Raw genomic sequence first — 57,671 nt, 5'->3', positions numbered from 1 at the left:
CCACGTCCAAAAAAGGGTAAATCACAAGTTGTTTTTTCAGTATTAAAATTTAAAAAATAAGTATTATAATCTAAATTAATAATCCTTCCTCCTGTCGGAGTAGTTTTTTGCGCTTCAAAAACAAAATCTTTAGCATCAATCAAAGCCTCAATTTCTTTCTGTTTTTGTAGTTCTCTCTCGGTCTTTAGTTCTTTTTTAGATTTTTGTTGTGCTGAGACAGAAAAATTCAGAAAGACCAGTACTACTAATAAAATGGATAATTTAGTTTTCATCTTTAAATAGCATTTATATTGTTTAACAACAAACCATAATCAAAAAAAAAAAACAGTAAACAACCTTACTGTTTTTTCGTGAATCTCATCATGACAATATCTCCAGAAATAAAAAGAAGTGTTTTCCCTTCATCTGTAATATCATACGAAGTTATTTTTTGAAGTGTATTCATATACACACTTTCTCCCTGTCCGTCAAGGCACATCATTTTTGTAACCGCCATAGGTTGTGTAAAATCTGTTTTGTTACCATCTAAAACAAGTTTGCCTGTATAGGAATTACAACTATTATTACCCGAAACCTGATTTTCTTTTATATTAAAATTTATCGTTGGTTTTTTATTTGGATATAATCCTTCAAAGGCAATTCTAGGACCTGTAATAAAATTAAGTTCCCAAGTTCCATCAAGTTTAGCCGTTGCATCACTTTTTTTGCCTTTAGAAGCACTACAAGAAATCAGCATTATACTAAGAAAGGCTAGGATAAAAATTCTTTTCATCATAAAATAAAGTATTAAATTTAAACATATTGAGCCTTTTTTAGAATAAAAATAGAGCTCAAAATCACTACTAATTTACACAATATAATCCGTTTCGTATTGATACTTTCTATAAATTACAAGGAATAGTTTGACTTTTATTTAACTTTTACAACCTCGCTTTGTCGTTATTTTATGTTAAATTTACTTAATATTTAATTTAAATGCCCATAAATATGAAAAAAATAATCGCGTCTTTCGCTATAATTACAGCTTTAGTCATTGGTTGTAAAACAAATACAAAATCAAGTGATGCCAAAACTCTGACTGTAGCTTTAGAACCTAAAAGCAACAGCAAGGTAGCAGGAACGGCAACTTTTACAGAGAAAAACGGTAAGGTGACTTTCACAGCAAAAATATCTGGATTAACACCGGGTGTTCACGCTATACACATTCACGAAAAAGCAGATTGTACTTCTGCTGATGGAAGTTCTGCAGGCGGACACTGGAATCCAACCTTTAAAAAGCATGGAAAATGGGGCGTTGGAGAGTATCACAAAGGTGATATTGGAAATTTCACTGCTGATGAAAAAGGAAATGGAACTATTACAATGACAACTGATGAATGGTGCATTGGCTGCGAGGATGAGACAAAAAATATTCTAGGAAAAGGTTTAATTGTTCATCAAGGTACTGATGACTTTACTACTCAACCAACTGGAAATGCCGGCGGAAGAGTTGCTTGCGCAGGAATTATCAAATAAATAAAGCCTATAACCACTATTTTTTCACAAAAATCTAGTGGTTATTTTATTTTATATTCACACTAAAACAAGAAAAAGATATAGCTTTGCAGCTATAAATTTAAGTCAATGATTAACCCATCTGCACCAGGCTGGATAGACAAGTATTTTAGCGAACAAAAGTTTTCAGAAGCAATCCCTTTTGAAACGACTGATTCGTTTTACTATAAAGTTAGAGAAACTGGTTTTATTTATGGACATATTATTGCAATTGATTCTCGAATTCCAATTCCGATAAAAGGCTGGTTTAAAACCGAAATTTCTAAAGTCGCTTTACTAAACACACTTTACAATGTTTTTTGTTTAGAAAAAAGAGACTTTGAACCTCTGCATTTTATTACCGAAGTCTTAAAATTCTACAAACAAATGAATCCTGAAGGTTTCAATTTGTTTAAAATTTTACTGCCAAAAGATACTCCTTCTTTATCTTTAGAAAATATAATAGATCAAAGAGTACAAACAAACGATAGTATTATCAGCAAAAACTTTTCGCATCTGGTAACCAATGCTCTTTTGTTTATTGATGTTTTGGCATTTAGACAATATTTAGTGCATGGCGAAATTCCCGAAAAATATTTAAAACGAATTGAAGAAACTGTCCTTGGAATTGTTGCATTGGCATTAAAAACCAAAACCATCAAATCTCAGCACGATGATTTGTTAATTAAACTTTTTGAAGCATCTATTCGCTATTCTAAATTCTCAAAAGTTACTGTTGAAACTTTAGAGACTTTACAACTGGACTATTTCAGCAATAAATTAGAGCAATATTACTTAATCGATATGGCCGGAATGGCTTTATGGAGCGATGGTGTTGTAGAAAACGAAGAAGCATACTTTTTGTATTCATTAGGATCAATGATGGGCGTTTCTGATGATTTTGTTACTAAAAGTATCGATACAACAAATACTTTTATTACTACTCATAAAAAGAAAATTCCCTATTTTAACTACTCCAATCCTGTCAAACACTTTTATGATCAAATGACACACAGTGTTGTAAAATTGATTGTAAGAAACAAAAACAGATTAGTTAAGGAAATTATCCAAAGTAAGGAATTAATGGTTTTATTGGCTTATTCTACTACGAGAGATTTGGATGCCAAGGAAAAGAAGAAAGTTAAAAAACAGCTTTTAGATATTTGCAAAACCATTCCGTCGCTTACCATCTTTTTACTTCCCGGCGGAAGTTTATTACTGCCTATTCTAATCAAGTTTATCCCAACATTATTACCGTCTGCTTTTAATGAAAATCTAGACGAAAACGAATAAAAAAAATCGCCCTTTTGAGGCGATTTTTTCATAACAATTTTTATTTAACTACTAAAGATCAAGCTGATAAACTTCATCAAGCTCTTCGTTTGAACTAATATTTACATTTAAATCGGTAACAAACCCAGAATTCAATCCGTAAACCCATCCGTGAAGCATTAAATCTTGACCGCTTTTCCATGCACCTTGTACAATTGAAGTTTTTGCCAAGTTATAAACCTGCTCTTTAGCATTGATTTCAACAAAAGCATTAAAACGCTCTGTTTCATCTTGAATTGAATTTAAATATTTATCGTGTAAACGATATTCATCTTTAATATGACGAATCCAGTTATCGATAATTCCAACAGATTGCTGACCCATAGCCGCTTTTACGCCGCCACAACCGTAATGTCCGCAAACAATAACGTGTTTAACTTTTAAAACATTAACCGCATAATCCAGAACACTCAACATATTCATATCTGAATGAACAACCATATTTGCAATGTTTCTGTGTACAAAAACTTCACCGGCTTTTGCTCCAATAATTTCGTTTGCAGGAACACGACTGTCAGAACATCCAATCCATAATAAAGGCGGAGTCTGCCCTTTTGCTAAATCAGCAAAAAAATTAGGATCTAATGCTAATGATTTCTCAACCCATTGCTTATTGTTCTCTAGTAACTGCTTATAAAACTCTTTCATTTTTTTGATTTTTTGATTGGTACTTCAACATGCTTAAACATATTAAAAATAACTTACGGTAAAGTTATCTAATTTTCTAATACTTCTCACCATGAAGAAATACCTTTAATTAATATAATTTGTTTAAACTTTTTCTTTTTGTACCATTTCTCTTTTAGCAACATCGTAATAGTGTTCTATAGAGACATGATTATTATTTTCTGGTGTGTTTTCAAGTTCGTAAGCTTCTTTAAATCCTTTCAGCTTCACTTCGATGTTTTCGTCAATAGCGCGCGTTTCTTTAAACTCACGAATTAAATCTAAAACATCATGCGCAATATACTCTGTATCTTCTGCGCTAATAACCACTTTAGAATTTTCAGGTATCTCACTCAAAGTCAATTTAATTGCAGCTTTGTTCAAGAAAGAAACTTCTTGTGCTAAATCGATATGAATAATATCTCCGTCTTCGTATTCTTCTTTCTTAAAGCTGTATGCTCTTTTTAAGTTTCCTCTTAATACGAAAATAACACTGATAATAATTCCTAACGCTACACCTTTAAGCAAATCTGTAGCTACAACAAATACTAAAGTTGCAACAAAAGGTATGAACTGATACTTTCCTTTTTCCCAGAAATGTTTGAATGTAGCCGGTTTAGCTAATTTATATCCTACCAAAATTAAAACGGTAGCTAATGTTGCCAATGGAATTTTATTCAAAATAGCTGGAATTGATAAAACACTTATCAATAACAATACACCGTGAATAATCGCTGACATTTTTGATTTTGCTCCTGCATTATTATTTGCAGAAGATCTCACTACTACAGAAGTCATTGGTAAACCTCCTAAAAGTGAACTCACAATATTACCAATACCTTGCGCTCTAAGCTCAACATTTGTATTAGTATAACGTTTTTGAACATCCATTCTGTCCGCAGCTTCAATACACAAAAGTGTCTCAATAGAAGCTACAATGGCAATTGTAATAGCAACTACCCAAACCTGAGGATTTGTAACCGCAGCAAAATTTGGTGTAATTAGAATAGATTTAAATTCGTCAAAAGATTTTGGAACTGGCAATGAAACCAAATGTTCTTTTGCAATCGCCAATGAGCTTCCTGAAGAAACAAAAAATTCGTTTAAAACTACTCCTAGAACAACAGCAACAAGCGCACCTGGAACTAACTTTAATTTCTTTAAAAAAGGAACTTTATCCCAAGAAATTAAAATTACAAGTGAAACAAGTGAAATTACTACTGCTCCTAAATGAATGTGATTAACTACGTCAAACAAGAATGAAAATGAATTACTTCCGTCATTTTGAACGAAAGCCTGATCACCTTCAAAATCTGCATCGTAACCAAATGCGTGAGGTAATTGTTTTAAAATAATGATAATTCCTATACCGGCCAGCATCCCCTCAATAACATTTGTTGGAAAATAATTGGAGATACTTCCTGCTTTTAAGAACCCTAATGCTAATTGAATTAGTCCTGCAATAAAAACAGACATCAAAAACACATCAAAAGCACCTAAATCAGTAATCGCGGTTAAAATAATAGCTGTTAGTCCGGCAGCCGGTCCTGAAACGCTGATATGCGACTGGCTCAAATAACCAACCACTATACCACCAATAACACCTGCAATAATTCCAGAAAATAAAGGCGCTCCAGAAGCCATTGCAATACCTAAACACAACGGAAGAGCCACCAAGAAAACCACTAAACCTGAAGCAAAGTCAGACTTAAGGTTGGCAAAAAGATTAATTTTTTTTGTCATAATACAATACTAAATAAATTATTCATCAAAGTTTTACCGCACTTAATCAAAAATGCAGTTAGTTCAAAATAAAGTCGGAAGTATTATGCCAAGTTGGGAGGTGGAGCAAAAATGCTCGGAGAAATATTGTCTAGTTTTACAATATTTTCAGACGCGATCGTCTTTTTTTCAATATAAACAGGCATAACAACTTCATGTTGAAGTATTGCTGGATATACAGCAGCCTTAAGTTCTTTATGAGAATGCTCTTCTTCAGAAAAACTGAAAAATATAGACGTATCCGTGCTTTTCTTCATCACCGTAATAATTGTAGGGGTAGATAAGAAAGCAATGAATATGAATAATAATATGCGAGCAACTAATTTCATTCCAGCAAAAATAACGTTATACAAACAAAATCAAAGCATCCAACCAAAATTTTCATAGAAATTTAACATTCATAAAAAAGGCAGAATGTGTAACCTACTCATTCTGCCTCTTAATTTATTAACAAACAAGTTGTTATAACTCCTCGTCAAGCCAAGCATTCATCATCCAGATCGTTTTTTCTTGCTCTGCAATAAAATCACTCATCATCGAATTCGTACCTTCATCGTTAATTTCTGCAGATTTATTCAAGATTTCACGCTCAATTTTTAGCAAATCCGATAAAGAACTCACAATTAAATGAACCGCTTTCTCATCATTTGATATGTTTTTTCCAACAGTTAATTTGTTATTTTTAATATAATCCTCAAATGTATGCAAAGGTGTTCCTCCAATTGTCAAAACTCTTTCGGCGATCATATCAATTTTTAATTGTGAATCTGTATACAATTCTTCAAATTTAACATGAAGATCGAAGAAACGTTTTCCTCGAATATTCCAATGAATTCCTCTTAGATTTTGATAATAAACTTGAAAATTTGACAATAGAACATTTAATTCTTTTACTAATAACTCTGATTCTTTTACTGGAAGTCCTAAAATATTTGTTTTCATAATTTTCATTTTTTATAATGAGTTTACTACAAATTTAAGCTAACTTCTTCAAAAAAAACATAAAAAAAAATTATATTTAGTTATTTTTGCATCAAAAAATTCTATTAAAATGACGATAACTCAATTACAATATGTATTAGCCGTTGCAGAGCATAAAAATTTTACGCTTGCTGCTGAAAAATGCTTTGTGACTCAGCCTACTTTAAGTATGCAGATCCAAAAAATTGAAGAAGAACTAAATATTTTAATATTTGATCGAAGTAAAAAACCAATTCAACTGACTGATATTGGACAAAAGATTGTAAACCAAGCAAAAAATATTGTAAACGAAGCTGACCGAATTAAAGATATTGTTGAACAGCAAAAAGGTTTTATCGGCGGAGAATTTCGATTAGGAATTATCCCAACTATTATGCCGACTCTTTTGCCTATGTTTTTAAATAATTTCATTAAGAAATATCCAAAAGTAAAACTCTTAATAGAAGAGCTTAATACAGATGAAATTATTATAAAACTAAAAAATGGTCATTTGGACGCTGCTATTGCTGCAACTCCGCTTGAAGATGAAAAGATAAAAGAGATCGTTTTATACTTTGAGCCTTTTGTAGCCTATATTCCAGAACATCATAGCAGTTTTCAAAAAGAAGAAATCGAAGTTGCTGATTTAAACATCAATGAAATTTTACTTTTACAAGACGGGCATTGTTTTAGAGATGGAATTTTGAATTTATGCAAACACAGTGCTGATGCTGATCAAAATAATTTTCAAATTCAAAGCGGCAGTTTTGAAACCTTAATAAAATTAGCCGATGAAGGTTTGGGCACAACACTACTTCCGTACTTGCACACTTTAGACTTAAAAGAATCCGATAAACTGAAACTACGAAATTTTAAGGAACCTAAACCCGCTCGCGAAGTAAGTTTAATTTACCCTAAGAGCGAATTAAAAATGCAAATTATTGATGCACTTAGATCAACAATTGCCGGCGTTGTAAAAGGAGCCATTGTTTTTCAAAACGTGCAAATCATCAGTCCGCTGCAAAAGAAATAAAAATAAAAAAGGAGCCAATTTTCGGCTCCTTTTCTTTTATACTTTAATTAGTAGTAGACTTTGTTTTAGTTCTGGTTTTTCAATTATAAAATTTAATAACCATTCTTGCAATTGTTCCATTTCGTATGGTAACAGTGTTTTGATAGCTTTTTCTAATTCTTTGCAGAAAAGTATCGGATCGAAACTTACTCTTTCAAGTATTGATTTCGTGTAATCAAACATTATTTTTGACATAATAAAATAAGATTTTCGGGGGTTATCTATTATTTTAAACTCGAGCCAAATTTAAGCAAATATCATTCATAAAGACAATTTTTAACTTATTTTTTTAAAAACTTTAGCAGCGAATACGTTTTCTTAGTGCATATAAATCAATCTAGAATAATTCTAAATAACTCATTTAGACCTTTTTAAAAGCTCGAAACATCTCTCTTTTCCCAGGAGGTCCTGTTAATTTTTCAACAGTAAATCCAACTTCAATCATGCTTCTTTTAACAACTCCTCGAGCGGCGTAAGTAACAAGAACGCCATTTGGCTTTAAACTATTGTACATTTTCTGAAAAATGGTTGTACTCCAAAGCTCCGGCTGCACTCTATATCCGAAGGCATCAAAGTAAATCAAATCAAAAATTCCTAAATCGTCAATTTCATCAAAAAATTGTTTTCTTTTAGTTAACGAAAATCTTGAATTAATTTCCACTTCGTGATTCCACTCGCTTTCATGCATTTTTTTAAATACTTCCGAAAAACTTTCTGCTTCTAATTCTTGGACATAATTCATTGCCAAAACTTCACTTGCATCAATCGGATATGCTTCTACTCCAACATAATTAATATTCTGCTGTTTTTCTTCAGATTCTAAAAAAGTAATAAAAGCATTTAAACCAGTTCCAAAACCAATTTCAAGAATAGAAACTGGATTACGCTCAAATAACGACAATCCATTTTTTATAAATACGTGTTTCGCTTCCTGAATAGCGCCGTGTTTTGAATGATAACTTTCGTTCCATTCTTCCAAATGAATTGTTGTTGAGCCATCTAGCGTTTTAATTATTTCTCTTTTCACGATTTTCAAATTTTACAATGACTTTTCATTGATTTATTGCTCATTTTCACAGTCAAATTTAGTCAAAACAAATGCGTAAAGCCTTAAAAAACGACACTTTTTTCATAAAATCTTTATAAAACTTAGCTAAAATTTTAGGTTTATTATTAGATAAACAAATCTCAGTCAAATGCAGGAATTAATGTAGTTTTACTAAACAAATTATATATTTTTCCGTAATTTTGCATTCAACAAAACCTATTCTTCATCAGATCATTACGTTATATTTTCATTTGAAAGAATACAAATTAGATAAAAACTTTACATAATTATGAGTACAACTCAAACAAGCAAAATTGAAATCAGAAAAGCTACTTCTTCTAAGATAAGCTCTGTAGACTTTGAAAACTTAAGCTTTGGTGCTGTATTTACAGACCATTTATTAGAATGCGATTATAAAGACGGACAATGGCAGGCTCCGGTCATTAAGCCTTATGCTCCTATTTTAATGGACCCATCTTCTAAAGTCTTTCATTATGGTCAAGCAATTTTTGAAGGAATGAAAGCTTACAAAGATGACAATAATGATGTTTGGTTGTTTAGACCTGATGAAAACTACAAACGTTTCAACAATTCTGCTGTTCGTATGGCAATGCCGGAAGTTCCAGAAGATGTATTTATGGAAGGTTTGAATGAATTATTAAAAATCGATCAAGAGTGGATTCAAAGAGGAAACGGAGCAAGTATGTACATTCGTCCTTTTATGATTGCTACAGGACCTGGCGTAATCGCAAATCCATCTGATGAATATAAATTCATGATTTTACTTTCTCCAGCAAAATCATATTATGGAGGTGAAGTAAAAGTAATTATTGCCGAGCACTACAGTAGAGCTGCAAATGGCGGAATTGGTGCAGCAAAAGCTGCAGGAAACTACGCTGCTCAGTTTTACCCAACTAACTTAGCAAACAAAGACGGTTTTCAACAAGTTATTTGGACTGATGATGCTACGCATACAAAATTAGAAGAAGCTGGAACAATGAACGTTTTCTTCAGAATCAATGATACTTTATTGACAGCTCCAACAAGCGAAAGAATTTTAGATGGTATTACCAGAAAAAGTTTAATTGCAATGGCTGAAAAAGAAGGTTTAAATGTTGAAGTTCGCCCAGTAATTGTTTCTGAACTTGTTGAAGCTGCTAAAAACGGATCTTTAAAAGAGATCTTTGGAGCTGGAACTGCTGCAGTTATCAGTGTAATTAAAGGATTCTCATATAAAGGTGAATATTATGAAATGACTCCAGTAGAGAATTCATACGCTTCATTCTTAAAAGAAAAACTAACAAGTCTTCAAAACAAACTTTCTGAAGATACTTATGGATGGACAGTTAAGGTTCAATAATTCAAAGATATTTAAATATAAAAACCCGACAGATTTTAAAAATCTGTCGGGTTCGTTTTTTTCACAATCTTGTCATTTCGACGAAGGAGAAATCTCCACAAGTAACTCCGCAACGAAAGACCAATCTTTGTAGAGCTTCTAGCGAAGATTTCTCCTTCGTCGAAATGACAAAAATAACGCAAAGCTTTGCGAACTTTACGTTTTTATAAGAACAGCAGAAAAAAACTTAGCGTTCTTTGCGTTTAATCTTCTTTACAACAACTTCGAAAAATCAGGCTTGAAGTAATTTGGCCCTTTCATCACTTTTCCATCTTCACGATAAATCGGCTTCCCATCTTCACCAAGTTTACTCATATTACTACGTTGAATTTCATCAAAAACAGCTTCAATTTTATCCTGCAAACCGTGCTCGATAATTGTTCCGCACAAAATATACATCATATCACCAAGAGCATCAGCAATTTCAACTAAATCATTATTTTGAACCGCTTCAAGATATTCTTCATTTTCTTCTTTCATTAAATTATAACGAAGCAGTTTTTTAGTTTCTCCCAAATCAGCAATTGGAGTATGACTATGACCTATTTTAAAAGCAGTATGAAATTCAGTAACTGCATCTAATTGTTTCTTCATGTTTTTATTTGATTAAATGAAATGGCAAATTAGCAACAATTCGTATACAATTCTCTAAATTTGTCAAAAATAATTTTTAAAGTATGTTTAGTCAAGGACAATTAATTTTCGGACTCTGTTTTTTTATCACATTTGTAATCGTAATGATTTTCGCTTACCGCAAAGATCTTGTACTTCATAAAGTTTTTTACAAGGGAAATTATAAAGTCCTTATTGCTTTTCTACTTTTTATTGCGATTTTATTTGTGATCAAAATCTTTTTAAAGAGATAGTCAGCCATATTAAACTTTCAAGAAAAGTACAATTTAACCATTCCCCGATCGTTATTTTATAAAGTCCTTTAATTGGAGAAAACGGAATCCAACTTTTATTTTTGTTATTAGTTTGGACTCGCAATAAAATTTATAACTTTACGCAAAACCTGCACAAATGAAGATTCTAAAATATTTATTTCTTTTACTATTATTAAGTTTAGTCGCTCTAACCGTTTTTGTTGCCACCCAAAAAGGGATTTTTTATGTTGAAAGAAGCAAAGTCATCAATTCACCAAAAGCTACGGTCTATAATTATGTAAATGATTTTAGAAATTATGAAGATTTTGAATCTTGGTCAACGGAAGATCCATCTATAAAAATGACTTTTCCGAACAAAACCAGCGGAAACGGCGCTTCATTTTATTGGTCGGGTGACGAAGGCAATGGAAATGCAATTACCTTAAAAACAAAAGAAGGTGAAAGCATTGAACAAAAAATGAAATACGACGGCACAGAGGCTGACGTAACTTGGACTTTTAAAGATACTTTAGCAGGAAAAACAAAAGTTACTTGGAAAGCAAAAGGAACTATGAGCTTTTTGTTTAAAATATACACGGCGCTAAATGGCGGTTCCGACAAGGTTATTGGTACTATTTACGAAAAAAGCCTTGCAAATATTGACAAGAATTTAGATTACGAAACAAAAACTTATGCCGTAGAAGTAAATGGAGTTGTAAAGAAAACTGAAACACCTTACATCAAACAGACTTTTACCAGCGAAATTCAGAAAGTAAATAAAAACGCTAGAATTGTAATTCCGAAACTTATTCAGTTCAGCGAGACCAATGGTTTAAGCACAACCGGAAAGCCGTTTATTATTTATCATACTTATGACACTGCATCAGGATTGGCAAAAATTTCGATATGTCTTCCTATAAACAAAGAAATCTCAATTAGTTCTGGAAGTGATATTTTATCAGGAAAACTAAATGGTTTTGATGCTGTAAAAACAACTTTAAAAGGTGATTATTCGCATACTAACGAAGCTATTTCAAAAACAACAGCATACATCAATAATCAAAAGATAAAACCAGAACTAACCTGGTCGCATCTTGAAATTTTATCGATCAGTAAATTAGACGTAAAAAGTCCGTCTAAATTAATAACAGAAATCTATTTTCCTATTATTCCTAAAATCGTTCCAGCGACGCCTGTTAGTTCTCCAGTTTATTCGCCTGAACCAGAAGAAGGCGTTGACACTGTGACGCATGAAGCAGCAAAACCTGCGGTAACAAAACCAGTAACACCAAAACCTGTAACACCAAAACCTGCCGCTGCACCAACACAAAATAAAGAAGAAGAGCAATCAGAATTCTAAACTTTTGAAGGTGGTCATTAAACCTTTTGTTTAAAATTCATTCTAATACCATATAAAAGGTTTGATAAATCAAAAAGTTTGACAGACGAGAAGGAATTTATACAACAATTATTAAATCCTAAAACGCAAAATACAGCGTTTCAAAAGCTCCTATCTGATTATCAAAAACCATTGTATTCTCATATTCGAAATATTGTTTTGAATCATGATGATGCTGACGATGTTTTACAAAACACTTTCGTTAAAGTATTTCAATACTTAAAAAACTTCAAGGAAGAAAGCAAACTTTTTTCCTGGATGTATCGCATTGCAACAAATGAAGCTTTGACTTTTTTAAATCAGAAAGCAAAACTAAATGGTATTACTTCTGAAAGCCTGCAGAACAAAACAATTGATAATTTAAAATCAGATGTTTATTTTGATGGTGATGAAATTCAGATCAAGCTTCAAAAAGCAATAATTACATTACCCGAAAAACAGCAGTTAGTTTTTAAAATGAAGTATTTTGAAGAATTAAAATACGAAGAAATTTCAGAAATTCTTGGAACGTCGGTTGGTGCATTAAAAGCATCTTATCATCATGCCGTAAAAAAAATAGAAATATATGTTACATCAAATTAAACCTTTTGTAACGAAACTTATCTTATTGTTATTATGAAAGCATTTAAACTAGAAAACGAACCGAAAATACCATCAGGATTTAAAACTCCTGAAAACTATTTTGATACATTTTCGGCAAAAGTTTTACAGCAGATAAACGAAGAAGAGATTAAAGTAATTCCGATTTACAAGCGCAAAAAAACAATGACACTTATTGCTGCCGCTGTAGTTGGTATTGCATTAATGATTCCTGTTGTCAACAATTACAACGCAACTTCAAAAGAACTTGATGAAGCAACTTTAGAAACCTATTTATCTTATCAATCAAATTTGAATCAATACGATTTACTTCGAGAATTAGACACTAAAGACATTGAAAAGCTGAATAAAAATGTTGCGCTGGAACAAGAAACTCTAGAAGATATTTTATCATCTAATCCAAATATTGAAAATTTAATTTCTGAATAAAAACATAAAAATTAAAATATGAAAACTAAAAATATACTAACATTCCTTCTGTTTTTAGTAAGCTTTTCATTTTACGCTCAAAATGACAAAGCAGATGACAAACGTGAAAAAATCAAAGCATATAAGGTTTCTTTTTTAACAACTGAATTAGAGCTTACTTCAACTGAAGCTGAAAAATTTTGGCCTATCTATAATACTTATGACGACAAACAATATGAACTGCGTCATAACAAAATGAAAACCTACCTGCGTAAACTAGATGATGATAATCTTAGTTCACTTTCAGAAAAAGAAGCAGCAGTATTATTATCACAAATCGAATCTACAGATAAAGAACTTTATCTTTTACGTGAAAAATACACAGCAAATCTTAAAAAAATACTTTCGGCAAAGAAAATATTAAAGCTTAAAAAATCAGAAGATGATTTTAATCGAAAATTATTAAAACAATATCGAGACAAAGCAGGAAAAAATTAAGCTTCTTAAAAATACAACAGCGATAAGAACCCTATATAATAATACTTACTTTATTATTTAGGGTTCTTGTTTTTTACTTAAAATTAAGTCTAACTACTTTATTATGTCCTGCAGCAATTGCCGTATTTCTATTGATAAATCGAACAGTAAAAAACTTCGTATCTGTAGATAATTGCGTCCAATTTTCACCTCCATTTTGAGAATACTGAATTCCCTCAGAGCCTACACAAATAATTTCTTTTCCATTTCCTCCTGGAACATATTGCACACATGATGCATAGCCAAAGCCCATATTCTGTCCAATCAATTCCCAAGTTTTCCCTCCATCTTTTGTAAAAGCTTTGTTATCTACTTTTTTACTCGGATTCTCGTAGTCACCACCAGCTATAAAACCGTGTTTAGCATCATAAAAATCAGCTGTAAAAATACCTGTCATTGTTTTTCCTTGAACAATTGGAGTCTCAACAACTTTCCATGTTTTTGCCTTATCGGCCGAATAAAAAACACGTGCTTTTTTCCCGCCTGAAACCAGCCAAGTATCATTTCCTTTTATAACAACATTAGTATTACTTGCAGCAAAAGCGGCTTCTCCAACTGCATTTGTAGGTAATTTATCGGATAATATCTTAGTCCAAGTTTCTCCTCCATCACGAGTAACAATTATAGAAAAAGTATCTTCTGTTGGATCTCCAATAGCAATACCTTCTTTATCATTCCAAAACTGCATACTGTCGTAAAAAACTTTCGGATTAACCTCTTTATAAACCAGTTTTACTTTCTTGTCTTTTTTATCAACGGAATAAAGCAAAGCTGGATTTGCAACACTTAATAGAAACACATTTTTTGAAGTTTGCGCAATGCTTCTAAATTCTAATTTAAGCGTATCACGATAAATATGTTCTTCAAACTTCTCTTTTTTATCTAAATCATAGTAGCCAAAACGAGAATTATCAGCTCCATACCACACTTTATTTTTATCGATTAAGATTGCTCTTATGCTAATTTTATCTTTAAATAAAGTATCTATTGTCATTGATGTAAAACCACTGCTGTAATTAACTACGGTTTTATAATTAAATGTTCGAAATGACATCAATAAAATAAAAATACCACAAAATAAAACTAGTTTTTTCATATAAATTAAGATTTGGCTGTTGCTAAAATACAATTTATTATAACATTTCAAATAAGTTTTCGCTTTTTTATAAAACAACTTTTTTCTCTCCTTTATCTATCAAATAAAAACACAATCTTCAAACAGTAAAACATAAACATCTGAAACAAAAACACTTAAGAACACATTAAGCAACAAACAAATTTGTGGCATAGTAATTGGATATCTCAAAACATTAATACTTAATATGATTTTATCATGAAAACTAAACTACTTTTTATAGCGCTCGCAGCATTAGTTTTAGGTTCTTGTTCGGCACAAAGCCAAACTACTGTTTACGCAAAAAACTCAGACATTAGTGATAACTTAGATCTTAGAGCGGTTGCTTCAATGTTTGGAGAATCAGCAAATCTTCAAGATTTTGAAAGACGTTTAAATGATCCTAAATATCAAATTTCAAATCTTGATTTAAACGGCGATGATCAGGTTGATTATTTACGTGTCATTGAATCTGTTGAAAACAGAACGCACGTTGTAATTATTCAAGCTGTATTAGATCGTGACGTTTATCAAGACGTAGCTACTATTGATGTAGAAAGAGACAATTACAACAAAGTAAGCGTTCAGATTGTAGGAAACTCGTATTTATACGGTACAAACTATATTTATGAGCCAGTTTATAATGTAGTTCCTGTAATTTATTCTTCGTTCTGGGTTACAAATTACAGACCTTATTATTCATCATGGTATTGGAATTATTACCCAACTTATTACGCCGCTTGGAGTCCGTATCCTGTTTACAAATATAGAAACAACATAAATGTTTGCATCAATGTGAATAATAGCTACAACTACGTAAACTACAGAAGAAGCTATAGAGCTCCAGTACTTTATGAATCAAGACGTACTTATGGCTACGAAAGAATAAGACCAAATTATAGTTTCGAACAAAGACACGCTAATACAGGAAACAGATACGATTTAGATCAAAGACGAACTGCAAGCAGAGAATCAAACAGATCTCAAAATACTTATAATTCAAACAGATCAAACACAAACAGAGTATCTTCTAACAGTGATTTTGGAAACAGCAGAAATTATAACGACAACAGATCAACATCTAATAGAAATTATAACAATACAAATCGTTCAACAAATTCTAGCAGAGAAAATTCTACAATTGTATCTAATCCAGTAAGAACAGAAAGCGGCAGAAACAATTCGACTGTTTCTTCTCCAAGAACTTCTTACGAAACTAGAACAAATAGAGTTTCTGAGCAGACAAATCAGCCTTCTAGAGATTATTCTGAAAGCAGAACAAGTTCAAACAATAGAATGAACACTGAAAGAAGTGTTCCAGTTCAAAGAACTGAATCATCTAGAAGTTATTCTGATAGAAGTTCAACAAATAGAACTGTCAATCAATCAGCTGCACCTGTACAAAGAACAGAGTCACCAAGAAGCTATTCTCAAAACAGAGGCAGTTCTGACAACTCCTCTTATTCAAGACCTCAAAGCGCTCAGCGTTCTGAATCTTCTAGAGGAAATCAGGAATCAAGAAGCAGCCAGCCGCAGAGAGAAAGCGGTTCTGGTTCAAGAGAAGGCGGACGAAGAGGATAACTTAAATATTCTATTTTTTATTTAAAACTAAAAGCACAATTTGGGGATTGTGCTTTTTTTTATCTTTTTAATTATAATTGCTGCTAATTTGTTTTAAAACAGTAAATTTGCAACCGTCTTTTATAAAAATATACATGAGCGCATCGCATAAAAACTTACATAGTAAGTTGTCTATAGGGGGTTTATTGATAACATTAGGGATTATTTATGGAGATATTGGTACGTCTCCATTGTATGTAATGAAAGCCATTCTTGGCGACCATACCATTAATGCCGACATTGTATTAGGCGGTATTTCATGTGTGTTTTGGACTTTGACATTGCAAACCACTATAAAATATGTGCTTATAACTTTAAGTGCCGACAATCACGGCGAAGGAGGGATTTTTGCCTTATATGCCTTAGTTAAGAAAACTAAAATACAATGGCTCATTGTGCCCGCGATTATCGGAGGAAGCGCACTGCTGGCAGATGGTATTATTACACCGCCAATCTCAATTTCGTCAGCAGTTGAAGGTATTAGAGCATTTTATCCTACAATGGAAACTCAAACCATTGTTTATATTGTAATTGCTATTCTTTTTGTCCTATTTACGATACAACAATTTGGAACTAAACTAGTTGGGAAGTTTTTCGCTCCAATGATGTTGATTTGGTTTGCCATGTTGGGAACATTAGGATTTATTCAGATTATGCACTTCCCTGAAGTTATAAAAGCTATAAATCCGTATTACGCTTATCACTTATTATCTGTTCATCCTGACGGTTTCTTTGTTCTTGGTTTTGTATTCTTATGTACTACAGGAGCTGAAGCTTTATATTCAGATATGGGACATTGCGGTCGAAAAAATATTAGAATAAGCTGGATGTTTGTAAAAACGACTTTGGTATTAAATTACTTTGGTCAAGCAGCGTATCTTATTCACCATGAAGGAAGTACTCTACAGCAATTAGGCGGTGAAAACGGGAATCCGTTTTACCTGATTATGCCGCATTGGTTCTTACCATTTGGTATTGTTGTAGCAACTTTGGCTGCGGTTATTGCTTCTCAAGCGCTTATCAGTGGATCATTTACTTTGATCAATGAAGCAATGCGTTTGAATTTCTGGCCAAAAGTAAAAATCAAATATCCTACTGAGGTTAAAGGTCAATTATATATTCCGTCAATAAACTGGTTATTGTTTTTTGGTTGTGTTGGTATTGTACTGCACTTTGAAAAATCAGGAAACATGGAGCATGCATATGGTCTTGCGATCATTTTATGTATGATCATGACTACAATTTTGCTGAATTATTACTTAATCATGAAACGTGTAAAACTGTATTTCATGGTGCCTCTTATTACAATTTACTTATTAATCGAATTCAGTTTCCTTATTGCAAACATTACAAAATTTGCTGAAGGAGGTTATGTAACTTTAATCATTGCTAGTATACTTATTTCTATAATGACGATTTGGTATCTTGCTAAGAAAATCAACAAGAACTATACAAAAGTTGTCAAAATTGACGATTATAAAAAGGTATTAACCGAGTTGAGCGAAGACCTTTCTATTCCTAAATATGCTACGCACTTAGTCTATATGACGAATGCAAATCGTGTTGATGAATTAGAGGAAAAAGTAATTTACTCGATCCTGCAAAAACGTCCAAAAAGAGCCGACATTTACTGGTTTGTTCACGTAAACATTCTTACTGAACCTTATAAAACACAATATAAAGTTACCGAAATTGCTAAAGACGACATTTACAGAATCGATTTCAATTTAGGTTTTAGAGAACCTACAAAAATCAATTTAATGTTTAGAGAGGTAATTCGTGATATGGTGAAACGCGGTGAAGTTGATATTACGAGCCGTTACGAATCATTGAACAAAAACAATATTATTGGAGACTTTAAATTTGTACTGTCTGAGAAATTTTTATCAAATGACAACGATTTAAGATGGCACGAAAATATCATTATGAACTCTTATTTCTTTATCAAGAAACTGAGTTTGTCTGAAGAAAGAGCTTTTGGCCTAGACAGCAGCTCTGTAAAAATAGAGAAATTCCCAATGGTGCTTCATGCTCCTGAAAACATTGGATTAACAAGAATTATAAAATAACAAACTGCTTGCAGAAACTATTCAAAAAACACTCTTTTAAATTTTATCAGAGTGTTTTTTTTTCTTTTGAAAGAAAGTCAAAGAACAATCAAAATTAAAAATTTAACTTTCAAGCAATTAATAGTACCTTTGCAGCTCAAATATTAGAAATGAGATTACACAGAAATTTAGTTTATACTACCATCGACTCTTTGAATGCAATTTTCAATGAAGGAGAATACGCAGACAAAGTGGTAGCCAGAGCATTAAAAAAAGACAAACGTTGGGGAAGTTCTGACAGGAAGTTTGTTGCTGAAACGATATACGAAATTGTTCGCTGGAAAAGATTATACGCAGAAATTGCAGAAGTTAAAGAACCTTATGACAGAGACAATCTATGGAGAATGTTTGCTGTTTGGGCTGTTTTAAGAGGATATACAATTCCAGATTGGAGACAATTAGAAGGAACTCCTGAAAGAAAAATCAAAGGACGTTTTGATGAATTATCAAAAGTAAGAGCTTTAAAAGAATCTATTCCAGACTGGATGGATGAATTAGGCGTGAAAGAACTTGGCGAAAAAGTTTGGTCGAAAGAAATTACAGCTCAAAACCAGCCTGCTAAAGTTATTTTAAGAACCAATACATTAAAAGGAACTAAAGAAAACTTGAGAAACACGTTGATGGATTTAAATATTGAAACAGAATATTTAAAAGATCAGCCGGAAGCTTTAGTATTAAAAGAAAGAGCAAATGTATTTTTGACAGATGCTTTTAAACAAGGACTTTTTGAAGTTCAGGATGCCAACTCACAATTGGTTGCAGGTTTTCTAGATGTTAAGCCTGGAATGCGTGTGGTAGATACTTGCGCTGGAGCAGGTGGAAAAACTTTGCACATTGCTTCTTTAATGGAGAACAAAGGACAATTGATTGCAATGGATTTGTATGAAAGCAAACTAAAGCAATTAAAATTAAGAGCAAAAAGAAATGGCGCTTTTAACATCGAATACCGCATAATTGACTCTACAAAAGTGATCAAAAAACTGCATGAAAAAGCAGATCGTGTATTAATTGATGCGCCTTGCAGCGGATTAGGAGTTTTAAAAAGAAACCCTGATTCTAAATGGAAATTACAACCTGAGTTTATCGACAATATTCGTAAAGTTCAGAGTGAAGTTTTAGAAAGCTATTCTAAAATTGTAAAACCAGGCGGAAAATTAGTTTATGCAACTTGTTCCGTTTTGCCATCTGAGAATCAAGAACAAGTACAAAAGTTCTTAAAAACTGAAATCGGACAGCAATTTACTTTTGTAGAAGATCGTAAATTATTGGCTTCAGAATCTGGTTTTGACGGATTTTACATGGCACTTTTAGAAAGAAAGAAAGAAATATAAATTTCATCACGATATCTTCGAGATTAAATTCCAAATTCCAGTTTTCAAACTTGGAATTTGGAATTTTTTATTTGGATTCTTTAAGATTGTAAACTCGGTTTACGCAACAGTTTCCCGTTTTCATTTTCTTTAAACTTCGGAACAAAAACAATTTCTTTCGGCTTTTCGAATTTCCCTAAAACATCAAAGAAATCTGGTGCAAAATCTTGCTTTTCACCTTCAATCACTAAAATTAGTTTTTCACCTAAAGTCGTATCCGGCACACCAGTTACAAAAAAACGACTGTTAATTTTCCCTGCCAACTTCGCTTCTATCTGCTCAGGAATCAGCTTTACGCCGCCACTGTTAATTACATTATCAAATCTTCCTAAAAAGCTAAACTGATTCTCATTTACTAAATCTACCAAATCATTAGTAACAATAGGTTCATTAGAAATTGAAGACACATAAATAATCAAGCAGCCACGATCATCTTTTTCAATCTTTACATTCGGCAAAATTGAAAAGACACTTTCCCCTACTCTTTTGGCAGCAATATGCGTTATGGTTTCCGTCATCCCATAAGTCTCATAAATCTCCGTTTTTAAAGGCAGTAATTTCTCCTCAAGTGAGCTGTCTATTTTTGCTCCTCCAATAATTAACTTTTTAATGTTTTTTAACTTTCCAATCGAATTTTGAACCTGTAAAGGCACCATCGCTACAAAGTCATACTGCTTTTTATTATAAGCCAAAGGCTCTGTACTTGGCACTACAACATCAAGTTCTAAACCTAATATTAAACTTCTAACCAGCATCATTTTTCCTGCAATAAACTGAGTTGGCAAACAAAGCAGTGCTTTATCTCCGGGTTTCAAACCAAAGAAATCTCCAGTTGCGAGTGCTGATTGAATCATAGCTTGTTTCTCAAGCCTTACTAATTTCGGAAGACCAGTTGTTCCAGAAGTCGTCATTTCGATATAATCTTTATGATCAAACCAATCCAGAAAAAATTCACCAATAGATCGCTCATATGCATCACTTTCTTTGATAAAACTATATCCAATTTGACACAAATCTGCAGCGTTCAAGTGATAACCGTCTAATTTAAAATAATTGTGTACATTTTTATGTGTTAAGTTTGGCATGATTGTATTTAATTTGATAATTCTGTTAGATTAATTTTACCTGTTAATTTCTCTTTCCAATTAGTCCAATTGTATTTTTTACTGTAAATAAAAAGCAATATTGGATATACCACAACGACTGGAAAAATGACATCAAAACCAGCTGAAGGTTCTGATAAATCAATAAAAATAGAGTGTGTCTGAAATACTGTCCAATCTGAAGTAACCAATAAAGCTCCCACCAGATTATTAGCGGCATGAAAACCTAAAGCCAGTTCCATTCCCTCATCCATTAATGTAATAATTCCCAGAAGTAAACCTGTTCCTATATAATAAACCATTATAATGTATCCCATTTTTGTAACTTCTGGATTCAAAATATGCATAAACCCAAATATCAAAGAAGTCATCATAAGCGGAAACCATTTATTCTGTGCTAAATTAGCGAAGCCCTGCATTAAATATCCTCTAAAAACATATTCCTCAGTACTTGTTTGAATAGGAATTAAAATTACAGCTATAACTACTAAAATCAAAAACGGAATCAATTTAAAATTCCACACAAACTTTTCTGGCGCTTGAAAATATAAAAATGAAAAACTTGCAATCGAAAAAACTGACCATAACGCAAATGAAAACAAAACACGGCTCCAATCGACCTTTTTACGACTGGTAGTAACCGATAACATGGTTTGATGATGTATGTATTTTACAACAAAATAAACACCTGCGAGCGCAAAAGCAAACGAAAGCATTATTAAAAACAAAGTAAGATTTGGCTCAAATATTTTTAATGCTGCATCGTTATCCGTTGGAAAACCAGTTTTATCTGAAAAACTTTTCCAAAAAACAGCAATTGTAAAAGGCACCTGCCCAACAAATGAAGCTGTAATAATAAAAACTGAGCCTAAAAGATACTTCCAAAATTTATTTTCAGGTTTAACACCTTGTTCTAAAAACATATATTTAAAATTTTTAAAATGAGAATTCTATTTAAATAGTAAATCCTATTTTTGTTATTGCTAAAATACCGCTTTTTTACAGAACCTATTTCAGCACACTTTAAATATAACAAAATGATACAAATTTATCACAATCCACGCTGCGGAAAATCAAGAAACTGTCTTGCTTTTATTAATCAGACAAATCAAGAATATGAAATAATTCCATATTTAACTGAAACACCAAGCTTTAGTGAATTAAAAGAACTTCTTGAAAAGTTGAACCTGCAGCCAAATGAATTGGTTAGAACCAAAGAAAAAATTTGGATAGAAAACTACAAAGAAAAAACCTTGAATAATGATGAAATTATTCAAGCAATGATAGATAACCCAATTCTAATTGAACGTCCAATTGTTATAAAAGACGGAAAAGCAATTATTGGGAGAGATTTGGATAAAGTGGCTTCTTTTTTAGATTAATACTAAATACCATATTAACATTTTTTTATGATCTTACACTTTAAACCAAAAGCTACATTTGCGGTCTAAAGAATCAAAGAAACCAAAAAAAAAATGAAGAAAATCAAATTCGCTGTAATTCTTGTATTGCTTTTTACAAGTTTTTACAACTATGCACAGCAGGGACCGCCTGCAAAAAACAAGGTAAAAGTTACTGGAAAAGTTTTAGAAAAAGTTAGTAAACAACCGTTGGAATATGCAACAATTTCAATCACTGCTCCAAACGATACTAAAGTTATTGCTGGTGGAATCACCAATCCAAAAGGTGAATTTGATGTAGCTGTTGCACCCGGAATTTACGATATTAAGATTGAATTTATTTCGTTTAAACCAACCGAATTAAAACAAAAAAGCATTAAAGGAGACACTAATTTAGGTGTTATAAATTTATCTGAAGATGCAGCTCAATTAAATGAAGTTGTCGTTCGTGCAGAAAAATCAACAGTAGAAATTAAACTAGACAAAAAGGTTTACAATGTTGGTCAAGATATGATTGTAAAAGGCGGAACTGTTAGTGACGTTCTAGACAATGTACCATCTGTTTCTGTTGATACTGAAGGAAATGTAAGTTTACGAGGAAGTGACAATATCCGAATTTTAATTGACGGAAGACCTTCTAATGCAATAAATGTTGCAGAAGCTTTACGTCAGCTTCCTGCAGACGCAATTGATAAAGTTGAAGTTATCACAAATCCATCAGCACGCTACGATGCCGAAGGAGGATCTGGAATCATCAATATCGTCCTTAAAAAAGGTAAAAATCAAGGTTTTAACGGAACATTTATTGCTTCTACAGGACTTCCTGAAGCTTATGGATTAACCGCAAATCTAAATTATAAAACAGAAAAATTAAACTACTTTACTACTTTAGGTTACAACCACAGAACTAATGAAGGAGGAGGTTTAACCAATACATCTTATTTTAACGCCGATGGTACGCCAAAAGGTTTCTTAGATGAAGATCGTGATACCAAAAGAGAATCTGACGGATTTAATGGAAGAGCTGGAATCGAATGGACGGTTGCGCCAAATACTTTCTGGACAAATGCCATCAATTACCAAAACAATTCTGGCAACACAAGAGATTTAATCAATTACAGTAATTTTGATTCTAATCATAATTCTACTGGTAATTCGTTTCGTTTAAATAACGGAGATACCAGCAGTCAGAATGTAGAATATACGTCGAATTTCATTAAAAACTTCAACGATAAAGGACACAAACTTACAGCTGATTTATCTATTTCTAGAAATACAGACAATAACAATAGTATCATTACAGCTTCGCCAAATTACAATACAACGCTGAACGATCAGGTACAAAAACAAGTACAATTACAAGCAGATTATGTATTACCGCTTGGAAAAAAAGGCCAATTTGAAGCTGGATATAAAGGAAGTTTTGGCGATTTAAATAACGAATATTTCGTTACAGATGATTCAGGAGCAAAAGATCCAAACCTATCAAATACTTTAGAATACAAAGAGAATATTAATGCTCTTTACACACAATACGGCTTCAAAGTAAACAAATTCTCGTATTTGTTTGGCTTACGTTGGGAAGACACCAATATTCAAGTAAACTTATTAGACAACAACGATTTCAATACTAAAAAGTATAACAACTTGTTTCCAAGTGCTTTTATCAGTTATGAAATTTCAGATCAAAGTAATTTTACAGCAAGTTACAGCAAGCGTTTAACAAGACCAAGAGGTCGTTTCATGAATCCAGCTGTTAACTACTCAAGTAACGTTAATATTTTTCAAGGAAATCCTGACTTAGATCCATCTTTAACAGACAAATATGACATTGGATATATCAAACGCTGGGACAAAGTAACTTTCAATACTTCAGCTTATTTTGAAGATACCAAAGATGTATTCAGCTTTGTTAGAACTCCAAATGGTGAAGAAGTAAACGGAATTCCTGTTATTTTAAGCAGACCTATTAACTTAGGTAAAGAGCAAAAATTTGGTTTTGAGTTTACCTTAAATTACACTCCATTTAAATGGTGGAGAATCAACAGTAACTTCAATCTTTACAACGTAAAAACAACTGGAGAAAACACTTATGTTGATACTAAAGGCAATACAGTAGTACAAAACCTTGACAATCAAGCTAATTCTTGGTTTGCAAGAATCAACTCTAAACTGACTTTACCATATAAAATTGACTGGCAATTGAATGCTACTTACAATGGCGAACAAAAAACAGCACAAGGTAAAAACTTAGGTCAATTTGGAATGAACACTGCTTTAAGCAAAGACGTTATGAAAGATAAAGCAACAATTGCTTTCAATATCAGTGATATTTTCAATTCAAGAATCATGAGATCGTACACTTACCTTCAAAATGACACTACTCTTGAAAGTCAGAGATCATATGGTGAAATGCAATTTCGTAAACGCCAATTCAATTTATCATTTACGTATCGTTTTAACAAACCTAAAAATGATAGAGAAAAAGCACCTAGAAATGACGGCGGCGGTGACGGCGGCGGGGATTTCCCAGGATAAGCTATATTAAATTCCAATAAAAAAATCCAAATTCCAAGTGTAAAACTAGAATTTGGTTTTTTTTTATTTTTGAAATTTAGGATTTCTGTATTTATACTCCATAAAAAAAAGGACTCGTAAAACGGGTCCTTTTTTTATGAAATCAATCTAAAATTAAATTGATTGTTCTTCTTGTCTTTTTTTGGCTCTTTTTTCTTTGAACATTTCCCAGCTTGCTCCCGTAACCCAATAAGATACGAAACCAACTAAGAAAAACATTAACCAAAACCCTATAGTTAGTACGGTTAAGAAAAGTAAAAAGCCTAAGTACTGTGAAAATTCAAACATGTTTTCCGGAATTTTTGAATGTTACGACAAATGTAAGTTATAAATTCTTCGTTGGCAATAAAATCTAAATCAATTTTCATGAAATAACATTTATACGTATATTTATATTCATTTTAAATAAGCTTTTTTTCAAATCATTATTCAACTGTCTAAATTAGAACAACATGAGTATTTCTAGGAGCTGAAACCTGCTGTCCGCTATATCTTTTGTGTCGAACACCGTCACAAAAGGATGCCGCTTCCATCAGGGCTAGGGCATTCATTTTCAAAAGAAACACATTTTTCAAACAAATAAGCAACACATTTTATATCTCACAATCGACATTTCACATTAACCGAATACATTTTACAAACAACATAATTATAACAAAATGAAATACAGAATAGAAAAAGACACCATGGGCGAAGTTCAAGTCCCGGCCGATAAATATTGGGGTGCGCAAACCGAACGCTCTCGAAATAATTTTAAAATTGGAAATTCAGGATCGATGCCGAAAGAAATCATCGAAGGATTTGCTTATCTAAAAAAAGCAGCTGCTTATGCAAATTACGATTTAGGTGTTTTGCCTATCGAAAAAAGAGACGCAATTGCCGAAGTGTGTGATGAAATTCTGGACGGAAAATTAGACGATCAATTTCCATTAGTAATTTGGCAGACAGGTTCTGGCACGCAAAGCAACATGAACGTAAATGAAGTAATTGCAAACCGTGCACAAGTTCTTAAAGGCTTTGAAATTGGTGAAGGCGAGCAATTTATTAAAGCAAATGATGATGTTAATAAATCACAGTCATCAAATGATACTTTCCCAACTGGAATGCATATTGCAGCTTACAAAATGATAGTGGAAACCACAATTCCCGGAGTTGAAAAACTTCATGCGACATTGACCAAAAAAGCCATTGAATTCAAAAATGTTGTAAAAATTGGCCGTACACATTTAATGGATGCCACTCCTCTTACACTTGGTCAGGAAATTTCAGGCTATGCGGCTCAACTTGCGTTTGGACTAAAAGCATTAAAAAACACTTTAGCCCATTTATCAGAAATTGCTTTGGGCGGAACCGCTGTTGGAACAGGATTAAACACTCCAAAAGGCTACGATATAAAAGTTGCTGCATATATTGCAAAGTTCACAAACCACCCTTTTATAACTGCCGAAAATAAATTTGAAGCTTTAGCCGCACACGATGCAATTGTTGAAACACATGGAGCATTAAAACAGTTAGCTGTTTCTTTAAACAAAATCGCAAATGATGTTAGAATGCTGGCTTCTGGACCACGTTCTGGAATTGGCGAAATTCATATTCCAGAAAACGAACCCGGATCATCTATTATGCCCGGAAAAGTAAATCCAACACAATGTGAAGCTTTAACAATGGTTTGCGCTCAAGTAATTGGAAATGATATGGCAATTGCGGTTGGTGGAATGCAGGGACATTATGAATTAAACGTTTTTAAACCAGTTATGGCTGCCAACTTCCTACAATCAGCGCGTTTACTTGGAGACGCCTGTGTGTCATTTGATGAACATTGCGCACAAGGAATCGAACCAAATTATAAACGAATTAAAGAGTTAGTAGACAATTCTCTAATGCTTGTAACAGCGCTAAATACAAAAATTGGTTATTATAAAGCCGCAGAAATTGCTCAAACAGCACACAAAAACGGAACAACTCTAAAAGAAGAAGCAGTTCGTCTAGGCTACGTAACTTCTGAAGATTTTGACGCTTGGGTTAAACCTGAAGATATGGTTTAATTGTGAATGGTGAATTGTTAATTAACTCGTTGCGGGTAATTAATTCACAAATCATTTAATTATACAAAAAAGAGCTTTCTAAAATTTTAGAAAGCTCTTTTTTATAATGACACAGTTTAGAACAAATAATTATTTACCATCTACATAATCCTGTAAATAACTGAATCTTTCGGTTAATTTACCTTTTTCAGTGATTTTTGCACGTTTTAAAATCCCGTCTTTATCTCCGTTGAAAAAAGCAGGAACTACATGTTCCATAAATTGTTCTCCAAAGCCTTCACTTGCATCTTTCGGAATCTCACAAGGTAAATTATCAACTGCCATTACCGCAACAGCAGCTGGATGAAAGAAATCAACTTCTTTATCTTCTAAAGGAAAATAACCATATAAAGGTTCTGCAATCGTCGATGAACGAATCGTACAAGCAATTGGTCCATTAACATCACATGAAATATCGGCCACAACTTTCAACTTACAATCACTCGCATTCAGCATTTCTTTTGTTAAAATCATCGGAGCATTATTAGCATAAAAATGACCCGCAAAATAAATATCTGAAACCTTAGTAAATTTTTCAAAATCTGAAGTATATTCTTCAGGATGATTTACAAAATCTTTAAAATCTAAAGTTTGACCATCAAGTCTTTTATTATATTCTAAAACATCCAACTGAACATAAACAGCCTGCGAGTATTTTTTAGTCAGATAATTATCAATCGTAATCTCTTTTACTTTGATAGCGTCTAAAATTTCTTTTACGCCGCTGCCCACTTTCCCAGTTCCAGTAACAACAAACTTCAAAGCCGGCATTGTTATACGTTTTAAATGCATAATCAAAGCATCTTTTCCTGAAAGAGTTTCTGCTTTAGGAAGTTTAAATAATTCAAACTTTAATCCAAAAGCACGAATTCCGTTATAAACCCCAACCATTCCGGCGTATTTCCCGAAACCAATTAAACGATGATCGTTTGCATCAACAATAGTTTCATGATCATACAAATCAATATTTTTTTCTAAAATTGCCTGTAATAGTTTTCTATTATAAGGTTGTTTTTTGATGGTATGAGAAAAAAAGAAATAGGACTTATTTGGAATTAAATTTTCAACGGGAACTTCTTTCACTCCAAATAAAACATCACAGTTTGAAACGTCATCAGAAACTGTAATCCCCATACTTTTATATTGTATATCCGAAAAAATCCTAATATCAGAACTTTCTACCTCTACGACCGCTTCGTGATACTGTTGTTTCAGTTTAGCCAATTCATCAGGAGCAAACACTACACGTCGATCTGGTGGGTTTTTTCTTTCTTTTATAATTCCAAATTTCATTCAAACAAGTTTAAAACATTAATTAATATAACTTTTTACATCGTTTTTGTTTCAAATATAACAAATTTCGTTAAAGTTTTGTTGTAAAAATACAATTTAGAATGTTTAAAAACCGTTTAAAGCTGACTAACAATCGACTACCTAAAACATTTGTTAATTTTAAGTTAAAGAAAGCCGATTCACATTCTAAAAACCGCCAAACATAAATATTGAATTCTATATATTTGTTTTTAAAGAACGATGCAAATGATTTTCCTTAAAAAGACAAAGATACCACAAATACTTTTTTCAATACTAGTTTTAAGTTCGTGTGGTAAAGACAAAAAAACAAATACAGATACTACCTCAACAGTCGAAGATACATTACCTAAAATGAAGCCTTTAGGACCTGAAAAGAAAATATCACAGGCCTATAAAAACTCGGTAACAGGCAGAATAAATCACTTTTATAATAAAAACTGGCCAAACAACAGCATGAACGGCAGTTTTTTAGTTGCTAGAAATGGTCAAATTATATTTGAAAAATACAATGGTTTTGCTAATAAAAATGAAGGAACCAAAATTACTGCCAATACTCCTGTACAAATTGCTTCAGTAAGTAAAGTTTTGACAGCTACGGCAGTTTTAAAATTGGTAAATGCTGGGAAAATAGAATTAGATCAAAAAGTAAATACCATTTTAAAAACGTTTCCATACGAAGACTGTACTATAAGAATGCTTTTAGATCATCGTTCTGGAATGCGCAACTATGCTTATTTCACAGATAGAGATAAATCAGTTTGGGACAGACACAACCAGTTAACCAATAAAGACATTCTAGATATTCTGGCTACAAAAGATATTGGATTAGAATCAAGAACTGGAACTCGTTTCAGCTATTGCAATACTAATTATGCTATGCTGGCACTGATTATAGAAAAAATCACAGGACTTAAATATAAAGAAGCGATGTCTGAAATGATTTTTAAACCTTTAGGTATGACAAATACTTATGTTTTTGATGATGATAAAGACAAAAAAAAGATTGTTCCATCATATAAAGGAAACGGTGTTGAAATTGGTTTTGATTATCTAGATAATGTTTACGGAGATAAAAATGTTTTTTCGACTGTACGCGATCTTTTAAAATTTGACAGAGCTAGAAACTCACCTGATTTTTTAAAACCTGCATTATTAAAACAAGTTTATACGGGATACAGCAACGAACGTAAAGGAACTAAAAATTATGGTTTAGGAATTAGAATGATTAACTGGGAAACGGGACAAAATTTCTATTTTCATAATGGCTGGTGGCATGGTAATACTTCGTCATACATTACTTTAATGAAAGAGAATGTAACGATTATTGCTTTATCTAATAAAATGAACAGAAACACCTATGCTGTTCGTAAATTAGCACCGATCTTTGGAGATTATCCGTTTAATTTTAAAGACGAAGAATAAAATAGTCCTAAAGTCGAAAGTCAAAAGTCGTAAAGTCTTAAAACAGTTGACAATACTGAATTTGTTCTTTTTTATACACACCAATTACGGAAAAATAAAAAAACGCAACAGAAAGCAATCTTTTGACTTTAAAAACTTTACAACTTTTTACTTTCGCCCTTGGACTTTCGGCTATTTTTTTTTCTGAAAATTTTAGTAGAAAGTAAATTCAAATAGCATAAATTTGCAAACTCATTTTTGGGGTCGACTGGTTTTGACAGCAAGTCGAATTGAACAGTAAGCACGTCGAGCATTGAGACCTTGCTCGTAAATATAAGATCTCACACTTTTACACGGCGAAAATAATTACGCTTTAGCTGCATAATCTGAATCATAGTAAGATTGCGCCACGTCTCTACAAGGTAGAGAAGCTGGATTCTCCTAGAAAGCCTTGGTTTGTGGCGTTCTGTCAAGGGGAACCGTAAAAATAAACCTAGATTTCCATGAGCTTCGGGTGGATTTCGAAAATTAAGGAGATAAGTGTTGGGTGGTTGTTTCTGGCCTAGCTCAACAACGAAAATCTAATCAGGAAATAAGCGTGTAGAAAGCTCTTTAGTTGCTTGTTTGGACCCGGGTTCGATTCCCGGCGACTCCACAAAAAAGCCTGTAAACCATTTGTTTACAGGTTTTTTGTTTTTTAGTTGACAATTTTATTATACTTTATTAAAAATAACTTTCCTTTAAAATCAAAGACTTTAAAGCGTTTTTGTTTTACAATAAATTTAAGATAAAGCCCAAAATAAATTAATAAATTGCAAAAAATTAAAAAATCATGTTACAAGAAGTTGAAAATCTAATTCCGCATAGAACTCCATTTTTATTCGTAGATAAAATAACATCATTTTCAAACGAAACAATTATTGGTTTTAAAACATTTGACGAAAGAGATACTTGGTTAAAAGGAAGTGTTCCTCAATCTGATTATATTCCGGGAACAATTTTAATTGAATCAATGGCTCAATGCGGAGGCGCAGGAGTTAAACTTTTAGGAATTACTGATGGAATTTTTGGTCTTGTCAGTATTGAAGATGCTGAATTCTATTCAACTGCAAGGTTTACTGATGAAATAAAATTCGAGATACAGAATATTCGTTTAAGTGAAAAAATAATTAAACAGTCAGGAATTGCTTATGTAGGGGATAAAAAGGTAATAAAAGCAACTTGGATGTGTGTCAAAATACAATAGTGTAATTAATAAAACGTACCCTTAATAATACATTCATGATTCAATGGAAAATCAATGTAATTGCCCCATTGAGTATCAAAATGAAATAAACTTCCTGTTCACTTAAGTTTTCTGCTTAGACGTTCTGCAATTATCTCTAATTTTCTGTGCTTTTCTAAATCTTCATAAAAGATTAAAGTATCTAAATGTTTTCGACTTTAAAAATAGTTAATCAATAAAGAGTTCCCTACTAATTCCTTTATTATTCCAATTATTATCTATTAGTAGAAAGCATCCAATTTCTATTCTAAAAACATTCTAAAAACAGTACTAAATCTACTTAAATCAATCTAAAATTTCAAAATAAGTGTATTTTTCATACTTAAAAAAGTAACACTACACAGCCTTAAAGAGAACCGCCAATTCTATATTGTTTCACCATTTTTCTCTAACTTAGCACGGTAAATCTTAAAACGTAAGATTCAAACAAATTTTGTTTTTCTGCAAAGAACTGAATGAAAAAACGTTACTGTATTTTCTCTTACATTTTTTTCAAAAAAACATTCTTCTAATAATTTTAGTTAATTGAAAACTATGAGCAAATTTGATTTTGGAATTGTAGGTCTAGGCGTAATGGGTCGTAACCTGCTTTTAAATATTGCCAGCCATAACTTTGCGGCTGCAGGTTTAGATTTAGATACTGAAAAAGTTAATTCTCTTCAACAAGAAGCGGGTCCAAACGACACTATTGAAGCAACAACTGATGTTAAGCATTTTGTATCGCTTATTAAGCAGCCAAGAGCTATTATGTTATTGGTTCCTGCAGGAAAACCAGTTGACAGCGCGATCGCAAGTTTATTACCGCATTTAGATAAGGGAGATATTATTATTGATGGCGGAAATACTTATTTTACAGATACTGACAGAAGATTTTTAGAATTATCTTCTAAAGGAATTCACTTTTTTGGAATGGGAATTTCCGGCGGTGAAAAAGGAGCAAGATTTGGTCCTGCAATGATGCCTGGAGGAGATCAAAAAGCGTACGAAAGACTTCGCCCAATTTTTGAAGCTATTGCTGCAAAAGTAGATGGTGAACCTTGTGTAGAATATTTAGGAAACGGGTCTGCTGGAAACTATGTAAAAATGGTTCACAACGGAATTGAATACGGAATCATGCAATTGATTTCTGAAATTTATGACCTAATGAAAAGAGGTTATAATTTGGATGAAAATACGATTCAGAAAACATTTGAAGAATGGAATGAAACGTATGACCTTAAATCGTATTTAATCGAAATTACAGGAAAAATCCTGAAACAAAAAGACGAAGACGGAAGTCCGCTGATCAATAAAATTTCAGATTGGGCAAAATCTAAGGGAACAGGAAAATGGACTTCGCAAAATGCGATGGATTTACAAGTTCCAGTTCCAACTATCGACGCTGCTGTTGTAATGCGCGATATGTCTAAAACTAAACCAGAAAGAATTGAAGCTGCAACTAAATTAGTTTGGAATACAAATCAAACTGATGTAAATACAAGCGAAGCAATTGCTGCATTAAAATCGGCATTGTACTTTTCTATTGTGGTAACGTATGCACAAGGATTAGCACAGCTTCATACTGCTTCTAAAGAATACAATTATGGATTAAATCTAGAAACTGTTGCCAAAATATGGCGCGGAGGCTGTATTATTCGTGCCGCTATTTTAGAGGATTTCAGAAAAGCATTTGTTACAAAAGCAGATTTACCAAACTTACTTTTAGATTCTGGAATCGCTTCAAAATTAACAGATAATCAAACTGGAATGAGAAATGTAATTCAGTTTGCTGTGCAAAAAGGAATACCTGTGGCAGGACTTATGAATTCACTAGCTTATTTTGATGCATACAGATCTGAAAATCTGCCAACAAATCTAATTCAGGCGCAGCGTGATTATTTTGGAGCACATACTTACGAACGCATTGACAAAACTGGTGTTTTCCACACACAATGGTCTGAATAAAGAACTTTAAACAACACAACACACAAAATGGGTAAGTTCAAAAATATAAATCCAACTATCATTGTAATTTTTGGTGGAACTGGAGATCTGGCAAAGAGAAAGCTCTTTCCCGCTTTTCAAAATCTGTATCTTGATGGCCGTATGTCAAAAAAGTTTCAGATTATTGCTCTTGGAAGAGCAGAAAAAAGCGATGAAGAATTTCGCAGCTATGTCTTAGAAAACCTAAATACATTCTCGAGAAAAAAAGGTCTTTCGGACCCAGAAACTCAAAAATTTCTTTCTCATATTACCTATCATAGTCTTGATATCGACAAAGAAGAATCTTATATAGGATTAAATGACAAAATAAATACTATTGATCAGTCTTTTGGAGAACGAGCTAATCGTCTTTTTTATCTTTCGATTACGCCGTCTTTCATTTCGACTATTTCTAATAATATCAAGAAAATTGGTCTTGCTGCAAATCCTAAACAAGATCGTATTATAATCGAAAAACCTTTTGGTTATGATAAAACTTCTGCAATTGCACTTAATGAAATGCTTTCGCAGACATTCAAAGAGGAACAGATTTATAGAATTGACCATTATTTAGGTAAAGAAACTGTTCAGAACATCTTAGCTTTCCGATTTGGAAATTCGATGTTTGAGCCTTTATGGAGTCGAAATTTCATTGATTTTGTTCAGATTACCGTAGCCGAAGAAGTTGGCGTAGAAGAACGCGGTGGATTTTATGAAGGTGTTGGTGCTTTGAAAGATATGATTCAGAATCACCTTCTTCAAATTTTATGTATGACTGCTATGGAAGCTCCGGCTTCTCTTGAAGCAGATGATATTCGAAACCGTAAAGCTGATGTTTTAAAATCTATTCGACGTATCAAACCAGATGAAGTCGATCATTATATTGTAAGAGGTCAATATGACGCAGGAACTATAAAAGGAAAACCCGTTCCCGGATATCGTCAAGACAAAGGAATTGCTCCGGATTCTAATACAGAAACCTATGTTGCAATGAAAATTTATCTCGACAACTGGAGATGGCAGGGAATTCCGTTTTATCTGCGCACAGGTAAACGAATGGAAGAAAAACAATCTTCTATTATTATACAGTTTAAACCCGTTCCACATTCTGCATTTTCTTATGGAAAAGAAGGTATGACACCAAATAGATTGATTATCAACATTCAGCCGGAAATGGATATTAAACTGCAGTTTATGACTAAAAAACCGGGCTTGTCTCTTTCTTTAAGACCGGCAGAAATGGTATTCGATTATTTTGCCTGCTCTACAATGTCACCTGAAGCTTATGAAACATTAATTGCCGATGCTTTGGCAGGAGATCCTACTCTATTTATGCGTTGGGATCAGGTAGAACAAGCTTGGGATGCAATTGATACCATTCAACAAGTATGGAAAACTACAGCGCCTGATAATTTCCCTAATTATAAAGCAGGAAGCTGGGGACCTGAAGAGGCTGATGAATTATTGGCACGCCAAGGACACAAATGGATCCCAAATAAACAAACAAAAGAAGAAGTTTTAGATGATACAGATTTATAATAATACTGAAGAAATTAATATCGCAGCTGCAGACCTTTTTATTGCAGCGGCACAAAAAGCAATTGCTGAAAAAGACAAATTTACAGTAGTTCTAACAGGAGGTTCTTCTCCTGCAGGAGTTTACAAATTACTAGCTTCTGACGATTACAAAAACAAAATAGACTGGAGTAAGGTTTTTATATTTTGGGGAGATGAACGCTGGGTTCCGCTTAATGATGATTTAAGTAATGCTAAAATGTCTTATGCAGCATTACTAAGCCACGTTCCAATTCCTGCAGAAAATATTTTCGAAATGTATAAAGACAATGTTACACCAGAAGATTATGCTGCTGCTTATGAGCAATCTATTAGAACTGTTTTAGGCGATGAAGGAAAGTTTGATCTTATTTTATTAGGAATGGGTGATGATGGTCATACAGCTTCTCTTTTCCCTGGGCAAGCAGTATTAGAAGAGCAAAATAAATGGGTTGATGCCTATTATCTTGAACCTCAAAAAATGTTCCGAATTACACTTACTGCTCCGCTTATAAACAAAGCTGAAAAAATTATTGTAATTGCTTTTGGAGAGAAAAAAGCACCTGCTTTAAAAGAAGTAACAACTGGCGAATACAACCCAAAAACTTATCCGATGCAGTTAATTAAACCTGTTTCTGGGGAATTATTATTTCTTGTAGATAAAAGCGCTGCTGGAACGAATTAAGGATTTTTTTTTACAATCAATACAAAAAAGTTTATGCTAAAGCATAAACTTTTTTGTGTTTAATATAGATGCAATCCATTAAAGAGTTCGTTATTTTACTGCATAAAATAACTCTTTATCTCCTAAAATTTTCCAGTCACTTGCTTCTTTTCCTTTCCATTTTATACTTATAGTCTCATTAGTATTACTTTGTTTCAGCACATAAATTGAAACAGGATGATAACCTTCTTTTAGATTTACCTCCTGAATCAGCTCTTTATTCGATTGATAACCAAAATCAGCATCAAACAAACTAGCATTATGTAAACGCATATAAGCATTTCCAGATGTTTTTAATGAAAAACTGTATTTTCCGTCGGCAGGAACTTTTATATATCCTTTGTAAAGGATCATTCCGGTTTTAGTTGTTTCTGCTTTGCCATTTAAAGAAGTACTTATTTGGCTGGATTGTGCTTTTAGTCCTTTGTCTGAAACTACCCAAGAAAAATCCCCTGAAAAAAATTCTTGTTTGAATCCAGATAAAAGTTTTCCCGAAATTTTAGCGGCAGGAATTAAAGCGTCATCATAAGGACGAGGTGCTTCTGCATCTGCATGGCGCGTTTGTAAAACGGAAGCCTTCATTTGCAATTGCATATTTTCGAATTCAGGTTTAACTGCTAAATTATTTGTCTCTTTTGGATCATTTACAACATCGTAAATTTCAAAATTATCTTCGGCTGATTTAATATCATAACGAACTCCTGAGAAATTCCCCATTCGTATCATTTGCATTTGTCCGCGTTTTCGGTTTTTATGTGTCGAATTATCATTTTTAAAATCCGGTGTTTTACCATTTTCAAAGTATTCTACATATATTAAACTCTGCTCCTGTTTTCCTTTTCCAGTTAATGAAGGCAGCAGCGAAACACCATCGGTTCTTGCGGGAGGAATAACTCCGGCTGCCTGTGCAAACGTAGCCATCCAATCTGATAACATTGACGGAGTTGTAACCACTTTTCCTGCTTGAATATGTTTAGGCCAATTTGCCAAAACAGGCATACGAACACCACCTTCCCAACAATCTCTTTTAATACCATCAAAAGGACCATTACTAGAGAAAAATGTTGGTACGAATCCAATAAATTGTGATGGCAAATAAGACTCAATAGATGCGCCATTATCTGATGTAAAAACTACCAGTGTATTTTCGTCTATTTTTAAATCTTTTAATAATTGAAGTATATCGCCCACTCCATCATCAATTCGGCGATTGGCAGTTGCATATCTTTTAAAAGTATCCGGCCACGGCACCTCTTTTGTCACTGCATTATTATCATCATCATAAACCGCATTTGCATAATCACTGTGCGTATAAGAATCTGGAGTACCAGAAGCTGTGTTAATCATATGTCCCGATTTTCCTGTCCATTGCAAACCTCCATTTAATCCTTTTCCGCTTGGATATTCTTGTGTAGGCAGCTCTAAAACTGCATGAGGAGCATCATACGCTAAATACATAAAAAAAGGTTTCGAAGCATCCTTACTTTTCGTATGCTCTATGATTCTTTTTTTTGCCACTGCCGTCCATAAATCAGTTGTATAACATTTTGCTAAACCTTCGGCTACATTATTATAGTCGTCATAAACCTCTCTTTTGCCACGATACAAACCCTCAACTGGATAATGTTCATGTCCGTCAACGTGTCTCATATAACCAAAATACGAATCGAAACCACGTTTTAAAGGATGTGCAGGCCAATTGGGTCCCGTTTCTTCAACTCCTTGTAATCCCCATTTTCCTATAGCCATAGTTTGGTAGCCGGCTTGTTTTAAAACTGTTGCCAGCGTATGATTGTCTTCTAATGCTTTGTCGAATTGATTGTCTCTAATTTGAGCATTTCCTTGATTTACACCTGTCAGCAAAGAACTTCTAGAAGGTGCACAAACTGGAGCATTACAATATTGTTGTGTAAATATGGCACCAGAAGCGGCCATCTGATCTAAATAAGGAGTAATTTGATATGGTTTTGACGGATCATTGCTTTTCATTCGCTGATTTTGAAAAAATACACCTATATCACCATAGCCCATATCGTCAACTAAAATATAAATGATGTTGGGCTTTTTCTGCGCAAAGAGGGAACAGCTTGCAAAACATAAAATGATTAATGCTTTTATTTTATTCATATTTCAAAATTTTATTTTTTTACTTAAAAACTTCAGCCTTAAATTTTTAATCCACAAATCCACAATTATCTTATGAAAAAATTTATAAAACAAAATACAGTGTTTTAAGTATGAAAAACAAAAAATACCTACCAGAAAAATCGGTCTGTTTCACTTAAATCTATTTGTAAAACAGTCCATCGTAAAGATTGCCAAACAAAAAAGCAGCTCTTTACGGAGCTGCTTTTTAATCTGTTTATAATTATCAATAACTTATACTTTATTGCGTTTATATTTGAGTAATCTCTAGAACTACACTCGTTTCTACTTTTGATGAAGAAACTCTTAATCCTACATTCATTAAATAATCTCCAGTATACGATTCTCCTGATTCTTCAAGAGTTTTCTTTGCTTCCGGCATTAAATTAATTTCCTCAACTTTATAACTTTTGTTTGGATCTAATCCTTGAAGACGAACTAAATTATACTGCGGATCGTAAAGCGGATGCAAGGTATAAGAAAACAAAACTGCTTTACTTTTTGCATTATCAACATACATTAAAACTGCACGGCTTTCATCATACGGCGATACAATTCGGTACATATCACCATGCCAGATTACAGGATTCAATCGCTTATAATTTGCAACTGCATCTTGACAGTATTTCAATTCATTTGGTTTCAGTTCTTTTACATTAATATCAAAACCTAACTTGCCCATCATAGCCACATCGGTTTTAAATTTGATCGACTGATTTCCCCACGATGTTACGTGATTACAAATTGAAAAGGCTGGAAAAAACTGCGAATAACCCCATTGAATAAATACTCTATTAAATGGATCTGTATTATCACTTGCCCAAAACTCAGTAAAATACTTCAGAAGTGCATAATCGGTTCTTCCTCCGCCGCCAGCGCAAAGCATCATTGGTAGATTTGGATATTTTGTTTTAATCCTATCTAAAACTTTATAAAGTCCATTGGTATATTCAATAAACAAATGTGACTGCTGATTTTTTAAATACGCAGAATATGCATTGGTCATCATTCGATTGCAATCCCATTTAAAAAATGCTACACCAGAATTTGTCTGCATAATATCGTCTACTGTTTTAAAAACAAAATCCTGTACTTTCGGGTTGCTTAGATCTAAAACCAGCTGACTGCGATAATAACTTTCGGGTCTATTTGGAAGCTTTAAAACCCAATCTGGATGCTTCTCGTATAATTCACTTTTAGGATTAACCATTTCGGGTTCAATCCAAATACCAAACTTTACTCCTGTTTTCTCTGCTTCTTGAATTAGGAAACCAATACCATTTGGCAATTTCGTTTTAGTAGCCTGCCAGTCTCCTAGCCCTGATTTATCGCCGCTTCGTGGATATTTATTTCCAAACCAGCCATCATCCAATAAAAACATATCGACACCAAGCGTTTTGGTATCAGCGAACATCTCCGTTAATTTTTTTTCATCAAAATTAAAAAAGGTTGTTTCCCAATTGTTCAATAAAGTCAATCGAGGTTTTTCACCATCTTTTATACCATATTTCCCTGCCCATTTGTGCAGGTTTCGACTCGCTTGTCCTTTACCTTTATTCGAAAAAGTATAGATAAATGACGGAGTTGTAAATACTTTACCTGGTTCAAGACTGTATTCTGACGCAAACGGATTTATTCCTGAACTTATTCGAAGTGAGTTTTTATTATCTAATTCAAAAGCAAGTTTAAAATTCCCAGACCAAGCAATCGTTCCTGCCACAATTTCTCCTGAGTTTTCTTCTGCTTTCGAATTAAGAGACAAGAAAAAAACAGGTGTTTGATACATATTAGTACGAACTCCCAATTTTGAATCGATAACTTTTGTGCCGCTAGTTAATTCCGTTTCCAGCATTCGTGCCTCTTTTGCCCAGTCTCCATGAAATTGAGTTAACCAGTAACGATCAGCATCAAAATGAAGCATTGAAGAGGCATAATTGTATAACATTATTGGTTTCTTTTCGTGATGCACAATTTCCGTCCATTGTTCAACAATATTCTCATTATAAAAAGCCTTATAATGCAGCGTCACTTCTACTGGATATACTTGATCTTTTAATTTTATAATGGTTTCTGTTGTATTGTCATCTATTTTATCGACACGATGGTTCACATAAGTTAACTCTAAAGATGGATTTCCGTCGTTATGAGTTACGCGTATAGCAGATTCGAACAAGTTATCAGTTCCATAAGTTGGGTATGCCAAATGCCTCAAATTATTCAATGGATTTCCGTCATTTATTACAAATGATTTTGTGTTTTCTTTTGAAAGTGCATCATATCCAGAATTTCCATTCAGTTTTGCTCCTAAGTAAGTTTGATACAATAAGCCATTTTTTCCTGCTTTTAAAATCAAAGCCGAATTTTGTGTTTCAATCTGTATTTGTTTCTCTTGTGCGCCAGCTTTATAAACTAAAGCAGTAAGCACTAATAAAAAGATTATTTTTTTCATAAAAGGTAGTTGGTAGTTATAAGTAGTTATTATTATAAGAATTGAAATCTCATTTTGGTTTTATGCTTGTAAAGTGTAATCTAAGCAACAACTGCATCCTATTTTATAATTGAATCAACAGGTATTAACTTGAGTTCTTGCATTATATAATTCACAATAAACTGTATTGTTTTTTCTGTTTCTATTATTTACTTGTGAAAAATGAAATTCAAAAATATTACAATCACATTCACAAACATACTAGTACCTACCAGTTTCTTTTTAATAAATGCTGCACTCTGAAAAATAATCTTGGTTTGAAATAATTTAAGAATGCTAAAAAATCATCATTTTACTGAAAACTCGATCGATAATAAGGATTTTAAAAAAGCAGTTTGAACGATCTTACTCAAGATGAAAGAAGCCAGAAAAAAAACCTACCAGTAAATTGAGTTTTTTTTACTCGTTTTAAATAACAGAAAAACAAATAGAGGTTAACAAACTGATAATGCATAAGTTTCAACCATTTTAAGTCTAAAAAAACAAACTCTAAAGTGAACTGACACAATTTAAAACAAGCTTATTCCTACACCGATTTAACTTTTTGATACTGGTATGGTTTAAAAATTAGAAAAATTGGAAACAATCGTAAAACTTAGCAAATTTTTTTTTTGATACTATATTATCCATTTTTTCAAAAAACGAGCTGCTGTTTTTTTACTCCATTCTAAAGAGACAAAAATTAGTGTTTCCGCTTTTAGATTAGCAGTGAAATATTTTCATCTTTAAAAATAATCAGCAAATTCCGTCATTCTAGCTCCTTTCCTGTTTTATGACTTATATTCATATATTATCCACTTTTTTTTCATATTACATTAAATTATGATAATATTTTAAACATATCGCAAACAAACTGGTAGGTACTGGTATGAAAAAATACAGAAACCTTTATAATTTTGATTTTCAATTTTATCTCTTTCTGTAAACAATCTGCACTACTCTATGCATTTCTGTTTGTTTTCTTAAAATGAAAACGAAGGATATTATGAACTAGAACCAGAGAGTACATTACTAACCAAAAACCGTTTTTACAAATGAAATTTTTAATCAAAGACAAACCAACAAACGATTGGCTTTCTTCTGAGTTTTGGAAGACTGCCAAACTAACATCTGGATTGCTGATCGCGATGACTTTACACGTTTCGGCAGCAACAGAATCAAAGAACGCTTCATTTTTTTCGAAGTTTAATAACACTTTAATCAAAGGAAATAGCAGTACAGAATCTATTCTGCCGATTTCTGAAATGACAAAAATCTCTTTTTTAGCTGCAGAACAAAAAACTATAAAAGGAAAAGTAACTGGAACAAAGGGAGAACCGCTTCCAGGCGTTAACGTTATTCTAAAAGGAACAAAAATTGGAGTAACTACAGACTTCGACGGAAATTTTACGATTGAAGTTCCTGACTCAAACAGTATTCTTGTCGTTTCATTTACAGGCTTTGTAACTAAAGAAGTCAGCGCTGCAAATGCCGCGAATATTCAACTAGAAGAACAAAATCAAACTTTAAATGAAGTCGTTGTTGTTGGATATGGTACTCAGAAAAAAGGATCAACAACTGGCGCTATTTCATCAATCAAAGGAGCTGTATTAACACAAAATGCATCGGCAAACGTTTCAAATGGAATTGCCGGACGTATGTCTGGTGTTATTGCAAACAATCGTTCTGGAAGACCTGGCGATGACAGCTCGACTTTATTAATTAGAGGATTCAACTCATTTGGAGGTGGTACAAGTCCGTTGATAGTCGTAGATGGTATTCCTGATCGTGATCTAAATAGGATAAATCCTGATGATATAGAATCAGTTACTGTTTTAAAAGATGCTTCGGCAGCAATCTACGGTGTTCGATCTGCAAACGGGGTAATTTTGGTTACTACAAAAAGAGGTAAAGTTGGTGCTCCAACTATAAAAGTTGACGGATCGTATGGCATTCAGCAGTTAACAAGAATAGATGAAAGGGTTAACTCTTGGCAGTATATGACGTATTACAATGAGCTTAATGCAAACAAAGGCACAACACTTCCTTATACGCAGTCTGATATCGATAAATACAAAGCGGGTAATGATCCAAATTATACCAGTACAGACTGGTTACGACAAACGTATCGAAAAGATGCTCCTCAATCAAACGTTTCTCTTTCTGTAAATGGAGGTAACGATCAAGTGAAGTATTTCTTTTCTGGGCAATATCTAAACCAAGAAAGTAATCTTAGAGAAAGTGACGAAAGATACAGACAGTTTAATTTGAGATCTAATATTGATGTCAATATATCTTCAAACCTGAAAGTTAACCTTGATATTGCTACTCGAAAAGAAGACAGAAATTATCCTGCGGTAAGTATGTCAAGCATTATGCACGAAACTGTCAGTATGTATCCATTCATTCCTGCATACTGGAAAAATGGTTATCCTACTTCGGGAATTGCAAATGGAAGAAACCCAATTTTAATGTCTTCTCCAGCTGCTGGTTACGATAAGGTTTTAAACTTAATTGTAAACCCAAAAATAGGATTTGATTTAAAATTACCTAAAATTACTGAAGGTCTTTCCTTAAATGGTTATGCTGCATTTGATTACAATGTTAGAAGTCAAAAAAAATTCACTAAACCGTGGGATGCTTACTCGTACGATAAAACAAATGATAGTTACAACAATGTAAAAAACAGCACGAGTATTACAAGTGTTTATCAGAATGAACAAATTACAAATCAAAATACTTATTTCATAAAACTTGCTTACGATCGCAAATTCAACAAACATGGTTTTAATGCTTTTGTTGGATATGAGCAGAATACAACTGATAAAACGGAAACTTCTGCTTATAGAAGAGACTTATTGAGTGATCAATTAGATCAAATTTTTACTGGAAGCACCAAAGGGCAAAATGCAACAGGCGGCGCTTATCAAGACGGAAGGGAAAGTTATTTAGGGCGTGTTGCTTATAACTATGACAATAAATATTTTGCTGAATTTTCTGCACGTTACAATGGATCATTTAATTTCCCGTCTTCAACACGCTGGGGAATGTTTCCTGCAGTATCTGCAGGTTGGAAAATATCTGAAGAACCTTTTTTCAAAAACAACATAAAAGCAATCGATCAGCTTAAAATAAGAGCTTCTTGGGGGAAAATGGGTAATGATGACTTGAGCGAATGGATTAATGGTGTATTTTATCCAAACCAATATCTTTTCTTGACAAGATATCAGTTAACTACAAATCAACAGAATTACACTTATTTTGGTTCAGATTATACCTTAAACAATAGTATATATCTTTCGTCTACACCAAATCCTAATATTACGTGGGAGATTCAGAACTCAACAAATATTGGTTTTGATTTTGCTTTCTTAAACAACAAATTGACGGCAACTTTTGATTATTTCAGCAACAAAAGATCTGATATTTTAGCAGCAAGAAATGCATCGGTTCCTTTATTCACAGGATTAGCACTTCCTAAAGAAAATATTGGAGAAACGGTTAACAGAGGTGTTGACTGGTCGATAAATTATGGTGATAACAGTCATAACTTTAAATACAATGTAGGTTTTAATCTTACTTATGCACAGAGTGAGGTGTTATTTCGTGACGAAGCTTCAAACATTCCTGAATGGCAAAAATCAACTGGAAAAGCAATCGATTCTTGGTTAGTTTATCAAACAAACGGTATTTACCGCACACAAGCAGATGTTGACAATTCGGCTCATTTTGAAGGTGCTAAACCTGGAGATATTTGGGTAAAAGATACAGATGGCGACGGCAGCATAACATCTAATGATAAAGTTAGAATTCCAGAATCAGCTACGCCAAAAATTGCTTACGGTATTCCGATGAGAGCAGAATACAAAGGTTTTTCAATCGACTTACTTTGGACAGGGCAGTCACAGGCTAAACAAATGATTCTTCCGCAAGGTCAAGGAGCAATTGTAGCACCGCCAACATGGTTATACAATGACAGATTTACAGCAGATAATCCTAATTCTAAATATCCTGCAGCTTTCAATGATTCAGATAATAGAAATAATATTCCAGCTGATTTCTGGTTAAGAGATGCTTCTTTCTTTAGATTAAAATCATTAGAAATATCTTATGTATTACCAGAAAAAGCACTTTCTAGATTTGGAGTTTTGAATATGAGATTTTATGCAGGAGGAACTAATATATTTTCTATTGATAATATGAAAAAATACAACAGAGATCCTGAAACTAATAATACTACGGGAGTTAATTACCCTCAAACCCGCATCTACAGAGTGGGCGTAAGTATCGAACTATAATGCTGCAACCAAAAAAAATATTTAGACATGAAAAATTATAAAATCAATAAACTAATAGATATGAAAAAGAAGGTATTTATCCTTACTTCTTTTCTTATGATAATTACCTCGTTCACTTCTTGCAGTGAAGATCCGTTAGACAAAGTTCCGTTAGACTCTTATACCGATGCAACGGTTTGGAATGATTTGAAACTTGCTGAAGCTTTTGCAAACAATCTATATACTGTTTTACCAAGTACACAGCACAATTGGAACAATAGAACAAATAGAAGCTGGATTTTATCGACTGCTTGTGATGAAGCTTTTAATAATTTTAACGATTATGATATTTGGACTTTAAATTCAGGAGCTCTTACACCTGATAACGCAAATGATTTTGATATCTGGAAACCAACATATGCTACAATTCAAAATTGCAACATCTTTTTATCTCGAATTGATAAGGTTCCAGGAGACGATGCCTCTCGCAACAGATTAAAAGGTGAAGTAATTTTTTTAAGAGCTTATTCTTATTTTAAATTAATAAGCGATTATGGAGGAGTTCCGCTTATTACGGTTCCTTTTGATCTGAATAGTAATTTTAAAGTTGATCGCAGCAGCTATGATCAGTGTGTTGATTTTATTGTAACAGAGTTAGATAAATCTGCTGAATTACTGCCTTTAACTGCTACTAGTCTGGGAAAAATCACAAAAGGTGCCGCATTAGCCATCAAATCAAGAACGTTACTTTATGCAGCAAGTCCGCAATGGAATACTTCTAATGATTTAAACAAATGGAAAAAAGCATCTGACGCCGCAAAAGCGGTTATGGATTTAAATCTTTATCAGCTTTATGATAAAAAGTACGAAGATCTTTTTACAACCGATAATTCTGAAATTATCTGCTCTCGTTTGTCTAGTAAAGATCCGCAATGGAGTGCTTTTAACGGTGTAGAAATGTTTAATTCTCCAAGTGGTTTTCACGGCTGGGCAAATTTTGCGCCAAGTCAAAGTCATATCGATGCTTATGGAACTGCTGACGGAAAAGACATTACTGATCCAACATCTGGTTATAATCCTCAAAAACCATATGTAAACAGAGATCCGCGTTTTTATAAAAACATTGTGTACGATGGACGTGCTTATGGAAAACCAGAATTTTTTAAAGATCGCTATGATGTTGGAAGTTCAAATAAAGCTGAATTTTACGAAGGCGGATTAGATTCTCCTCAAGGATGGGATACTTGGAATGCCAGTAAAACACGTTATACCTTCCGCAAATATTGTGATACAACCTACAATTATAATAGTGAAACACAAACGAACAAAGCTTGGATTATTTCTCGTTTAGGCGAAATTTACCTTAACTATGCCGAAGCACAATTTAAACTTGGTAATGAAGGCACAGCGATTCAATATCTAAATGCGATAAGAAAACGTGCAGGAATAACAATTCCGCTGGCAGGTTTAACTGGTACTTCTTTAGAAAAGAAAATTCGCAATGAAAGACAAGTCGAGTTATGTTTGGAAGGATTCCGCTACTACGATGTTCGCCGCTGGAAAATTGCCGAAGATACCGAAAACAAGCCTTTGATGGGAGTTGTTATTACGAAAAACAGCGACGGTTCAAAAACATATACGTACACAAAAGTTCAAGAGAGAATTTTCAAACCTCAGCATTATTTATTACCTATTCCAAGAGATGAAACTAATAGAACAAGTTTGACTCAAAATCCGGGTTATAATTAAAAATCGATACTCCCCCAAAGTATCGTTTATTTAAAAACTGAGAAACTGCAAACCCACTTTATTTGTTGTGTGGGTTTGCTTTTAAATTTCAATTATACCATGTTATTTTATTCTAAAAATAATCCAAACAGAAAACAGCCAAATGAAAAATGTACTTATAATTACTGCTCTAAATTGCTTTTTCTTTTTTAATGGATTTGGTCAAAATACTGCAACTTTCAAATCTACAGATCTAGCAATTGAACTGGCTTTTGAACGTGCAAAAAAAATGGCTTTAAGCTATAAAGGAAATTCAAACGATCCTGCAGGTCCTTGGTACGAAGCTGCACTTCCTGCACGATCTGCTTTTTGTATGCGAGATGTATCACATCAAAGTATTGGTGCTGAAATACTAGGATTAAATAAAGAAAATAAAAATATGCTTTCTTTATTTGCACAAAACATTTCTGAAAGTAAAGACTGGTGTTCGTATTGGGAAATCAACAAATACGGAAAACCTGCGCCTGAGGATTATAGAAATGACAAAGAGTTCTGGTACAATCTAAACAGCAATTTTGATGTCATTTTTGCGTGCTGGCGCTTGTATTTATGGACTGGTGATGAAGCTTATATCAAAAATCCAGAATTTGAAAACTTTTTCGAAAAATCGGCAACGAACTATATCGAACGCTGGGTATTAGATTCAGACTCATTATTATCCAGACCTGAATTTCCAAATGCTGGTGTTTCATTTAATATAGAAGACGACTTTCAGAGATGCCGAGGACTTGCTTCTTATTCGGAAGGAATTCCGGGGTTAAAAATGGGCGTTGATTTGGTGGCAGCAATTTACCGCGGATTGTCAACTTACGCTGCTGTTTTAAGACAAAAGGGAGATTTTCAAAAGGCTGAATTCTTCGAGAAAAAAGCAGCAAAGTACCAACAGCAAATAGAACAAATTTGGTGGGATGATTTAACTTCAACTTACAATGTTATTTATACTGCTGACGGAAAATTCAGCAAAGACGGAGGTGAACTTTTTTTACTATGGTTTGATGCCTTAAATGACAAAACCCGAATTAAAAAAACAATCGAGCATATTGTTTCTCAAAAAACAAATGTCGAGAGTTTATCCTACCTCCCATTTTTATTATATAAATATGGTTTTGAGGATAAAGCTTATCAATATATTTTACACTTGACTGATCCTGAAACAAAAAGAAGAGAATATCCTGAAGTTTCATACGGCGTAATTGAAGGCGTTATACATGGCTATATGGGAATTGAGCCAGATGCTTTAAACAAAAGGGTAACTACTTTACATCGTGTAAAAAATGGAATTGCATCTCAAGTAGATAACTTATCTGTTTTAAACACTGTATTGTTTGTAAAACACGAAAATCAAAAAACGATAGTTCAGAACAAAGGAAATATTACGATACAATGGCGGGCAATGTTCTCTGGAAATTATGATACGCTGTTTGTAAATAATAAAAAAATTACCGCCAAACATGATAAAGATGTTATGGGAAATATATGCTCTTTTGTTGATGTCTCTGTAAATTCAGGACAACAACTAAGTGCATCTTTTAAATAATAACTTAGCAAAAGCAATATTTATCAAAACGACAACACATACAAGTACTACTAACACGATAGATAAAACTTTTGGCGGTAATTATACAACAGAATATGCAGCCTGAAAAATGGCTATTTGCCCCTTATAGAAATTAAAAAACAATTGTAATGAAGAGATTATTTACCAAAACCCGAAAACATTTTTTATTTGTCGCAGCCGCACTTTGTTTTTTTACCAGTAAGCTCTTTTCACAAGAAGAGCGCCGCTGGCAGATTGACAAAGACGGGGCTATTTCTTGGCAGATAAACAACAATATTCCGCATAAAGATCATATCGAAATGAGTGGTAAAAAAATCTCCTGCGTATTACGATATGGTGTTGCTGCAGACGGAACGTTTCAGGCGACACGAAGTTTGGTTTGGCCAATGCTGAGAACCATCCCAAATAATACCCATGCCAGTTTTACGCGTCAGCTTGCGCAAGATGCTTTTGATTTGGTGACGGTGAATTACAAACCTATTGCGTCAGAAAAAGTCACTTCATTAACGCTGAACGGAACATTATTGGTTAAGAGTAAATCGGGTAATACTCTCGAATTAACGAGACAATTTTTCCCGTCAACAACCTTATCTGGATATTGTGAAATTTATACCATTAAGAATATTTCCGATAAAACTTGTGTTATAGAGATTCCAAAATCAAATGCCATTTACACATCAGATCCCGCAAAAGGAACTGAAGGAAGTTATGATTTGCATGTAGATCTTTTTAATCACGGAAATTTTAATCTGCAAACAAATGAAACAATTCGTTTTTCTGTTTTCTATTCGGCAGGTAAAACAAACGAACAAGTTCCAGTTGTAAACATTGAAGAAGAAAAAGATAAACGTTTAAAATTAATCCAGGAAATTTGGGATAAACTCATATTAGAAACACCTGATGAAGTTTTGAATACAGAATTTGCTTTTGCCAAAATCAGAGCTTCTGAAAGTATTTTTGAAACTAAAGGCGGTCCTATGCATGGTCCTGGAGGAGAATCGTATTATGCCGCTATCTGGGCAAACGATCAGGCAGAATATATTGGTCCTTTCTTTCCGTTTTTAGGATATGAATATGGTAATCAAGCATCGTTAAATGCTTATTTGCAATTTGCTAAATTCATGAACCAAGAATACAAACCTATTCCAAGTTCGATTGTCGCCGAAGGAACCGATATCTGGGATGGTGCCGGTGATCGAGGCGATGGCGCAATGATAGCCTACGGAGCAGCACGTTATGCGCTTTCTAAAGGAAATGCAAATGAAGCTAAACAATTATGGCCATTGATTGAGTGGTGTTTAGAGTATTGTCATAGAAAACTAAACTCTGATGGTGTTGTAACTTCTGATTCTGATGAACTCGAAGGACGTCTTCCTGCTGGAAAAGCTAATCTTAATACTTCTTCTTTGTATTATGATGCTCTTAACTCTGCTGTATATTTAGGCGAAGCTTTAGGCAAAGACAAAACGCAGCTGAAAAATTATAAAGCTGAGGCTGAAAAATTAAAAACAGCTATTGAAAAGTATTTTGGAGCTAAGATAGAAGGTTTTGAAACTTATAAGTATTACAAAGAAAATGATGTTTTAAGAGCCTGGATTTGTACACCGCTGACAATGGGAATTTATGATCGAAAAGCGGGAACTATAGATGCTTTGTTTTCTCCAAGATTATGGACAAAAGATGGTCTTGCCAGTATTGCCGGTGATAAAATATTTTGGGACCGCTCGACTTTATATGCTTTAAGAGGTGTATTGGCAGCGGGAGAAACGGATAAAGTACTGGATTTTTTACATTATTATTCGAACCGTCGTTTGTTAGGCGATCATGTTCCGTATCCTGTAGAAGCTTATCCTGAAGGAGATCAGAGACATCTTTCTGCCGAAAGCGGTTTATATTGTAGAATTTTTACAGAGGGATTATTTGGCATTCGTCCTACTGGTTTAAGCAGTTTTGATTTTACACCGAGGCTTCCAAAATCTTGGCCTGTTATGAAACTGCGTCGAATACATGCTTTTGAAAAAGATTTTGATATTACTGTTGAAAGAGTGAATAAAGAATTGAAAGTAACCATCTCTAATGGAAAAAAAATAGTATATACCAAACTGATTAAAGACGGAAGCACAATTAATATTCCTCTTAAATAAGACAATAGTTTTTACAAAAAAGGAGCTTCAATATTCTTGAAGCTCCTTTTATTTTTATTTCTTATATAGATATACTCCGTACATTTTGCTTAAGTAAAAAGCCTTCTTTCAAAAGCCAAAATCTATCAGTATTATATATTAAAATACTTTTACATACTGGATTATTTATACAAAATATAATACTGTTTTATATAAGTCATTTGGCTGAATTTCTGTTGTTTCTGCGTTCAAAACTTCGGTCTGAATTGTATCCTTTTTTGGCTGAACAGCATTTTTAAGATATACCTTCAAGTCATTAACAATTCCCCTTTTTGTTTGGTAACCACTTAGCGCTACCAAATCATTAATCTCTTCTAGACCAGCTACATTGCCATACAATAATTTATCAAATAAACAAACTAAAGCAATTGTTCCTTTCTTTTCCAGCTTCAAAAATTCAACCAATTCTTGATGGCTGTAAACTACAAATATTGATCTGTTTAAACCTTGAGATTTCTGTTTTTTACTATTCAAAAATGAATCTTGCGTAAATTTAAATTCATCCGCAAAATTATTTTTAAACATTTTTAAAAACAATCCTTTATCGTCCCTTACTAAAACTTGTATCTTTTCCATCGTCAATTTCTTTACAATTAATACTCCCTAAACTGAGCTGATTACAGCTCATCAAAATTTCATTTTAGGTTTCGTATTTGTTTTTCTTTTTTGATTTATATAACCTTGATAAACAAAGACAAAAGTATTTCACTTCAAAATTAAACACCTCCACAATAAGACATAAAAACCTCATAATAAGACTTTTATTCACTACACATTTTAAGGAAATATTTTGTAAACAACGAGATAATCTGATAAAGGCATTGTACTATATTCTTTCAAGAAAAGAATAGAAAATTTAATATTTAATAAAGTTAAATCGATCAACAAACATTGATCCGATTAATGGTATTGGTTTTCTTTTTTGGTTGACAGCATTAACAATCCCAACTATTAAAACAATCAATACGCCAAAACTTAAAATGGTAAAGAATGTTGAAATTACAGGATTAATTGAAAAGATTGGAATAAAAGCGCTGCCTAATACTGCACTGAAAACACCTAACCCAAAGGACTGTTTTAGATGATATTGTGCAAATGAAGATCTTCCTCCATTATGATAAACAAGAAAAGAAATTACCCATCCTACAAGTGTTAAGTAACTAATTATTGATATGGTTTTCCGGCTCATTCTTCTCTTGTTTATCTAGATTTTTTTAAATTTTTAATTAATTATATTTTATAGTTTCGTGATTATAAATTCACTTCTTCTATTCATTTGATGTTGTTCTTCGGTACATTTTACACCATCAGAACATTCATTTACAAGTTGAGTTTCACCATAACCTTTACCTGTTAATCTGTTTGGCGAAATACCGTTTTTTACCAGCCATTTAATTGTTGATTTGGCTCTTCTGTCAGAAAGTTTTTCGTTGTACGCAGCTGTTTGACGGCTGTCTGTATGCGAACGAATATCTATTTTCATTGTTGGATATTGATTTAATACATCTAGAATTTTCACCAAATCCAAGGCCGCTTCTGGACGAATATCTGATCCATCCAAATCAAAATAAATCATTTTAATATCAAAACATTTCCCTAAATCATCTCCTATTGCAACCTGACATGTAACTTTATCCAGCGAAATTGGTAAATACGTTTTTCCTGTTTCTGTTCCAATCGATGTACGAACTTCTTTAGTTGCATAATCTGTTTTTTCAACTCTTACATTATAGCTTTTTCCGCATTCAACAGAAAAACTGTAAAATCCATTTAAATCTGAAATAACAGTACTTTTCAGCACCTGCATATTATCATACAATGAGACTTTGGCACCAGATAAAATAACTCCTGTCTGCGTATCTGTAATAATACCATTTAACTCCTGAACACATTCTAATTTACGTGTTTCTAAAAACTTATAAATATCATCAGAACCTTGTCCGCCGTCTTTATTTGAAGAGAAGAAACCTCTTCTAGATTTAGTATCAATAACAAATGCAAAATCATCTTGAGGAGAATTGATATCAGCTCCTATATTTTTAATATTTGTTATTTCATTCCCGCTTATTTTACCAACAAATACATCTAAACCGCCAAGTCCAGGATGACCATCTGAAGCAAAATAAATTTCGTTATCAGCTGTTATAAATGGAAACGTTTCTTTTCCTTCAGTATTAATTGTTTTACCTAAATTCTCTGGCGAACCAAAACCACCGTTTCCATTAATACTTACTTTATAAATATCTGACTGCCCAAATGTTCCCGGCATATCAGATGCAAAATACAAGGTTTTTTCATCAGGACTTAAGGCTGGATGCGCTGTACTGTAAGTATCACTATTAAATGGAAGTTCAATAATGTTCGTCCATTTGTTATTTTCAAAAGTTGCTTTGTATATTTTGATTAAAGTAGTTTTATTACCATCTTTTCCTTTTTTGCCGTCAATAAAATTGTTTCTTGTAAAATAAACCGTTTTCCCATCTTTTGTAAAAACCGGTGTCGATTCGTTGAATTTAGAATTGATTTTAGATTTTATTTTTTCGGGTTTATTTGGATTGAAATCTGCATCAATATCAGCTTGATAAAGATTTGTAAAATGCTCACCTGTCCATTTGTGAATTCGCTGCGCAAAATTACCAGTATCTCTGGCTGATGTAAACACTATTTTGTTTTGATAAAATGAAGTTCCGTAATCTGAATATTTACTATTTACACCTGCGTCTTCAATTTTATATCTTCCTGAATTGGCTTTAATTTCTGCTAAATAATTTTTGTCTTTTAAATAGCGCTCAGCTCTTGTATCTTTCCTTGATTTTTGAGCAAACAAGTCTAATATTTCATTTGCTTTTTTATCATTTCCAGCTGCTTTTAATGATTGTGCATAACGATAATAATACTCTGGTTCTACCTCACTTTTCATAGCGAATAGTTCCTCGTACCATTTAGCCGCTTTCTCAAACTCTGAATTGAAATAAAAAGAATTACCTAATTTCTTGAACATATCCTCAGATTTGTATCCTTTATCAGCAATTCTTTCATAGGTTTTAATGGCATCTATATAAGCATAATTGTTATAGTCTTTATCAGCAGAAACTGTCTGGTTTTGCTGCGAATAATTATTAAATGAAAAAACAATTAATAAGGCGTAAACAAGTATATAATTTTTCATTGTCAGTGTAGGATTAGAAGAAACGTGGGGTTGTAATTTTACCATAGTTTTTAAAGAACTCGTATCGTAGAAATATTTCATGCGATCCTGAATTATAATTTTGCAGTTTTGTAGTTTCATGGTCGTACGCATATCCTATGTAAAGTCCGTCTGAAACCTGAAACCCTGCCATTGCACTCACCGCTGCGCTCCATCTGTAGGCCGCTCCTACAACAAATTTGTCGTTGAACATAAAATTAGCCGAAAGATCTACTTGCAAAGGCGCTCCTTCTACCATTTTTACTAATACTGCAGGTTTGAATTTGATGTATTGATATTTATCTAAATCAAATACATATCCTCCCATTAAATAATAGTTGATTCTATCTTTATAAATTGCCACATCATTATCATCGTAACGATTGGTTTCTATAAAATTTGGCACTGATAAACCAACATAAGCTTTGTCTGAATGCCAATACACTCCGGCTCCGACGTTTGGAGAAATTTTATTTCTTAAATCTTGAAATTGCGGATCTCCTTGATCTTCAATATTTAATTTATTAATATCTAGATTAAACAAATTAACTGTTCCTTTGATACCAAATGAAAGCTTAAAATTTGCTGATGTTTGAATTGAATAAGATAAATCTGTCGAGAAATTATTCTCGTTTGTTGGTCCAATTTTATCATTAACAAGTGAAACTCCAATTCCTAAATTACTGTTGCTAATTGGTGAATTGACAGAAAAACTGCTCGTTTCTGGAGCACCGTCAAGTCCTACCCATTGTGTTCTGTACAAACCAAAAACACTCAATGCTCCTCTTGATCCTGCATATGCGGGGTTAATGCTTATAGTATTGTACATATATTGTGTAAACTGAGCATCTTGCTGCGCACAGCAAAAAAAACCAGTTAACATAATGATCACTGTATAAAATTTTATTCTCATGCTTTTATCCTTAATAATTTAAAGCTGCTTAAAGTGTACCTCAGCAAATTAATTTCTAGTCAAATACAGGTAACCTGATTTTTTAATTACTTGAGGTGTAGTTCCTGAATATTTAATGTTTATAATGTAGAAATAGGTTCCTGTTGGCAGCATTTCGTTTTTTGAAATTGTTGTTCTTCCTTCTGAATATCCTCTAAAAACATTTCCATTAGAATCATAATTTACGGTGTCATATACTTTTACTCCCCAGCGATTATAAATTTCAACCGTATTGTCTGCAGAACATTCTGTCAGCCCTCCAATCTTGAAATATTCATTTTTTCCATCTCCATCAGCTGAAACAGCATTGAAAACTGTTAACGTACTGCAAGGTAAAACGATTCCATCATCGACTCTTGCCGTAGTAAACACACTATATCCAGAAACATTTACTGGAGTAGTAACCGTTTTTTTATCACTGTCTACAACTCCGCCTTCATCAATCCAGCGGTTTTGAGCTTCATCCCATCTAACGATATGTATTGAAGTTTGTGGTGACACTAAAATATCAGCTGGTGTAGTCGATGTTTCATCCCAGCTCAAAGTCAACATGACATCCGAGTTTCCTGCAGTTTTATCCAAAGTCCAATATTCTTGATTGTTGATAAGAACTATTTCTTTTGTTTTTTGACTGTGCGGATATAGTGCATTAGAATCTTCGAAGAAATATTTGCCTGTAAAACTGCTCAATATTTCCTTTGGTGCCGAGATACCCGCAAATCGGTATTTGTTTTTATCACCAATTGGATAAGTAAAATCTTCGTGACCTGATTTTTGTACTTTTCCATCAACATGACTATTATCACTGACGTTAATATGTTTAGATTTATTTTCAAAAACTAACATTCCTCCATATTCATCGTCATCGATAATTCCTTGTTTAAAATCGGCCGTACCAGAAATACTCACTTCGTTTGACAAATGAAAAGCGGGCTGAATACTATTGTTTTTAAACTCAGCATCATTCCACTGCATAGGCATAGTTCCTGAAATTTGCTGAAATCCTGTGGATCCAATCATTCGTGTTATTCCAGAATGTGATCCTGAAGAAAAACTTACCAATCCGTCATTATTATAATGACTGTATAAGATAAACTCTCCGTCATTAAACAAATTTCCTGAACTTTTGTTATCCATTGCTCCTACTGTAGACATAGTTGTTCCAGATGTAATAAACAACTCTCCAACATTTACAGTCTGCGCTGTTATTATTCCGCCTAGAAATAATAAGAAGGTTAAAAAAATATTTTGAATTCTTGATTTCATAAGTTCTATTTATTGACTTACTGTTTTATCGAAATTTTTTAGATTTAACTTAAAAAAATAACGCTTTTAGTATTTAGCATTGCTTTTTGAAGGAAGCATTGGATTTGTAATTACCTGACATTTTGATACTGTAACACTTATCACGGCTTTCTTAGATCTAAACCCTTCATCTCCATAAGGCTGAAATGTTCCAGCTGGATATGTTTTACCTTTTATATTATAGGATACTTCGGCCTTACCTGTAAATCCTTTAACGGGATTGAATGTCACTATTCCAGAAGCTGAATCATAGGTAAAAGTTCCTTCTGTTGTCGTAATCGAAAACGGATTTGCAGCGGTTGTACCATCAGAATTAAGAAATCTAAACTGACTGTAATCTATATTACTTGAAGATGCTATTGGTATTCCGTGAGTTGGTCCACTATAAGCAACATCATTAGCATATGGATTTATAGTTACTGGATTATTTTTACATATTGTTGCATTATCAGCAACTGCTTCTGCGGCATAGGGCAAAACTACTTCTAAGCCCCATATTTTATGTATATCATTTAAACCTCCTGTTGAAGCTCCAAAACCAATTTTAAAACTATTTGGAATAGCCGTATTTAAGGTATGAATTGTAGCTGCGCCTTCATTTAAAGATGTATTATAGTCCGAGTTTTCTGGATTTGAATTTTCGGTATAAAGTATAGATTGCTTGTACCAATAATTATCGATTATAGTTCTAACTGTATTTTGATGCTGTATTTTTACTGTAATGTTATAACCACCAGACGCATTGGGAACAAGTTCAATAAATGCTTTTCGATAATTTGCATTGTTAGGATCTGTGGTGTAGGCTCCAGATCGAATATTAAAATTATCTGGATTTCCATTGTTATAGGAATATGCTCCTAAAGCATTAAGTTCTGCACCTCCGTTTGATGTCCCTGTTGGAGTTAGTGTACTTTGGGTTGTAAGTACAGGATAACCTGTATAACCTGCTCCTCTTCCTTTATTATCCAAAGCACCTCCTCTAGCACCTCTTAAAGTAACATGACTGCTTCCTGAATTTGCCCAGCCGCCAGATGGAGCCGAAACCCCATTCAACCTAGCGTCACCCTGAAATGGATCTCCTTTAAAATTTCCATAAGAATCTAAAGCAATACCCAAGTAAGCTCCAGAAAGTCCTTCGCGTCTATTGCCAGAATAGGAATCATTGGCTCTTAAATAAGAATATCCCATTCCACGTCCATTTGTTCCAATTGTTGGAGTAACAGCAGCATCAAATAAAAATACGCTTATACCATCTGCTCCAGTTCCTCCATAAATTGCATACTCAAATGAAATTTTAATACCAACCGCGCTGTTAAATTTTTTATTATCAATAATAATTGCTCCAAATTTTGAATTGGTCGCTGGTGTTAACTCTAATCCAGTAGTTGTAAATACCGCTGCATTTGCAGTAGCTCCAGTTGGCAGAATTATTTCGGCAGGCTTAGTTGTAGAATTAAAGCTTTGCGTATATGGAAAATCACCATACACCTGCGCGCTTACTGTTTGAACAGCTGCAAGAAGCAAAAAAACTACTAGCTTACGATACCCTTTTAAAAATGTATTTTTCATAATAGTACGTTTCAAAAACATTAGTCTCTTACTTTAAATACAATATTCATAAATGAAGCTTCGGTAGGAACAGCAGTAGCTTTAACTGTATAACTGATAACCCCTGCTGCTGAAACCGTAACTGTATTGAATACGTTAGTGTCAAAATAAGTCACAAAATAATCTAAATCTGCAGGTGCTAAAACAGGAAGCGATGAAGATGAATTACTTCGAGCCTGTCCAGCAGAAGCATTGAATCCAAACTGTTGTGAGTAAAAAGTATATATGTTCAAAGTCTGTGTACCTGATAATACAACACCAGATGCATTATGCGTTGGCACGACAACAGAAGGTGCATAAAAGAACTTTGGCATTGCTGCTTTTACTTGTTTTAAAACGCCCGTTGAAGGATCAGCAACAACAATACGATCTGCTGTTGATGTATATGCATTTCCATTATAAATATTTGTATTATTACCTGTTTGCAAACCTCCTATTGCTAATGTGTTTACACTCGTAGCAGTAACCGTAGTTGGTTTTATTAATGCTCCTCCTAATTGTGTATTACCAGTAGTAATTGTTAAACCATTATCAGCAGTGATTGCACTAGTTATTGCCGGTGTTAAATCTAAGGCTGTTGCAGGCACTCCGTTTACAGTAGTTGTCAATTTAGCACCGCTTAATGCATTTGCAACCGTGTTTACAGCTGGTGCGGTAACACTAACACCATTTACTACCGAAGTAATTGTATTAGTCGGATTTGACAATGTATGTGTAGTTGCTGGTATAACTGCATTTATAACGTAAGGTGCTGATGTTGTTCCAGATCCAGTTATTGAAATATTATTTCCTGCATTTGTAACACCTCCTTGACCAGCTGGTCCTGTTGCTCCAGTATCACCTTTTGCTCCAACTGTTCCTGCTACTCCTTGTGGTCCCGTTGCTCCAGTATCACCTTTTGCTCCTGCTGTTCCCGCAGTTCCTTGTGGTCCCGTTGCTCCAGTATCACCTTTTGCTCCTGCTGTTCCCGCAGTTCCTTGTGG

General features: G+C 33.2%; 45 protein-coding genes, 1 other RNA gene and 1 pseudogene (1 of these 47 only partly in view). 24 read left to right on the top strand and 23 right to left on the bottom strand.

The annotated features are described in order from the left end of the window. Window positions 1–272, bottom strand: partial view of a DUF4251 domain-containing protein gene (locus tag B0A81_RS14570; protein WP_089058715.1) — the 5' portion only. The gene continues 250 nt to the left of window position 1, outside the view; only the first 272 of its 522 coding nucleotides appear in the window; it begins with the start codon at window positions 270–272; its stop codon lies beyond the left edge, outside the window. 65 nt (window positions 273–337) lie between these two features. Continuing rightward, entirely contained in the window at window positions 338–775 is a 438-nt protein-coding gene (locus B0A81_RS14565; RefSeq protein ID WP_089058714.1) for an META domain-containing protein, read from the bottom strand. 212 nt (window positions 776–987) lie between these two features. On the opposite strand from B0A81_RS14565, the gene B0A81_RS14560 reads away from it, so the two are divergent. Both B0A81_RS14560 and B0A81_RS14555 read left to right on the top strand, forming a co-directional pair. After that, the gene (locus B0A81_RS14560; protein WP_089058713.1) at window positions 988–1,515 is read left to right on the top strand and encodes a superoxide dismutase family protein; all 528 of its coding nucleotides are present in this window, start codon (window positions 988–990) and stop codon (window positions 1,513–1,515) included. 108 nt (window positions 1,516–1,623) lie between these two features. After that, window positions 1,624–2,826 carry an LETM1-related biofilm-associated protein gene (locus B0A81_RS14555; protein ID WP_089058712.1) on the top strand — a complete coding sequence of 401 codons (1,203 nt, stop codon included), beginning with the start codon at window positions 1,624–1,626 and terminating at the stop codon, window positions 2,824–2,826. A 51-nt stretch (window positions 2,827–2,877) separates the two neighbouring features. On the opposite strand, the gene can is transcribed toward B0A81_RS14555, so the two are convergent. The 4 genes from can to B0A81_RS14535 all read right to left on the bottom strand — a co-directional run bounded on the left by can (window position 2,878) and on the right by B0A81_RS14535 (window position 6,255). Next, window positions 2,878–3,513 carry a carbonate dehydratase gene (gene can / locus B0A81_RS14550; RefSeq protein ID WP_089053179.1) on the bottom strand — a complete coding sequence of 212 codons (636 nt, stop codon included), beginning with the start codon at window positions 3,511–3,513 and terminating at the stop codon, window positions 2,878–2,880. A 123-nt stretch (window positions 3,514–3,636) separates the two neighbouring features. Beyond that, window positions 3,637–5,274, bottom strand: a complete 1,638-nt coding sequence (locus tag B0A81_RS14545; protein WP_089058711.1) for a SulP family inorganic anion transporter — start codon at window positions 5,272–5,274, stop codon at window positions 3,637–3,639. An 83-nt stretch (window positions 5,275–5,357) separates the two neighbouring features. After that, entirely contained in the window at window positions 5,358–5,570 is a 213-nt protein-coding gene (locus B0A81_RS14540; RefSeq protein WP_233207038.1) for a hypothetical protein, read from the bottom strand. A gap of 205 nt (window positions 5,571–5,775) precedes the next feature. Then, window positions 5,776–6,255, bottom strand: a complete 480-nt coding sequence (locus tag B0A81_RS14535) for a Dps family protein (RefSeq protein WP_089053277.1) — start codon at window positions 6,253–6,255, stop codon at window positions 5,776–5,778. A 109-nt stretch (window positions 6,256–6,364) separates the two neighbouring features. On the opposite strand from B0A81_RS14535, the gene B0A81_RS14530 reads away from it, so the two are divergent. Further along, on the top strand, window positions 6,365–7,306 hold the full coding sequence (locus B0A81_RS14530; protein WP_089058710.1) for a LysR substrate-binding domain-containing protein: 942 nt from the start codon (window positions 6,365–6,367) through the stop codon (window positions 7,304–7,306). A gap of 36 nt (window positions 7,307–7,342) precedes the next feature. Here the strand turns inward: B0A81_RS14530 and B0A81_RS21855 are convergent, their stop codons facing one another. Together B0A81_RS21855 and mnmD are read right to left on the bottom strand one after the other, a co-directional pair. Then, on the bottom strand, window positions 7,343–7,540 hold the full coding sequence (locus B0A81_RS21855; RefSeq protein ID WP_089053175.1) for a hypothetical protein: 198 nt from the start codon (window positions 7,538–7,540) through the stop codon (window positions 7,343–7,345). Between the two features lie 166 nt (window positions 7,541–7,706). Next, complete coding sequence (gene mnmD, locus B0A81_RS14520; RefSeq protein ID WP_089058709.1) at window positions 7,707–8,372, bottom strand: tRNA (5-methylaminomethyl-2-thiouridine)(34)-methyltransferase MnmD; 666 nt, start codon at window positions 8,370–8,372, stop codon at window positions 7,707–7,709. A 310-nt stretch (window positions 8,373–8,682) separates the two neighbouring features. Between mnmD and B0A81_RS14515 the strand changes: the two genes are divergently transcribed. Further along, window positions 8,683–9,753 carry a branched-chain amino acid aminotransferase gene (locus B0A81_RS14515; protein ID WP_089058708.1) on the top strand — a complete coding sequence of 357 codons (1,071 nt, stop codon included), beginning with the start codon at window positions 8,683–8,685 and terminating at the stop codon, window positions 9,751–9,753. Between the two features lie 252 nt (window positions 9,754–10,005). Here B0A81_RS14515 and B0A81_RS14510 read toward each other — a convergent pair whose 3' ends face one another. After that, window positions 10,006–10,386, bottom strand: a complete 381-nt coding sequence (locus tag B0A81_RS14510) for a pyrophosphohydrolase domain-containing protein (RefSeq protein ID WP_089053172.1) — start codon at window positions 10,384–10,386, stop codon at window positions 10,006–10,008. 429 nt (window positions 10,387–10,815) lie between these two features. Here B0A81_RS14510 and B0A81_RS14500 point away from each other — a divergent pair, with 429 nt between their 5' ends. From B0A81_RS14500 to B0A81_RS14485, 4 genes are all read left to right on the top strand, one after another. Continuing rightward, window positions 10,816–12,018 carry an SRPBCC family protein gene (locus tag B0A81_RS14500; RefSeq protein ID WP_089058706.1) on the top strand — a complete coding sequence of 401 codons (1,203 nt, stop codon included), beginning with the start codon at window positions 10,816–10,818 and terminating at the stop codon, window positions 12,016–12,018. A 78-nt stretch (window positions 12,019–12,096) separates the two neighbouring features. Further along, a complete protein-coding gene (locus B0A81_RS14495; protein ID WP_089058705.1) occupies window positions 12,097–12,639 on the top strand; it encodes an RNA polymerase sigma factor in 543 nt (180 codons plus the stop codon). 33 nt (window positions 12,640–12,672) lie between these two features. After that, entirely contained in the window at window positions 12,673–13,086 is a 414-nt protein-coding gene (locus tag B0A81_RS14490; RefSeq protein WP_089058704.1) for a hypothetical protein, read from the top strand. A gap of 18 nt (window positions 13,087–13,104) precedes the next feature. Further along, on the top strand, window positions 13,105–13,563 hold the full coding sequence (locus B0A81_RS14485) for a sensor of ECF-type sigma factor (protein WP_089058703.1): 459 nt from the start codon (window positions 13,105–13,107) through the stop codon (window positions 13,561–13,563). Window positions 13,564–13,636: 73 nt separating this feature from the next. Here the strand turns inward: B0A81_RS14485 and B0A81_RS14480 are convergent, their stop codons facing one another. Then, window positions 13,637–14,698 carry a beta propeller repeat protein gene (locus B0A81_RS14480; RefSeq protein WP_089058773.1) on the bottom strand — a complete coding sequence of 354 codons (1,062 nt, stop codon included), beginning with the start codon at window positions 14,696–14,698 and terminating at the stop codon, window positions 13,637–13,639. A 237-nt stretch (window positions 14,699–14,935) separates the two neighbouring features. Between B0A81_RS14480 and B0A81_RS14475 the strand changes: the two genes are divergently transcribed. The 3 genes from B0A81_RS14475 to B0A81_RS14465 all read left to right on the top strand — a co-directional run bounded on the left by B0A81_RS14475 (window position 14,936) and on the right by B0A81_RS14465 (window position 19,775). Next, window positions 14,936–16,297: a hypothetical protein gene (locus tag B0A81_RS14475; RefSeq protein WP_089058702.1), complete on the top strand. Its 1,362-nt coding sequence runs from the start codon at window positions 14,936–14,938 to the stop codon at window positions 16,295–16,297. A gap of 134 nt (window positions 16,298–16,431) precedes the next feature. After that, entirely contained in the window at window positions 16,432–18,405 is a 1,974-nt protein-coding gene (locus tag B0A81_RS14470; RefSeq protein ID WP_089058701.1) for a KUP/HAK/KT family potassium transporter, read from the top strand. 149 nt (window positions 18,406–18,554) lie between these two features. Further along, the gene (locus tag B0A81_RS14465; RefSeq protein ID WP_089058700.1) at window positions 18,555–19,775 is read left to right on the top strand and encodes an RsmB/NOP family class I SAM-dependent RNA methyltransferase; all 1,221 of its coding nucleotides are present in this window, start codon (window positions 18,555–18,557) and stop codon (window positions 19,773–19,775) included. An 80-nt stretch (window positions 19,776–19,855) separates the two neighbouring features. On the opposite strand, the gene B0A81_RS14460 is transcribed toward B0A81_RS14465, so the two are convergent. After that, window positions 19,856–20,899, bottom strand: coding sequence for an AMP-binding protein (locus B0A81_RS14460; protein ID WP_089058699.1), 1,044 nt, complete (start codon window positions 20,897–20,899; stop codon window positions 19,856–19,858). 8 nt (window positions 20,900–20,907) lie between these two features. Beyond that, window positions 20,908–21,840 carry a CPBP family intramembrane glutamic endopeptidase gene (locus B0A81_RS14455; protein ID WP_089058698.1) on the bottom strand — a complete coding sequence of 311 codons (933 nt, stop codon included), beginning with the start codon at window positions 21,838–21,840 and terminating at the stop codon, window positions 20,908–20,910. 114 nt (window positions 21,841–21,954) lie between these two features. Here B0A81_RS14455 and arsC point away from each other — a divergent pair, with 114 nt between their 5' ends. Beyond that, window positions 21,955–22,299 carry an arsenate reductase (glutaredoxin) gene (gene arsC, locus B0A81_RS14450; RefSeq protein ID WP_089058697.1) on the top strand — a complete coding sequence of 115 codons (345 nt, stop codon included), beginning with the start codon at window positions 21,955–21,957 and terminating at the stop codon, window positions 22,297–22,299. A gap of 93 nt (window positions 22,300–22,392) precedes the next feature. Then, complete coding sequence (locus B0A81_RS14445; protein WP_089058696.1) at window positions 22,393–24,855, top strand: outer membrane beta-barrel family protein; 2,463 nt, start codon at window positions 22,393–22,395, stop codon at window positions 24,853–24,855. A gap of 153 nt (window positions 24,856–25,008) precedes the next feature. On the opposite strand, the gene B0A81_RS14440 is transcribed toward B0A81_RS14445, so the two are convergent. After that, a complete protein-coding gene (locus tag B0A81_RS14440; RefSeq protein ID WP_089053158.1) occupies window positions 25,009–25,182 on the bottom strand; it encodes a hypothetical protein in 174 nt (57 codons plus the stop codon). 371 nt (window positions 25,183–25,553) lie between these two features. Between B0A81_RS14440 and fumC the strand changes: the two genes are divergently transcribed. Continuing rightward, window positions 25,554–26,939 carry a class II fumarate hydratase gene (gene fumC, locus B0A81_RS14435; protein ID WP_089058695.1) on the top strand — a complete coding sequence of 462 codons (1,386 nt, stop codon included), beginning with the start codon at window positions 25,554–25,556 and terminating at the stop codon, window positions 26,937–26,939. Between the two features lie 129 nt (window positions 26,940–27,068). On the opposite strand, the gene B0A81_RS14430 is transcribed toward fumC, so the two are convergent. Next, window positions 27,069–28,271, bottom strand: coding sequence for an NAD(P)-dependent oxidoreductase (locus tag B0A81_RS14430; protein ID WP_089058694.1), 1,203 nt, complete (start codon window positions 28,269–28,271; stop codon window positions 27,069–27,071). A gap of 240 nt (window positions 28,272–28,511) precedes the next feature. Here B0A81_RS14430 and B0A81_RS14425 point away from each other — a divergent pair, with 240 nt between their 5' ends. From B0A81_RS14425 to pgl, 6 genes are all read left to right on the top strand, one after another. Beyond that, on the top strand, window positions 28,512–29,714 hold the full coding sequence (locus tag B0A81_RS14425; RefSeq protein WP_089058693.1) for a serine hydrolase domain-containing protein: 1,203 nt from the start codon (window positions 28,512–28,514) through the stop codon (window positions 29,712–29,714). Between the two features lie 239 nt (window positions 29,715–29,953). Beyond that, window positions 29,954–30,351: a transfer-messenger RNA gene (ssrA, locus tag B0A81_RS14420) on the top strand. 174 nt (window positions 30,352–30,525) lie between these two features. Next, window positions 30,526–30,939 (top strand): 3-hydroxyacyl-ACP dehydratase FabZ family protein, encoded by a 414-nt coding sequence (locus B0A81_RS14415; protein WP_089058692.1) that lies wholly within the window; start codon window positions 30,526–30,528, stop codon window positions 30,937–30,939. A 573-nt stretch (window positions 30,940–31,512) separates the two neighbouring features. After that, the gene (gene gndA, locus B0A81_RS14410) at window positions 31,513–32,922 is read left to right on the top strand and encodes an NADP-dependent phosphogluconate dehydrogenase (RefSeq protein ID WP_089058691.1); all 1,410 of its coding nucleotides are present in this window, start codon (window positions 31,513–31,515) and stop codon (window positions 32,920–32,922) included. A gap of 27 nt (window positions 32,923–32,949) precedes the next feature. After that, complete coding sequence (gene zwf / locus B0A81_RS14405; RefSeq protein WP_089058690.1) at window positions 32,950–34,479, top strand: glucose-6-phosphate dehydrogenase; 1,530 nt, start codon at window positions 32,950–32,952, stop codon at window positions 34,477–34,479. Continuing rightward, on the top strand, window positions 34,463–35,179 hold the full coding sequence (gene pgl / locus B0A81_RS14400) for a 6-phosphogluconolactonase (protein ID WP_089058689.1): 717 nt from the start codon (window positions 34,463–34,465) through the stop codon (window positions 35,177–35,179). The genes zwf and pgl overlap by 17 nt, the downstream gene beginning before the upstream one ends. A 90-nt stretch (window positions 35,180–35,269) precedes the next feature. Here pgl and B0A81_RS14395 read toward each other — a convergent pair whose 3' ends face one another. Both B0A81_RS14395 and B0A81_RS14390 read right to left on the bottom strand, forming a co-directional pair. Further along, window positions 35,270–37,345, bottom strand: coding sequence for a sulfatase-like hydrolase/transferase (locus B0A81_RS14395; RefSeq protein WP_089058688.1), 2,076 nt, complete (start codon window positions 37,343–37,345; stop codon window positions 35,270–35,272). A 268-nt stretch (window positions 37,346–37,613) separates the two neighbouring features. After that, entirely contained in the window at window positions 37,614–39,812 is a 2,199-nt protein-coding gene (locus tag B0A81_RS14390) for an alpha-galactosidase (protein WP_089058687.1), read from the bottom strand. Between the two features lie 1,073 nt (window positions 39,813–40,885). On the opposite strand from B0A81_RS14390, the gene B0A81_RS14385 reads away from it, so the two are divergent. From B0A81_RS14385 to B0A81_RS14370, 4 genes are all read left to right on the top strand, one after another. Beyond that, complete coding sequence (locus B0A81_RS14385; protein ID WP_089058686.1) at window positions 40,886–44,128, top strand: SusC/RagA family TonB-linked outer membrane protein; 3,243 nt, start codon at window positions 40,886–40,888, stop codon at window positions 44,126–44,128. Window positions 44,129–44,155: 27 nt separating this feature from the next. Continuing rightward, the gene (locus B0A81_RS14380) at window positions 44,156–45,856 is read left to right on the top strand and encodes a RagB/SusD family nutrient uptake outer membrane protein (RefSeq protein WP_089058685.1); all 1,701 of its coding nucleotides are present in this window, start codon (window positions 44,156–44,158) and stop codon (window positions 45,854–45,856) included. A 142-nt stretch (window positions 45,857–45,998) separates the two neighbouring features. Then, the gene (locus tag B0A81_RS14375; protein WP_089058684.1) at window positions 45,999–47,432 is read left to right on the top strand and encodes a trehalase domain-containing protein; all 1,434 of its coding nucleotides are present in this window, start codon (window positions 45,999–46,001) and stop codon (window positions 47,430–47,432) included. A 149-nt stretch (window positions 47,433–47,581) separates the two neighbouring features. Next, window positions 47,582–49,597, top strand: coding sequence for a hypothetical protein (locus tag B0A81_RS14370; protein WP_089058683.1), 2,016 nt, complete (start codon window positions 47,582–47,584; stop codon window positions 49,595–49,597). Between the two features lie 165 nt (window positions 49,598–49,762). Here B0A81_RS14370 and B0A81_RS14365 read toward each other — a convergent pair whose 3' ends face one another. From B0A81_RS14365 to B0A81_RS14335, 7 genes and pseudogenes are all read right to left on the bottom strand, one after another. Further along, entirely contained in the window at window positions 49,763–50,212 is a 450-nt protein-coding gene (locus B0A81_RS14365) for a hypothetical protein (RefSeq protein WP_089058682.1), read from the bottom strand. A 280-nt stretch (window positions 50,213–50,492) separates the two neighbouring features. Continuing rightward, entirely contained in the window at window positions 50,493–50,825 is a 333-nt protein-coding gene (locus B0A81_RS14360) for an import component protein (RefSeq protein ID WP_089058681.1), read from the bottom strand. A 48-nt stretch (window positions 50,826–50,873) separates the two neighbouring features. After that, the gene (locus B0A81_RS14355) at window positions 50,874–52,805 is read right to left on the bottom strand and encodes an OmpA family protein (RefSeq protein WP_089058772.1); all 1,932 of its coding nucleotides are present in this window, start codon (window positions 52,803–52,805) and stop codon (window positions 50,874–50,876) included. 13 nt (window positions 52,806–52,818) lie between these two features. Beyond that, window positions 52,819–53,736 (bottom strand): PorP/SprF family type IX secretion system membrane protein, encoded by a 918-nt coding sequence (locus B0A81_RS14350; RefSeq protein WP_089058680.1) that lies wholly within the window; start codon window positions 53,734–53,736, stop codon window positions 52,819–52,821. Window positions 53,737–53,784: 48 nt separating this feature from the next. After that, window positions 53,785–55,041: a gliding motility-associated C-terminal domain-containing protein gene (locus B0A81_RS14345; RefSeq protein ID WP_089058679.1), complete on the bottom strand. Its 1,257-nt coding sequence runs from the start codon at window positions 55,039–55,041 to the stop codon at window positions 53,785–53,787. Window positions 55,042–55,107: 66 nt separating this feature from the next. After that, on the bottom strand, window positions 55,108–56,649 hold the full coding sequence (locus tag B0A81_RS14340) for a hypothetical protein (protein ID WP_123922188.1): 1,542 nt from the start codon (window positions 56,647–56,649) through the stop codon (window positions 55,108–55,110). Between the two features lie 20 nt (window positions 56,650–56,669). Beyond that, window positions 56,670–57,671: pseudogene (locus B0A81_RS14335) on the bottom strand (collagen-like protein); the annotation flags it as partial.

This window comes from Flavobacterium plurextorum (genome assembly GCF_002217395.1).
GTDB classification, from domain to species: Bacteria; Bacteroidota; Bacteroidia; order Flavobacteriales; family Flavobacteriaceae; genus Flavobacterium; species Flavobacterium plurextorum.
This window is presented reverse-complemented; position numbering and strand designations above follow the sequence as displayed.

Excerpts from the sequence above, each read along its gene's own strand:
- B0A81_RS14565 (WP_089058714.1), bottom strand. The coding sequence starts at position 775 with ATGATGAAAAGAATTTTTATCCTAGCCTTTCTTAGTATAATGCTGATT.
- B0A81_RS14560 (WP_089058713.1), top strand. The coding sequence starts at position 988 with ATGAAAAAAATAATCGCGTCTTTCGCTATAATTACAGCTTTAGTCATT.
- B0A81_RS14555 (WP_089058712.1), top strand. The coding sequence starts at position 1,624 with ATGATTAACCCATCTGCACCAGGCTGGATAGACAAGTATTTTAGCGAA.
- can (WP_089053179.1), bottom strand. The coding sequence starts at position 3,513 with ATGAAAGAGTTTTATAAGCAGTTACTAGAGAACAATAAGCAATGGGTT.
- B0A81_RS14545 (WP_089058711.1), bottom strand. The coding sequence starts at position 5,274 with ATGACAAAAAAAATTAATCTTTTTGCCAACCTTAAGTCTGACTTTGCT.
- B0A81_RS14540 (WP_233207038.1), bottom strand. The coding sequence starts at position 5,570 with ATGAAGAAAAGCACGGATACGTCTATATTTTTCAGTTTTTCTGAAGAA.
- B0A81_RS14535 (WP_089053277.1), bottom strand. The coding sequence starts at position 6,255 with ATGAAAACAAATATTTTAGGACTTCCAGTAAAAGAATCAGAGTTATTA.
- B0A81_RS14530 (WP_089058710.1), top strand. The coding sequence starts at position 6,365 with ATGACGATAACTCAATTACAATATGTATTAGCCGTTGCAGAGCATAAA.
- B0A81_RS21855 (WP_089053175.1), bottom strand. The coding sequence starts at position 7,540 with ATGTCAAAAATAATGTTTGATTACACGAAATCAATACTTGAAAGAGTA.
- B0A81_RS14515 (WP_089058708.1), top strand. The coding sequence starts at position 8,683 with ATGAGTACAACTCAAACAAGCAAAATTGAAATCAGAAAAGCTACTTCT.
- B0A81_RS14510 (WP_089053172.1), bottom strand. The coding sequence starts at position 10,386 with ATGAAGAAACAATTAGATGCAGTTACTGAATTTCATACTGCTTTTAAA.
- B0A81_RS14500 (WP_089058706.1), top strand. The coding sequence starts at position 10,816 with ATGAAGATTCTAAAATATTTATTTCTTTTACTATTATTAAGTTTAGTC.
- B0A81_RS14490 (WP_089058704.1), top strand. The coding sequence starts at position 12,673 with ATGAAAGCATTTAAACTAGAAAACGAACCGAAAATACCATCAGGATTT.
- B0A81_RS14485 (WP_089058703.1), top strand. The coding sequence starts at position 13,105 with ATGAAAACTAAAAATATACTAACATTCCTTCTGTTTTTAGTAAGCTTT.
- B0A81_RS14480 (WP_089058773.1), bottom strand. The coding sequence starts at position 14,698 with ATGAAAAAACTAGTTTTATTTTGTGGTATTTTTATTTTATTGATGTCA.
- B0A81_RS14475 (WP_089058702.1), top strand. The coding sequence starts at position 14,936 with ATGAAAACTAAACTACTTTTTATAGCGCTCGCAGCATTAGTTTTAGGT.
- B0A81_RS14470 (WP_089058701.1), top strand. The coding sequence starts at position 16,432 with ATGAGCGCATCGCATAAAAACTTACATAGTAAGTTGTCTATAGGGGGT.
- B0A81_RS14465 (WP_089058700.1), top strand. The coding sequence starts at position 18,555 with ATGAGATTACACAGAAATTTAGTTTATACTACCATCGACTCTTTGAAT.
- B0A81_RS14460 (WP_089058699.1), bottom strand. The coding sequence starts at position 20,899 with ATGCCAAACTTAACACATAAAAATGTACACAATTATTTTAAATTAGAC.
- B0A81_RS14455 (WP_089058698.1), bottom strand. The coding sequence starts at position 21,840 with ATGTTTTTAGAACAAGGTGTTAAACCTGAAAATAAATTTTGGAAGTAT.
- arsC (WP_089058697.1), top strand. The coding sequence starts at position 21,955 with ATGATACAAATTTATCACAATCCACGCTGCGGAAAATCAAGAAACTGT.
- B0A81_RS14445 (WP_089058696.1), top strand. The coding sequence starts at position 22,393 with ATGAAGAAAATCAAATTCGCTGTAATTCTTGTATTGCTTTTTACAAGT.
- B0A81_RS14440 (WP_089053158.1), bottom strand. The coding sequence starts at position 25,182 with ATGTTTGAATTTTCACAGTACTTAGGCTTTTTACTTTTCTTAACCGTA.
- fumC (WP_089058695.1), top strand. The coding sequence starts at position 25,554 with ATGAAATACAGAATAGAAAAAGACACCATGGGCGAAGTTCAAGTCCCG.
- B0A81_RS14430 (WP_089058694.1), bottom strand. The coding sequence starts at position 28,271 with ATGAAATTTGGAATTATAAAAGAAAGAAAAAACCCACCAGATCGACGT.
- B0A81_RS14425 (WP_089058693.1), top strand. The coding sequence starts at position 28,512 with ATGCAAATGATTTTCCTTAAAAAGACAAAGATACCACAAATACTTTTT.
- B0A81_RS14415 (WP_089058692.1), top strand. The coding sequence starts at position 30,526 with ATGTTACAAGAAGTTGAAAATCTAATTCCGCATAGAACTCCATTTTTA.
- gndA (WP_089058691.1), top strand. The coding sequence starts at position 31,513 with ATGAGCAAATTTGATTTTGGAATTGTAGGTCTAGGCGTAATGGGTCGT.
- zwf (WP_089058690.1), top strand. The coding sequence starts at position 32,950 with ATGGGTAAGTTCAAAAATATAAATCCAACTATCATTGTAATTTTTGGT.
- pgl (WP_089058689.1), top strand. The coding sequence starts at position 34,463 with ATGATACAGATTTATAATAATACTGAAGAAATTAATATCGCAGCTGCA.
- B0A81_RS14395 (WP_089058688.1), bottom strand. The coding sequence starts at position 37,345 with ATGAATAAAATAAAAGCATTAATCATTTTATGTTTTGCAAGCTGTTCC.
- B0A81_RS14390 (WP_089058687.1), bottom strand. The coding sequence starts at position 39,812 with ATGAAAAAAATAATCTTTTTATTAGTGCTTACTGCTTTAGTTTATAAA.
- B0A81_RS14385 (WP_089058686.1), top strand. The coding sequence starts at position 40,886 with ATGAAATTTTTAATCAAAGACAAACCAACAAACGATTGGCTTTCTTCT.
- B0A81_RS14380 (WP_089058685.1), top strand. The coding sequence starts at position 44,156 with ATGAAAAATTATAAAATCAATAAACTAATAGATATGAAAAAGAAGGTA.
- B0A81_RS14375 (WP_089058684.1), top strand. The coding sequence starts at position 45,999 with ATGAAAAATGTACTTATAATTACTGCTCTAAATTGCTTTTTCTTTTTT.
- B0A81_RS14370 (WP_089058683.1), top strand. The coding sequence starts at position 47,582 with ATGAAGAGATTATTTACCAAAACCCGAAAACATTTTTTATTTGTCGCA.
- B0A81_RS14365 (WP_089058682.1), bottom strand. The coding sequence starts at position 50,212 with ATGGAAAAGATACAAGTTTTAGTAAGGGACGATAAAGGATTGTTTTTA.
- B0A81_RS14360 (WP_089058681.1), bottom strand. The coding sequence starts at position 50,825 with ATGAGCCGGAAAACCATATCAATAATTAGTTACTTAACACTTGTAGGA.
- B0A81_RS14355 (WP_089058772.1), bottom strand. The coding sequence starts at position 52,805 with ATGAAAAATTATATACTTGTTTACGCCTTATTAATTGTTTTTTCATTT.
- B0A81_RS14350 (WP_089058680.1), bottom strand. The coding sequence starts at position 53,736 with ATGAGAATAAAATTTTATACAGTGATCATTATGTTAACTGGTTTTTTT.
- B0A81_RS14345 (WP_089058679.1), bottom strand. The coding sequence starts at position 55,041 with ATGAAATCAAGAATTCAAAATATTTTTTTAACCTTCTTATTATTTCTA.
- B0A81_RS14340 (WP_123922188.1), bottom strand. The coding sequence starts at position 56,649 with ATGAAAAATACATTTTTAAAAGGGTATCGTAAGCTAGTAGTTTTTTTG.